This is a genomic window from Paenibacillus barengoltzii NBRC 101215, assembly GCF_004000745.1.
Lineage (GTDB): Bacteria > Bacillota > Bacilli > Paenibacillales > Paenibacillaceae > Fontibacillus > Fontibacillus barengoltzii.
This window is the reverse complement of the sequence record NZ_BILV01000006.1, coordinates 1-57671: the sequence shown is the minus strand read 5'-3', so window position 1 is coordinate 57671 and position 57671 is coordinate 1. Positions and strand designations below refer to the sequence as shown.

52 protein-coding genes (1 of these 52 running past the window's edge) are annotated in these 57671 nt (G+C 54.1%); 15 read left to right on the top strand and 37 right to left on the bottom strand.

Annotated features, from left to right (window positions below; genetic code table 11):
- On the bottom strand, nucleotides 1–1123 hold the 5' portion of the coding sequence (locus PBA01S_RS02445; protein WP_028540319.1) for a glycoside hydrolase family 43 protein. 476 nt of this gene lie to the left of the window's left edge; only the first 1123 of its 1599 coding nucleotides appear in the window; it begins with the start codon at nucleotides 1121–1123; its stop codon lies off the left edge, out of view.
- Between the two features lie 123 nt (nucleotides 1124–1246).
- Here PBA01S_RS02445 and PBA01S_RS02440 point away from each other — a divergent pair, with 123 nt between their 5' ends.
- Entirely contained in the window at nucleotides 1247–2287 is a 1041-nt protein-coding gene (locus PBA01S_RS02440) for an LLM class flavin-dependent oxidoreductase (RefSeq protein ID WP_028540320.1), read from the top strand.
- Here the strand turns inward: PBA01S_RS02440 and PBA01S_RS02435 are convergent.
- Both PBA01S_RS02435 and PBA01S_RS02430 read right to left on the bottom strand, forming a co-directional pair.
- Nucleotides 2242–3771: a response regulator transcription factor gene (locus PBA01S_RS02435; RefSeq protein WP_127575233.1), complete on the bottom strand. Its 1530-nt coding sequence runs from the start codon at nucleotides 3769–3771 to the stop codon at nucleotides 2242–2244. The genes PBA01S_RS02440 and PBA01S_RS02435 overlap by 46 nt on opposite strands.
- Nucleotides 3772–3787: 16 nt before the next feature.
- Complete coding sequence (locus PBA01S_RS02430; protein WP_127575232.1) at nucleotides 3788–5545, bottom strand: sensor histidine kinase; 1758 nt, start codon at nucleotides 5543–5545, stop codon at nucleotides 3788–3790.
- A 206-nt stretch (nucleotides 5546–5751) separates the two neighbouring features.
- On the opposite strand from PBA01S_RS02430, the gene PBA01S_RS02425 reads away from it, so the two are divergent.
- From PBA01S_RS02425 to PBA01S_RS02415, 3 genes are all read left to right on the top strand, one after another.
- The gene (locus tag PBA01S_RS02425; protein WP_028540323.1) at nucleotides 5752–7077 is read left to right on the top strand and encodes an ABC transporter substrate-binding protein; all 1326 of its coding nucleotides are present in this window, start codon (nucleotides 5752–5754) and stop codon (nucleotides 7075–7077) included.
- A 73-nt stretch (nucleotides 7078–7150) separates the two neighbouring features.
- Nucleotides 7151–8032 (top strand): carbohydrate ABC transporter permease, encoded by an 882-nt coding sequence (locus PBA01S_RS02420; protein WP_085169938.1) that lies wholly within the window; start codon nucleotides 7151–7153, stop codon nucleotides 8030–8032.
- Complete coding sequence (locus PBA01S_RS02415; RefSeq protein WP_127575231.1) at nucleotides 8032–8862, top strand: carbohydrate ABC transporter permease; 831 nt, start codon at nucleotides 8032–8034, stop codon at nucleotides 8860–8862. Before PBA01S_RS02420 ends, PBA01S_RS02415 begins: the two co-directional genes overlap by 1 nt.
- Nucleotides 8863–9212: 350 nt before the next feature.
- On the opposite strand, the gene PBA01S_RS02410 is transcribed toward PBA01S_RS02415, so the two are convergent.
- From PBA01S_RS02410 to PBA01S_RS02375, 8 genes are all read right to left on the bottom strand, one after another.
- Nucleotides 9213–10361, bottom strand: coding sequence for a family 8 glycosyl hydrolase (locus PBA01S_RS02410; protein ID WP_127575230.1), 1149 nt, complete (start codon nucleotides 10359–10361; stop codon nucleotides 9213–9215).
- A gap of 177 nt (nucleotides 10362–10538) precedes the next feature.
- Nucleotides 10539–11273, bottom strand: coding sequence for an SIS domain-containing protein (locus PBA01S_RS02405; protein ID WP_028540326.1), 735 nt, complete (start codon nucleotides 11271–11273; stop codon nucleotides 10539–10541).
- Nucleotides 11274–11279: 6 nt separating this feature from the next.
- Complete coding sequence (locus PBA01S_RS02400) at nucleotides 11280–12026, bottom strand: creatininase family protein (protein ID WP_085169937.1); 747 nt, start codon at nucleotides 12024–12026, stop codon at nucleotides 11280–11282.
- A 13-nt stretch (nucleotides 12027–12039) separates the two neighbouring features.
- Nucleotides 12040–13032, bottom strand: coding sequence for a phosphotriesterase family protein (locus tag PBA01S_RS02395; protein ID WP_085169936.1), 993 nt, complete (start codon nucleotides 13030–13032; stop codon nucleotides 12040–12042).
- A gap of 48 nt (nucleotides 13033–13080) precedes the next feature.
- The gene (gene ulaA, locus PBA01S_RS02390) at nucleotides 13081–14379 is read right to left on the bottom strand and encodes a PTS ascorbate transporter subunit IIC (protein ID WP_028540329.1); all 1299 of its coding nucleotides are present in this window, start codon (nucleotides 14377–14379) and stop codon (nucleotides 13081–13083) included.
- Nucleotides 14380–14398: 19 nt separating this feature from the next.
- Nucleotides 14399–14662: a PTS sugar transporter subunit IIB gene (locus PBA01S_RS02385; RefSeq protein WP_009223591.1), complete on the bottom strand. Its 264-nt coding sequence runs from the start codon at nucleotides 14660–14662 to the stop codon at nucleotides 14399–14401.
- Nucleotides 14663–14682: 20 nt separating this feature from the next.
- Nucleotides 14683–15138, bottom strand: a complete 456-nt coding sequence (locus tag PBA01S_RS02380; protein WP_028540330.1) for a PTS sugar transporter subunit IIA — start codon at nucleotides 15136–15138, stop codon at nucleotides 14683–14685.
- Nucleotides 15139–15161: 23 nt separating this feature from the next.
- The gene (locus PBA01S_RS02375; RefSeq protein WP_255315271.1) at nucleotides 15162–17261 is read right to left on the bottom strand and encodes a BglG family transcription antiterminator; all 2100 of its coding nucleotides are present in this window, start codon (nucleotides 17259–17261) and stop codon (nucleotides 15162–15164) included.
- A gap of 316 nt (nucleotides 17262–17577) precedes the next feature.
- On the opposite strand from PBA01S_RS02375, the gene PBA01S_RS02370 reads away from it, so the two are divergent.
- From PBA01S_RS02370 to PBA01S_RS02355, 4 genes are read left to right on the top strand one after another with little or no spacing between them, the layout of a single operon-like run.
- A complete protein-coding gene (locus tag PBA01S_RS02370) occupies nucleotides 17578–18261 on the top strand; it encodes a GntR family transcriptional regulator (protein WP_127575229.1) in 684 nt (227 codons plus the stop codon).
- A gap of 46 nt (nucleotides 18262–18307) precedes the next feature.
- A complete protein-coding gene (gene uxuA, locus PBA01S_RS02365) occupies nucleotides 18308–19381 on the top strand; it encodes a mannonate dehydratase (protein ID WP_127575228.1) in 1074 nt (357 codons plus the stop codon).
- Between the two features lie 22 nt (nucleotides 19382–19403).
- Nucleotides 19404–20258, top strand: a complete 855-nt coding sequence (locus PBA01S_RS02360) for an SDR family oxidoreductase (RefSeq protein ID WP_127575227.1) — start codon at nucleotides 19404–19406, stop codon at nucleotides 20256–20258.
- A 54-nt stretch (nucleotides 20259–20312) separates the two neighbouring features.
- Nucleotides 20313–20948, top strand: coding sequence for a polysaccharide deacetylase family protein (locus PBA01S_RS02355; protein ID WP_127575226.1), 636 nt, complete (start codon nucleotides 20313–20315; stop codon nucleotides 20946–20948).
- 318 nt (nucleotides 20949–21266) lie between these two features.
- On the opposite strand, the gene cobA is transcribed toward PBA01S_RS02355, so the two are convergent.
- From cobA to nirB, 4 genes are read right to left on the bottom strand one after another with little or no spacing between them, the layout of a single operon-like run.
- Nucleotides 21267–22040: a uroporphyrinogen-III C-methyltransferase gene (cobA, locus tag PBA01S_RS02350; RefSeq protein WP_127575225.1), complete on the bottom strand. Its 774-nt coding sequence runs from the start codon at nucleotides 22038–22040 to the stop codon at nucleotides 21267–21269.
- On the bottom strand, nucleotides 22037–22909 hold the full coding sequence (locus PBA01S_RS02345) for a formate/nitrite transporter family protein (RefSeq protein ID WP_028540337.1): 873 nt from the start codon (nucleotides 22907–22909) through the stop codon (nucleotides 22037–22039). Before PBA01S_RS02345 ends, cobA begins: the two co-directional genes overlap by 4 nt.
- A gap of 59 nt (nucleotides 22910–22968) precedes the next feature.
- Nucleotides 22969–23283 carry a nitrite reductase small subunit NirD gene (nirD, locus tag PBA01S_RS02340; RefSeq protein WP_174844452.1) on the bottom strand — a complete coding sequence of 105 codons (315 nt, stop codon included), beginning with the start codon at nucleotides 23281–23283 and terminating at the stop codon, nucleotides 22969–22971.
- 22 nt (nucleotides 23284–23305) lie between these two features.
- Nucleotides 23306–25744 carry a nitrite reductase large subunit NirB gene (gene nirB, locus PBA01S_RS02335; RefSeq protein WP_127575224.1) on the bottom strand — a complete coding sequence of 813 codons (2439 nt, stop codon included), beginning with the start codon at nucleotides 25742–25744 and terminating at the stop codon, nucleotides 23306–23308.
- A 489-nt stretch (nucleotides 25745–26233) separates the two neighbouring features.
- On the opposite strand from nirB, the gene PBA01S_RS02330 reads away from it, so the two are divergent.
- Both PBA01S_RS02330 and PBA01S_RS02325 read left to right on the top strand, forming a co-directional pair.
- Nucleotides 26234–26839, top strand: a complete 606-nt coding sequence (locus PBA01S_RS02330; protein WP_028540340.1) for an ANTAR domain-containing response regulator — start codon at nucleotides 26234–26236, stop codon at nucleotides 26837–26839.
- Nucleotides 26840–26869: 30 nt separating this feature from the next.
- Nucleotides 26870–27949: an anthranilate phosphoribosyltransferase gene (locus tag PBA01S_RS02325; RefSeq protein ID WP_009223579.1), complete on the top strand. Its 1080-nt coding sequence runs from the start codon at nucleotides 26870–26872 to the stop codon at nucleotides 27947–27949.
- A gap of 100 nt (nucleotides 27950–28049) precedes the next feature.
- Here the strand turns inward: PBA01S_RS02325 and PBA01S_RS02320 are convergent, their stop codons facing one another.
- The 16 genes from PBA01S_RS02320 to PBA01S_RS02245 all read right to left on the bottom strand — a co-directional run bounded on the left by PBA01S_RS02320 (nucleotide 28050) and on the right by PBA01S_RS02245 (nucleotide 46305).
- Nucleotides 28050–29033, bottom strand: coding sequence for an aldo/keto reductase (locus PBA01S_RS02320; RefSeq protein WP_016314317.1), 984 nt, complete (start codon nucleotides 29031–29033; stop codon nucleotides 28050–28052).
- 161 nt (nucleotides 29034–29194) lie between these two features.
- Complete coding sequence (locus PBA01S_RS02315) at nucleotides 29195–30217, bottom strand: endo-1,4-beta-xylanase (protein ID WP_127575223.1); 1023 nt, start codon at nucleotides 30215–30217, stop codon at nucleotides 29195–29197.
- A gap of 63 nt (nucleotides 30218–30280) precedes the next feature.
- Complete coding sequence (locus PBA01S_RS02310) at nucleotides 30281–31240, bottom strand: carbohydrate ABC transporter permease (protein WP_009223576.1); 960 nt, start codon at nucleotides 31238–31240, stop codon at nucleotides 30281–30283.
- A gap of 2 nt (nucleotides 31241–31242) precedes the next feature.
- Nucleotides 31243–32208: an ABC transporter permease gene (locus PBA01S_RS02305; RefSeq protein WP_009223575.1), complete on the bottom strand. Its 966-nt coding sequence runs from the start codon at nucleotides 32206–32208 to the stop codon at nucleotides 31243–31245.
- Between the two features lie 80 nt (nucleotides 32209–32288).
- Nucleotides 32289–33989 (bottom strand): type 2 periplasmic-binding domain-containing protein, encoded by a 1701-nt coding sequence (locus PBA01S_RS02300; protein WP_016314319.1) that lies wholly within the window; start codon nucleotides 33987–33989, stop codon nucleotides 32289–32291.
- A gap of 130 nt (nucleotides 33990–34119) precedes the next feature.
- Nucleotides 34120–35664, bottom strand: coding sequence for a response regulator (locus PBA01S_RS02295; protein WP_127575222.1), 1545 nt, complete (start codon nucleotides 35662–35664; stop codon nucleotides 34120–34122).
- 17 nt (nucleotides 35665–35681) lie between these two features.
- Nucleotides 35682–37478 (bottom strand): sensor histidine kinase, encoded by a 1797-nt coding sequence (locus PBA01S_RS02290; RefSeq protein WP_009223572.1) that lies wholly within the window; start codon nucleotides 37476–37478, stop codon nucleotides 35682–35684.
- A gap of 18 nt (nucleotides 37479–37496) precedes the next feature.
- On the bottom strand, nucleotides 37497–39071 hold the full coding sequence (locus PBA01S_RS02285; protein WP_127575221.1) for a response regulator transcription factor: 1575 nt from the start codon (nucleotides 39069–39071) through the stop codon (nucleotides 37497–37499).
- A gap of 180 nt (nucleotides 39072–39251) precedes the next feature.
- Nucleotides 39252–39887 carry an alpha/beta hydrolase gene (locus PBA01S_RS02280; RefSeq protein ID WP_127575220.1) on the bottom strand — a complete coding sequence of 212 codons (636 nt, stop codon included), beginning with the start codon at nucleotides 39885–39887 and terminating at the stop codon, nucleotides 39252–39254.
- A complete protein-coding gene (locus PBA01S_RS02275) occupies nucleotides 39884–40837 on the bottom strand; it encodes a ring-cleaving dioxygenase (protein WP_127575219.1) in 954 nt (317 codons plus the stop codon). The genes PBA01S_RS02280 and PBA01S_RS02275 overlap by 4 nt, the downstream gene beginning before the upstream one ends.
- Nucleotides 40838–40873: 36 nt before the next feature.
- Nucleotides 40874–41512 carry a nitroreductase family protein gene (locus tag PBA01S_RS02270; RefSeq protein WP_127575218.1) on the bottom strand — a complete coding sequence of 213 codons (639 nt, stop codon included), beginning with the start codon at nucleotides 41510–41512 and terminating at the stop codon, nucleotides 40874–40876.
- A 56-nt stretch (nucleotides 41513–41568) separates the two neighbouring features.
- A complete protein-coding gene (locus tag PBA01S_RS02265) occupies nucleotides 41569–41961 on the bottom strand; it encodes a DoxX family protein (RefSeq protein WP_051417193.1) in 393 nt (130 codons plus the stop codon).
- A gap of 225 nt (nucleotides 41962–42186) precedes the next feature.
- Nucleotides 42187–42630, bottom strand: coding sequence for a MarR family winged helix-turn-helix transcriptional regulator (locus tag PBA01S_RS02260; protein WP_127575217.1), 444 nt, complete (start codon nucleotides 42628–42630; stop codon nucleotides 42187–42189).
- Between the two features lie 214 nt (nucleotides 42631–42844).
- On the bottom strand, nucleotides 42845–43234 hold the full coding sequence (locus tag PBA01S_RS02255) for a heme-copper oxidase family protein (RefSeq protein WP_127575216.1): 390 nt from the start codon (nucleotides 43232–43234) through the stop codon (nucleotides 42845–42847).
- 81 nt (nucleotides 43235–43315) lie between these two features.
- Complete coding sequence (locus PBA01S_RS02250) at nucleotides 43316–45640, bottom strand: ATP-dependent DNA helicase (RefSeq protein ID WP_127575215.1); 2325 nt, start codon at nucleotides 45638–45640, stop codon at nucleotides 43316–43318.
- Between the two features lie 110 nt (nucleotides 45641–45750).
- Nucleotides 45751–46305, bottom strand: a complete 555-nt coding sequence (locus PBA01S_RS02245) for a GNAT family N-acetyltransferase (protein ID WP_016314329.1) — start codon at nucleotides 46303–46305, stop codon at nucleotides 45751–45753.
- A gap of 165 nt (nucleotides 46306–46470) precedes the next feature.
- Between PBA01S_RS02245 and pdxR the strand changes: the two genes are divergently transcribed.
- Nucleotides 46471–47985 carry a MocR-like pyridoxine biosynthesis transcription factor PdxR gene (gene pdxR, locus PBA01S_RS02240; protein WP_255315270.1) on the top strand — a complete coding sequence of 505 codons (1515 nt, stop codon included), beginning with the start codon at nucleotides 46471–46473 and terminating at the stop codon, nucleotides 47983–47985.
- Here the strand turns inward: pdxR and PBA01S_RS02235 are convergent.
- The 3 genes from PBA01S_RS02235 to rlmN form a co-directional block, all read right to left on the bottom strand.
- The gene (locus tag PBA01S_RS02235) at nucleotides 47979–49469 is read right to left on the bottom strand and encodes an FAD-dependent oxidoreductase (RefSeq protein ID WP_028540353.1); all 1491 of its coding nucleotides are present in this window, start codon (nucleotides 49467–49469) and stop codon (nucleotides 47979–47981) included. The genes pdxR and PBA01S_RS02235 overlap by 7 nt on opposite strands.
- A 98-nt stretch (nucleotides 49470–49567) precedes the next feature.
- Nucleotides 49568–50260, bottom strand: coding sequence for a copper homeostasis protein CutC (locus tag PBA01S_RS02230; protein ID WP_028540354.1), 693 nt, complete (start codon nucleotides 50258–50260; stop codon nucleotides 49568–49570).
- Between the two features lie 675 nt (nucleotides 50261–50935).
- Nucleotides 50936–51991, bottom strand: a complete 1056-nt coding sequence (gene rlmN / locus PBA01S_RS02220; RefSeq protein WP_085169922.1) for a dual-specificity RNA methyltransferase RlmN — start codon at nucleotides 51989–51991, stop codon at nucleotides 50936–50938.
- Between the two features lie 366 nt (nucleotides 51992–52357).
- Between rlmN and PBA01S_RS02215 the strand changes: the two genes are divergently transcribed.
- The 4 genes from PBA01S_RS02215 (at nucleotide 52358) to PBA01S_RS02200 (ending at nucleotide 56005) form a co-directional block, all read left to right on the top strand.
- Complete coding sequence (locus tag PBA01S_RS02215) at nucleotides 52358–53515, top strand: MGDG synthase family glycosyltransferase (protein ID WP_127575212.1); 1158 nt, start codon at nucleotides 52358–52360, stop codon at nucleotides 53513–53515.
- A gap of 64 nt (nucleotides 53516–53579) precedes the next feature.
- Nucleotides 53580–54788, top strand: coding sequence for an MFS transporter (locus PBA01S_RS02210; RefSeq protein WP_028540357.1), 1209 nt, complete (start codon nucleotides 53580–53582; stop codon nucleotides 54786–54788).
- 44 nt (nucleotides 54789–54832) lie between these two features.
- Entirely contained in the window at nucleotides 54833–55369 is a 537-nt protein-coding gene (locus tag PBA01S_RS02205) for a phosphatase PAP2 family protein (protein WP_036701615.1), read from the top strand.
- Nucleotides 55370–55405: 36 nt separating this feature from the next.
- Nucleotides 55406–56005, top strand: a complete 600-nt coding sequence (locus PBA01S_RS02200; RefSeq protein ID WP_127575211.1) for a YkoP family protein — start codon at nucleotides 55406–55408, stop codon at nucleotides 56003–56005.
- A 30-nt stretch (nucleotides 56006–56035) separates the two neighbouring features.
- Here PBA01S_RS02200 and PBA01S_RS02195 read toward each other — a convergent pair whose 3' ends face one another.
- From PBA01S_RS02195 to PBA01S_RS02185, 3 genes are all read right to left on the bottom strand, one after another.
- Nucleotides 56036–56314, bottom strand: coding sequence for a hypothetical protein (locus PBA01S_RS02195; protein WP_127575210.1), 279 nt, complete (start codon nucleotides 56312–56314; stop codon nucleotides 56036–56038).
- A 38-nt stretch (nucleotides 56315–56352) separates the two neighbouring features.
- A complete protein-coding gene (locus PBA01S_RS02190) occupies nucleotides 56353–56940 on the bottom strand; it encodes a class I SAM-dependent methyltransferase (RefSeq protein ID WP_127575209.1) in 588 nt (195 codons plus the stop codon).
- 60 nt (nucleotides 56941–57000) lie between these two features.
- Nucleotides 57001–57671: 5'-nucleotidase C-terminal domain-containing protein (locus tag PBA01S_RS02185; RefSeq protein ID WP_174844451.1), on the bottom strand; the 671-nt coding region annotated here is incomplete at its 5' end.

Sequence of the window (57671 nt, the reverse complement as noted above, 5' to 3'; positions counted from 1 at the left end):
GGCTCTGCCGGAACAGCGAGTTCATCGATTCACGACCATACAAGCGCAGGAAGCCAGGACGTTCCCGCAATGTCAGCCAATCCTCCGTCGCTGGAACACGCAGCGTGCTCCAATGTACCCCCAGCGTCTCCGCCTCGAAATCGTCCCGTTCCGCCTCCGGTTCAAACGGGTGCGGCGGCAAGGCGGGAGCAGGCACCTTCACTTGCGGCTCATTCCCACCGGTTTCCAACCGGAACCAACCATCTTCGGTCCAGACCCCGCGCTGGATCGCCGTTTCTCGGCCAAGCGTGCAATAGATGTCCTTCGTCGGCCGCCCGGTCAGATGCACCATGTACCATTCCCCTGTCTGGGTCTCGACCAGCGAGGCATGTCCCGCCTTTTGCAGCTCCAAATGCGGTTTACCCGCCGAGGTGAGAATCGGATTGGTGGGGTCCACTTCATACGGTCCGTCAATCGTTCGAGATCGGGCCATCGTGACCGCATGTTCGTAATGCGTGCCGCCTTCCGCGGTCAGCAGGTAGTAGTAGCCATTTCTTTTATACAAATGCGGGCCTTCGGTTACTCTAAGGTCAGTGCCTAGGAAAATATTTTTCACCGGTCCCACCAGCTTCTGTTGCTTCGGATCGTATTCTTGAAGCACGATGCCAGCAAAGTGATTCTTCCCTTTCCGGTGATCCCACAGCATGTTTACCAGCCACTTGCGCCCGTCATCATCATGGAATAACGAAGGGTCGAAGCCGCTGCTGTTCAGATAGATCGGATCCGACCAAGGGCCGCGGATATCCGGAGCAGTAACGAGATAGTTGGGCGTATCCTTGAACGCGCCGTGGCGGCTTTTGACATCAGTGTAAATCAGGTAGAACAGCCCGTTATCATAGCTGAGGCAAGGGGCCCATATCCCGCAAGAGCCGGGGTTGCCCAGCATATCTAGCTGCGACACCCTCGTCAGCGGGTGGCCGATCAGCTGCCAGTGCACGAGATCTCGGGAATGATGAATTTGCACGCCCGGGAACCATTCGAAGGTAGAGGTCGCGATGTAGTAGTCATCCCCAACTCGCAAGATTGAAGGATCAGGGTTAAAGCCGCGTAAAATCGGATTCGTGATCATTGGACGTTCGCTCATAAGTTCCTCCTATAAAAACTGTTATCGAATTGGTTATTGTTTTTTCGCTCAACACTTCAAATTTCGATTATAATAGAAATTAGGCTTTTGTATCTCAATTCCTGCCTAAGGAGGCTAGATTTTATGCCTGATTCAAGTAAGACTAACGATTCATCCCATCGTTTATCCCATATTCCGGTCTCGATTCTCGACCTTGCGCCGATTACCGCCGGCAGCACGGCGGCCGAATCGCTGCGCAATTCGCTGGACCTGGCCCAGCATGCCGAGAACTGGGGCTATCACCGCTATTGGCTCGCAGAGCATCACGGCATGCCCGGCATTGCCAGCTCGGCGACCTCCGTCGTGATCGGACACATCGCCGGCGGTACGAAGAAGATCCGCGTTGGATCCGGCGGTATCATGCTGCCAAACCATGCGCCGCTTGTTATCGCGGAGCAGTTTGGCACGCTCGAGTCGCTGTACCCGGGGCGGATCGATCTCGGCCTGGGTCGGGCGCCCGGCTCCGACCCGCTGACTTCGCACGCGCTGCGCCGCGGGCCGGGCAGTGACGGGCAGGATTTTCCAGAGCGGCTCGCAGAGCTGCGGAATTATTTCCAGCCCGTCTCCGGTTCCTCGATGCGCGTGCGCGCCATTCCCGGCGAAGGCTTACACATCCCGATCTGGCTGCTCGGCTCCAGCGGCTTCAGCGCGCAGCTGTCCGCCCAGCTCGGTCTGCCGTTCGCCTTCGCCAGCCATTTCGCGCCGGATTACTTGCTCCCGGCGCTCAATTTATACCGCACGCACTTCCATCCGTCAGCGGAGCTGGCGAAGCCTTATGCGATGATCGGCGTGAACGTGATCGTCGCCGATACCGATGCGGAGGCCCGCCGCTTGGCGACCTCCCAGCACCAGCAGTTCTTGAACCTGATCCGCCGGCGAACCTCACAGCTTAGCCCGCCGGTGGATCATCTCGATTGGACGCCGCAGGAGCAAGCCGTGGTTGAACGCCAGCTCAGCTATTCGGCGATCGGCTCACCCGAGACAGTGCGAAACCGGCTGGAGCACCTGCTGGCCGAGACCGAAGCCGACGAAATCATCGTCGCTGCCCAGATCTACGACCACAAGGCCCGCTTGCGCTCTTACGAGCTGTTGTCCGGGTTGTTCGGAGGACAACGCTCCTTGTAATCCGAAGGGCTGCAGCCCGTGTACTCCTTAAACACTTTGGAGAAATAGTGCTGATCGCTGAATGACAAAGCATCAGACACCTCTTTAATTCGCATTTCCGGCTTGCAGGCAATCAGCCTGCAGGCCTCTTTGATTTTGAGGCCAGTATAATATTGCACGAAGGTGCTTTGGGCATACCTCTTCATGACTCGGCTGACATACGAGGGGCTGACGTGAAATTTCTGCGCCACATCGGCGAGCGAAAGATACGAGTACAGATTGAGCCTGACGTATTCCTCAATCTGCCGAAACAGCTCCTCACCGCTTTTTCGGTTCTGCGCCTGCAGCCATTCGAAGGATTGCTTCGTCCATTCCAACAAGTTCTCGCCAAACCTCTCAAAACAATCTGCATCAAGCAAACGACGTGAAGAAGTCTCGAGCTCCAGCCGATGTCCGGTCTCCTGATCGCCTCCCGCTTGTGAGAAAGCATCGGTCAAGAGTGCAACAAATCGTTCCAGCTCCGCAAACCGAATGTTGTCGCTCGACCATTTGACCAGCTGCTCGTTCAGCTTTAACAAGAACTGCTCCTTCCTCCGCCCCACGATAAGCTCAGTAAAGGCTGCGGCAGTTGCCCGATCCAGCTCAGAACCCTCCAGATGACCCAACGCATGGGGAATCTCTGTGTCTACCACGATGCCTTGATGAACCGGCTGCCGTTCGTCCAAAATGCCCGACATGCGGTGATACAGTTCAGGCAGGCGATCCGGGTCGCCGGACTGCAGCTGTCCGCCAATCGTTGCCGCGAGCCCCGCCGCCTCCAGCGTTTTGCGGACAGACTCCAGGCATTGATACACCGAGGAATAGGCGTCCGCCGCCGTTTTTTGCACCATAGCAAGAAATTGACCAGGCACCTGCGTCGGAAACACCCAGCAGAGCTGCGGAGCAAACATAGCATCCAGTCTGCGCTGAAGCTCCTCCGCATTCCAGAGCTCCCGCCCGCCGGCAAACGGCTGCCTCCGGATGAGGATCAAGAGCTTGCCGTAATAGCGGAATTGATCCCCGAGCTGCAAATCCGCATAAACCTCCGGAGCTACAATCTCCTGAAACAGCTCCGCTTCACTGGGGACCCGGCTGTGGAGACGCTCCAGCGCCCTTTCCATCACTTCCAACAACTGCTTGCGTTCGACGGGCTTAAGCAAATAGTCAAATACCTGCAAATTAATCGCCTTGCGCGTGTATTCGAAATCGTTGTATCCGCTGATCAAAATAAATAACAACTGCGGGCGGATCTGCTTCGCCTCTTCGATAAACGCGAGGCCGTCCAGCTTAGGCATGCGAATATCGGTCAACACCAGGTCTACCGGCTGCTGCCGGATGAGCTCCAACGCTTCCTCCCCGTTGGCGGCTGTAGCCGTCACCTGAAACGGGAGCTCCAGTGAACCTAGCAGCGTTCGTATATTGCGCAAGATCGGCTTGCTGTCTTCCACAATCATGACGTTGTACATGCTGTGCCCTCCTCGTTCAGTAGAAGTCCTTGGTGAGCGATCCGATGATCTGGACCGTGGCGCCCTTTTCCCCATCTGCATGGTTAAACAGATTGAAGAACAGCCGGTTCTGGTACATTAACTTCAGTCGGCCGACGCTGTTCACAATGCCCATGTTGCCGATCGAGGCGGGTCGTTCGTTCCCCTCTCCGGCAACAGCTTCGCTCTTCCGCAGGTTATCCATGATTTCATCGATCTTCCCGGGCGGGAACCCGTCTCCGTTATCCTTAATCTCCACGGCCCACAGCCCGTTGAACTGCTTCACCGTAATCTCGATCCGCCAGGGAGGGTCACAGTGAATGAACGCATGCTCGATACAGTTCTCCACGAAAGGCTGAAGCACCAACCGCGGCAACTGCACGTTCCGCGCCGATTCGTCCGCATGGATCTCCCATTCGAGATCGTCTTCGTATTTTTGTTGAACAAGCGACAAGTAGTGCCGGGTATGCTCGAGTTCGTCGGCTAAGGTGACGTGCACGTAAGGAGAGGATACGATGTAGCGTAAGCTGTCCGACAAATGCTTGCACATATCGGTGACGACGTCGGTCTTCCCCTCCTGGGCCGCGATGCTGATCAAATACAGTACGTTATGAATGAAATGCGGTGCAATTTGGGCCTGGAGCGCAGAGTTGCGCGCCTTGACCTCCTCATGCAGGGCGATCTTCTCCCGTTCAATCGATGCTTGCAGCCGTTCCATCAGATCCTGAAAAGCCTCGTTTAATAGAATTAAATCGTTATTTTGCGTAGGGTTGTCCCATTTGAGATTCATATTGCTATAGCTGATCCGCCAAATCTGGCTGCGCAGCTTCCGGATCGGCAACAGCAGACTACGCGAAGAAAAATAAATATACACAAAAGATAACAGCATCAACGCCGTAATCAGCAAAATGGACAAATACTTGACCGAGTTGACGGGTCCCAGTACGTCTTGCTTCGGCGTCACTAGATAGGTTGTCCACCCGGTGCTTTCCGACCTGGCGTAAGCCACATAGTTCCCGTGATCGTCTACATGCACACCGTCAACTGAATGTGGCGTTGTTAACTCGGCATGCTCCTTCGGGATATCTCCAACCACCGGCTGGCCACTCTGGTCCAGGATGTACACCTGACCGCTGCCCACGCCTTGCGTGATCCTTTGCAAGTATGCATTATCCAACAAGATGCTCAGGTATCCGAATACCGTCCCGTTCTGATTATTGATCGATCGAATAAACGAAACGGCCCCTCCCTGACGTTCCAGAACATAACCGCTGCCGCTCCAGCTTCCGTCGATGAGACTCTTTTTCAGATAACCTTCGATCGAAGCCGCATCCCCTTGTAAACCAATATAGGACACGATTTTGCGTCCGGCCTTATCGTAAATCACCATGTCCTTAATATTCATTCTGGGGCCGATCGCCTGGAACATCAGATCCTTCAGCCTGCGGCTTTGATTCAGCCGTTCGAGGTTAGCGTCGGTTTGATAACCCCGCTCCAGAATCGTAAAGACATCCTTGCTGGACAAAATCCGCTGCGACATTTGGTTTTGACTGTCCACATAATCGTCGAGCTGCTGGCTCACCTTGGTCACTGCGGCCAGCTTGGCCTCCACCGTTTTCTCTTTCAACGGTTTGATGACGACCAGATTGACGTAGACGATAAAGCAACCCAATATAAACAGAAGCAGAGCTACAAAGGTTAGAAAGACTTTATTCTGCAAGCTCAGCTGGCTTCTGCGGAGGAAGAAAGGTTTCATGACGTTGGCTTGGGCCCCCTTTGGCTATCGCCATGTTGCATTAGGATGGTTTAACTGTACCACTTCGCCTCACGTCATGACAACGGTTACAAGTTCACAATTTTACACCTCATCTGTCACCCTCAGACATGTACCTGACACGCCTGGAAATCTATAATCAAGTTGCAAGCGCATTCAAAGACATATCAAACAAAGGGGGATTCGCCTTGAATCACGCACTTAAAAGAACGACTACCGCAGTCATCGCCGGTTTGCTAGCCTTATCGCTCGCAGCCTGCGGATCCGGAGGCGCCAAGTCCAACAACACCGCCCAAGACGGCAACAACAGCGGCGGCGCCAAGGGCGACAAAGTCACCATTGAGTTAGCGATCTCCAAAAGCTCGCAGGACTCCGCCTTCATCCAACAAGATATCCTCGACGAATTTGAGAAGCAGACGAACATCAAAGTCAATTTGCAGCTGATTCCAGCCGAGCAAACGACAACCGTCTTACAGACGAAGTTGGCCGTTGAAGAAACGCCGGACATCATTCAATACAATCTGGCCAGCGCAACCACGGACCTGAATCTGGAACGCAACTTTGAAATTCTGGATGACGAGCCTTGGGCCAGCCGGATTTTGAACAAAGACGTCCTGTCCGCATACGGGCACATCTACAGCTTCCATGTCAGCCAAGACACCGGGATGCAAGGCGTGGTCTATAACAAAGACATCTTTGACGAACTGGGTCTGTCCATTCCTAAGAACTTTGAAGAATTCCTGGCTGTCTGCGAGAAGATCAAAGCCAGCGGTGTCACTCCAGTATTTATGCCGTACAAGGACAACTGGGCCGCGAACATTTGGCCGGCCGCTGCGTTTGCCAACTTCGTAGCCAAGAGCGATCCGACCTTCTTCGACGATCTGAACAGCAATAAGAAAAAATGGTCCGACATCCCGGAATTCCAAACGTTCCTGCAGCAGCAGTATGACGTGTATAAGCAAGGCTACACCAACGCCGACGTCCTGAGTGACAGCTACGATATGGCGGTGGGGAAATTCCTGAACAAGGAAGTCGCCATGATGTTCATGGGAGACTGGCTGATCGAAGGCGTGCTGAAGCAGGATCCGAACATGCGCCTCGGCGTCTTCCCGATCCCTTCCGAGGAAGATGCCAGCCTGGGTGCCAGCCCGCTGGGCGGCCAGCTGTTCATTCCGAAGAAAGCGAAGCACTTGGCGGAAGCCAAAGAGTTCCTGAACTTCTTAGGCTCGAAAGAAATCGCCCAGAAAATCGTTGACTCCAAAGGGTACGTATCCAACCTGAATGACGTTACGACGCCGGAATTGCCGGACTACAAGCAAGAAATCGTCGATAACTACATCACGCCGAAGAAAACCGTCTTGACTACCGACGCCTACATGCTGGTTGACCGCAGCGAGCTGTACCGGCTGCTCCAAGACCAATTCGCCGGCGGCCTAACCCCGGAAGAGGTTCTGAAGGCTTGGGACGAGAAGTTCAGCCAACTGATGGCAGATAAAGAAATCCCCGGTTTCTAAATCGGAAGAATGGCAGGCAGCATAAGTCCCGTCCGGGGGTTATGCTGCCCCAGTCTATAGTGGGGTGGAAAACATGAAATCAAAAGCATCGGTCAAAAATCTATATTCCTATTATCTCGTATTACCGGCGTTACTCATTTACACGATCTTTTTTGTCATCCCGGCGTTTACGGGCTTTTATTATTCCTTTACCGATTGGCGGCTGGATCGCCTGACGATCAAATTCATCGGATGGGAGAACTTCCATAAGATCTTCTCCGATAAAACACTGCTCCTCGCGCTCAAAAACACCCTAATCTTCGCCGTCGTCACCGTGGTTGGGAAGAACCTGATCGGGATCGTCCTTGCGGTGGCTCTAAATATGCGGCTCAAGACGCGGAACTTGCTGCGGGCGATTTTTTATTCCCCGTCCATTCTGAGCATCCTGGTTATCGGGATCGTGTTTACTCCAATCTTGCGCACGGAAGGCGCGATCAACCGGATGTTCGATGCGGTGGGGTTGCACGCATTAAGCCAGGCTTGGCTCACCAATCCGCATATCGTCATCTGGACCATCGCCGTGATCTCGATCTGGCAGCATGCCGGTTTTCAAATGGCGATTTATTTGGCCGGATTGCAATCCATTTCCCAGGAGTACTACGAAGCGGCAACCATCGACGGGGCCGGATCCTGGAAAAAGTTCACGAATATCACGCTGCCGCTCCTGCTGCCAGCGATTAATATCAACCTGATGCTCACCCTCATCGGCGGGCTGAAGGTCTTCTCGGAGGTCTTCGTCCTGACCGGCGGGGGCCCGGGCAATGCTTCACAGGTCGTCGGCACGATCATCTTACGGTCCTTCGGCGAAGGAAGCTGGGGGCTGGGGACAGCCATCAATACACTGTTGTTCGTGGCAGTTACGATCATTGCCATCCCGCTGCTCATCTTCATGCGGCGTAAGGAGGTCACCGAATAATGGGATTTACACGCAAACTCGCCATTCGTAACTATATTGTCGAAGGCCTTCTGCTGCTGGCTTCATTGCTGATTCTTTTGCCGGTGTTAATCATGATCTTCGGTTCTTTTAAGACGAGCGCCGAAGTACTGGATTTCTCGATCAAACTGCCCGAAAAGTGGATGTTCTCCAACTACGTGCGCGTCTTTGAAGAAGGCGGGCTCGCCCGGTCGTTCTGGAACAGCGTGTTGATTACCGGTGTATCTTCGATCATCAACATCGTGGCTTCTTCGGCGGCCTCCTTTATTCTGGCGCGTCGCGAGACGAAACTCGCCAATACGCTGTACATGTTTTTCTTTATGGGCCTGATCGCCCCGATGTCGACAATTACGACCATCCGGATCGTGCAAGCGCTGGGCTTCTACGGCAGCATCACCAGCGTCATTCTGATTTACGCCTCGCTGAACACCGCCTTTAGCGTGTTCCTCTACAGCGGGTTCATCAAGACGATCCCGAAAGCGCTCGACGAGGTGGCGTTCCTGGAAGGGGCCAGCGTGCTCGGCGTATTCTTCCGGATCGTGACGCCGCTGATCCTGCCAGTGAATGCTACCGTTGCGATTATGGTGTTCATGTCGGTGTGGAATGACATCACGATTCCGCTCTACTTCCTGACCGACAGTTCGACCTGGACAATGCCGCTGTCCATTTATAATTTCTACGGCAAATACAGCCGGGAATGGAATCTTATTTTTGCCAACCTCGTGCTGACATCGTTGCCGGTATTTATTCTCTATCTGTTCGGCCAAAAATACATCGTCAGTGGCCTCACCGCCGGCGCGGTGAAGGGCTGATTGCAGCGGATACGCATTTAATGAAGTGAGCCTGGGAGGAATTCCGGGCTCGCTTTTTTGGGGCAAAGGCCGCGTCTGAGTTAAACGAGCCGGCGACTTGGCAACTTGGTGGCTCCCTGCTGTAACGGACCGTAATGACGTTAATCCACGATTTCCCGACGATTTCCCGGTTTAACGGACACTCCAGCCCTTATTTGCCATTTCGCTATGGTACTAGGCAACGATTAGCCCAAATAACGTCTTCTCAGTCCGTTAGAACTCGATTCCCCACGAATCAACGGAACTAAGAGCACTGGAGTCCGTTAGATCAACGGCCCTCAACCCTTCCAGCCGCCGCTCCCGATTCAGCCTTACGCCTCACCCCTCGGCATCCATATCCGGTAGTTCCCGCTCAACGCCAACAGCGCAAACAAATAGAGGCAGTTGTCGTAGTAGCGGCGCTTTCCGGTGCGGACGGGAGTGTTCCAGAACAAATCAACGCAGGCCTTAGCTTGGGGGCCGTCGGCCGCCAGTGAGGCCATCGCGTTGGTTGCCAGCAACCCAACCGGATGCAAAGCCGGTTCCTCAAATGGCTCGCCCGAGATCGTGTAGCGGCGGTAGTCCTCCGGCTCTTTATCAGCGAAAAACGCCTGAATCTTGCCCACCGCCTCCCGTTGCCAAGGATCGGCGGCAAACCATTCCCAATCGAGGCCAAGATTCGCCGCGACTCGATACGCATCGCTGAAGAAGTGGCCGTACCCCCGTTCGTTATTTGGCGTTCCATCATAATATGCATACTCCGGAGCAAGGCCGGTAACCGGGTGGCAAGCCAGGTGCAGATATTGCCGACTCGCCTCAGCCGCTTCCTTCCAGAACGCACGATCCTCCGGATAGGCCCACAGTGCAAACAACTCATAGAAATGAGGAAGATGATAGGAGGGATCGGAAAACTCACAGTTTGGTATAAACTTGATCAGCTTGTTGTCCGGATTCCACATCGGATAACCTGTTCCGTCCTCCCCCTTGTGGAGGCAAGTGCGCAGTAAATCCCGAGCCTGGGTGCTGTAATTGAACGGTGCTTCCCGATCGCCCCAGCGGTGGGATGCAAACAGCAGCGCCAGCGCAAAATACTCCTCGCCATCCGGCGCCGGCCCATTGGATAGACGCTTGCCGTCCGGTGCACAGGACCAGGCGAAGTACCCGGCGTTATCCCCTTCGGTCATATACATATAGGTTACTGTCCATTTCCAGATCCGATCGAACACATCCTGGCGGTCGTATTGAACAGCCATCATCATCCCGTAGGACATCCCCTCCGTTCGTACGTCCAGGTTGCCGGTATCCAGCATATAGCCCATATCTTCGCCGGAAGGGTAATAAATACGCGCCTCTTCGTCTCCTTCAAATAACTGCTTCCATGTCTCATCCAATCGGCGCTGAATCGCCTCTTCCCCGTAACCGTATTCAGCCAGCAGGTTCCGGTACGTTCCTGTGTAGTAAGCCCCTTGATGCTCCTTCATTCCTTCGCCTCCTTCTCGAGTACAGCTGGTCTTATCGTGATTTCAACGTTAAGGTAACACGGTCCCCAGTACATTTCCATGTGCATTTCGCGCTTCTATTTATCCAAATCAATCCATCACGACAAAAATCCGCACAGCCAAGGCCGGATCCACGCCAACCTTCACTGTGCGGTTCAATTAGGACAATAAAGAGATCCGATCGCGGTATCGAGCGATCAATTGCCTGTTTCGCTCATCCGCCCCGTCGATATTTCCACTTAAGAATACAGGAGGCTCATAACCCTGATCGGTCATCATCACGATCGCCTCGGCAAAGATACCGTTCAGAATAACAGCTCCGATCACCGTTGACGTCGGTGCGAACGGTACCGGCACTCCCGGATAGGTCAGCACCGCATCTCCCTTCACCGCATGATTATCAATCACCAAGTCGACGGCATCATATAAATGTTTCCCGCTCACATGCCGAGACGGCTGGCTCTGCGAATACTGGAGCGAGGTGATGCCAATCGTGTAAGCCCCCTTCGCCTTCGCGATTTGGACGACATCCACCGGCACCGGGTTCCTGCCGGAGGTCGATAACACGATCATCACCTCTCCCGGACGAATGTCCTGATTGTGCATAAACGACGCAGCCAGCCCGTTCTGCCGTTCCAGCTCTGAGGAGCGAACGGCACCTTCATGCAGCATCAACGGTTCGACCAAAATGGGATGAATCGGTGCCAGTCCTCCCGCGCGATAGAACACTTCCTCGGTGAGAATGTGGGAGTGTCCGCATCCAAACAAGTGGATCACGCCTCCCTGCATGATCGTTTCCGCCGTCTTCCGAGCCGCCTGTCTAATGCGCTCTGCTTCCCGTTCCTCGATCTGGTCGAGGCTGCGACGGATCTGCTCCACATACTCATGCAGCATCATAGATCACGTCTCCTTCCCGTTTGGCAAACGTTGCTTAGCCCCTTCAATCATAGCGGCCATCGCATTCAAGGCGGCTTCGATGATCTGTTCGCCCTTTTCTTTGGTCGCGAGCTTCGCATCGCCGAGAACCGCGGTGGACGTAAATTCCTCCCAGGGCGTTGGCGTGCAATCCGCTTCCAGCCCAATGTGAGGAATATCCGTTACGGCTTTATCCATATCGACATACTCTCCCGCCAAATAGAGCATGTAGGAGGTCTCCAGCTCACAGGCATGGAAGTAGTATGCGTGGGACGCCGGCGTTTCCCTCACCTGCTCAATCACCTGTTTCGTTCCCGGATAGAAGAAATAGTAGACCTTCAATTCGGGAATGTCCTTATAAAGCAGGCGCGCAGCCTCCTTCAGCGCTACGGCGTTACCGAGATGTCCGTTCAGCATGACATAGATTCGCAGGCCTTGTCGGTATAAACTCTCCCCGATGTCGTACAGCATCCGGATCAGCGCCTCATTGGAGACGTTAATGCTGCCAGGGAAGTTCTGCAGGCTCCACACTTGGCCGTACGGTAACGTGGGGAGCACCAAGCTTTCCGTCCGTTCAGCCAACCGGAGCGCCAGCCGCTCGGCCAGCAGGTTATCCGTGCCAAGCGGCAGGTGGGGGCCATGGGCCTCCACCGCACCGATCGGCAGGATTGCGCAGGGCATGCGCTTGATTTTTTCCGCAATGTCATAGGCATTTTCGTATTGAAAGATCAATCACCACGCCCCCTCATCGCTTGAAGCTAAAGCAGTTCGCCGGATTTTCCACAAAAAATTGATGCACCAGCTGCTGCCCGTCAAATCCCGCCTGTTCCGCTTCGGCCACAAACCGTGGAACCCATTTAGCAATAATGTACTCCAGTCCCAGCCCATAATCGTAATGCTTGTAATACGATTTCCGGGCGGTATCTCCGCTGATGAGGATCTGATTGGCGTAGCCTTTGCGGACGAGCTCGAGGATCAGCCCGATTCGGGTGCTCTCCGGGCCGTACTTGATCTTGCCGATGCCGTCGAAGGAGAGATAAGCCCCGGTCTTGGCAATTTGCTCATGATAATAAGGATCTGGATTGCGATCCATGTGACCCAGGCTGACAAAGTGAAGATCAACCCGCTCGCTGCGAAGCAGCTCAAGTTGTTCCAAGCCCATCGTCCCAACCTCGGTATGGGAGTGGATCGGGGCCTTGGTTTCGTGATGGGCCCTGGCAACCGCCCGCAGCGTTTTCTCCTCCAGCGGCGTAATCCGGTTATACCCCGTCCCGAATTTCACCTGGCCTGCTTTGAAGGGTGTACCTTCTAAGCCTTCCTCAACCTCGCGAATCACGAATTCGGCTAATTCGTTGATGCTCTTCGCTTCAATCCATTCGTAATACGTGTCGTAATTGCCGATGATCGGCTTCAGTTCATCCTTGATCTGGGCATCCCAAAGGAAGCTCTTGTTAAACCCGGCGGTCCCAATAACGCGCACCCCAGTTTCCTTCATGATGTCAACTACCGCCTGCACATCTCGACCGTAATCAATCGCCGTTGCGTCGACGATCGCCTCCCCGCCATGCCGCTTAAAATCAAACACGTCACGTTTGGATTTCTCCGGATCATCCAGCAGCAAATCGTCTTCCCCGCGCTCCGACCAGTAGGCAGGCCGACAGACGAGATGTTCATGCGAATAAGTAAACCCTAGCTGATCTTTGGGGATATCCCCGTCCAGCGTACGTATGAAGCTCATCTCGGCGTCCCCCCAAGCTGATTTGTAACCTTCCGATGGATCACATCCTTAGAACAGGAGCTGCGACAGCAAGCGAATGATCGGTCCGAGGATGAACATATCCGTATCGGCTGCCCACATGGCTGTGTCCGGCACCGTCGTGGAAATCAGATAACGAACCATGATGAATTGGCCCCAAGCCACGATCGTTGCGGTGATGAAACCACCCAACAATGCCCCTCTGACCCCGCCGGTGGAGTTCCCGAATACCCCGGCCGTCGCCCCGTGGAAGAACAACACGATCATCGTTGGGACGAAAATGTACGCCACCGTGTTCCCCAGCACAACCAGCCAGATTAACGCCCCGACGAAGGCGCCAAGGAAACCGAGAATCACCGCATTGGGTGCATATGGATAAACCACCGGGCAATCGAGCGCCGGTTTTGCACCCGGGACGAGCTTGGTCGCAATCCCGTTAAATGCCGGAACGAGCTCCCCGATAAACATCCGGACCCCAAGCAGGACGATGGCAATCCCGCCTGCAAAGGTCAGCGATTGAACGATCGAATAAATAATGAAGTTTTGATCTCCGGACTGAGCCACCAAGTTCTGCGCTTCCGGCGTTCCTTTGAGCATGAGCACAACCGCGCCTACAAAGAACAACAAGCCCATGCACAACGCCGTAATGACGTTAGAATCGCGAAGAAACTCCAGCCCCTTCGGCACCTTGATTTTTTCAGTATCATTCTCTTTGTTCCCTAACCATTTCCCTAAGAGCGCCCCGAGCAGACCGGCTGCTGCCGACGTATGCCCCAGTGCGATATTGTCATTCCCCGTAATTTTGCGCATGAATGGCTGAGTCAGTGCGGGCTGGAAGGTCCAGTAAACCCCCAGGATGATCGCGATGAACAGAATCAGCCCCCACCGTGGAACCGAATCTCCGGCCGTATGAATCACGATTCCGGTAAAAATGGTGGACGTCCAGAACATCATGTGTCCGGTCAAGTAAATGTACTTGAACTTCGTGAACCGAGCCAACAGCACGTTAATCAGAAAACCAAGCAGCATCGCCATCGTCACGGAGCCGCCAAACTGCGCATTAAAGGTCTCCTGACCAAGGAAGTTCGACAGGCTTTCCGACTCCAGCCCGAACACTTCTTTCCACATGGGCTCGAATACGTTCAATGCCCCAACGATGACGCCGGAACCGGCGGAGATGATGAGGAACCCAATCACCGCCTTAAATGTGCCGCTGATCACTTGACTGGTCGATTTCTTTTGCAGCAGTAAACCCAATAAAACGATGAAGCCAAGAAGAATTGCCGGTGTCCCAAAGATGTTGTTGGATATCCAGAATAAAACATCCATTGTCCCTTCCTCCTTCTTTTTACATAGCTTCTTTCAGGTTTTGCCGAATCTCCTCTAAGTCAAAGTAATTGTTGACAATGATGATTTGTGCCGAATGGTCAGGCAGGCTTCGAGCCAGCTCATTGTTCGTAATAATATAATCTGCCGGCATACTTGAGGCCGAAGAGACATCCATATGATCCACCTCAGCCTGGATCCCCATCTCCCTTAGCACCGTTTCCACATTCATGCGTAAAATCAAGCTGGTTCCTTGTCCTAAACCGCAAACGCAGATGATCTTCATGGAGATTCCTCCTGTGTTGGTTATTCTCCCTGCTCGATATTTGAGGATTGGATCAATCCCTCGATATCCTCAGGGGTTCTCGCTGCTTTCAACGCCTCAATATTCGTGGGTTCATTGAGTAAAGTGGTTAATCTGCGTAACAGATCGATATGCTCCGAGCTTGACGAGGAGCCTAGGGCGAACACGAGCTCGACGGGATCATTCTCGGGATGTCCAAAGGCCACGGGCTGCTTCAGCCGGATGAAGGAAACCGAGGCTTCATGAACACCGGATTCCGCTTTGGCATGAGGGATTGCAATGTGCGGAGCGACCACGATATAGGGCCCCTGTTCTTGAAAAGCCGTCAGCATCGCTTCCACGTAGCTGTCCTCAGCCGCCCCGATCTCAACTAATAACTGCCCGGCAGCGCGAATCGCCTCCTGCGCGTCCTTCGCTTCAACATCCAGCGAGATCAGACTTGTATCCAGAAAACGCATCGATAATCCTCCTTAAATATCCGTCAAGCATCAGAATAATGTTGGAATAAATGCATCATTTCGGCTTTGTCGTCCGTGCTCCCCAGAACGTAACGGTTCCTCTCTTCCATCAAGAGATTCGCCAACTCGGTGAGCGCCCTTAAGTGGAACTGTCCATCGATGCCAACCACGACGAATAGCAGATTGACGAGGTGATTCGGCTGATCACTGAAGGGAACTCCATCTCGAATAACTAGCAAGGATATGGAGGCCCGAACCGCCCCGTCCTCGGGCCTGGCATGCGCGATCGCAACCCCCGGCGTGGCAATTATGTAGGGCCCGTATCGATCGATGTAAGCGATCATCGCTTGTACGTAACCGTCAGTTATAGTTCCTTCCTGCAGCAACGGCTGGGCTGCAAGCCGGATTGCTTCACGCCATCCCAAGGCCTGTTCCCGAATCGTAATGCGTGAAGGATTTAACAGATCAGCAAGTGTTGGCTTATTCTCCTTCGATTTAGTCGGCTGGACTTTAGTTGATGACAGATACCGCTGGATATCCCTTAGCAGCGCCTCTCGATCGGGAATGGCGACGTGTTGGCTCACCAAATCCACAATTTCCTGCGCCGCAGGAAAGGCAGAGCTGCCCTCAGCCACCCCCAGATAAGGGTTCACCCGACTTAGCAGATGCGTCTTCTCGGCGTCGCTCATTACCGCGTTCAAGATAAACACCGGAACCTGACAGCCCGACAAGGGAACCGTTGAGAAGATCAGGTCGACGGGATCCGTGAATTTCTCAAATTCTCGCAGGGACAGCACTGCCACTAAATCCAGGGAGGGGAAGAGCTGCTCCAGCTGATTTTTAAGCAGCCTTGAAGCCGAAACTCCGTTTACACAAACGACAGCAGCCCGTTTCCGATGCTCCGTTTTCGCTTGCTCCCTTTTGAGCCAGCCCCCAAAATGCATCGTCAGATAGGCGATCTCATGACGGCCTAGCGGCTTCTCGAATAACCTCTCCAGCGGGGAAGCGGATTTTCGAGTCAGCTCGTACACTTCCCGGTACTCTTCCAGGATTTTGTCCGTCAGCGGGTTATCGATGGTGAGTCCATATTTGATGCGATAAAACATCGATTTGACGTGAAGGAACAGCTGCTTAACCAAAGCCTCCCGGTTCTGAAAATAGACGCAGCCGTTCTTAGCGAACTGGTCGATAACCTCCTCTGTCGCTGCACGCAGTCGCTTCGTCTCCCAAGTATCGGATTCCACCTCGACCCGATTCACTTTGGCCGCCAGCAAATAAATCGCCAAGTACCCGATCTCGTCTTCCGGTACGCGAAGGTCAAACCGTTCCCCAAGCTCATCGGCGATTTGCGTCGCCGCCTTGAACTGGAGCGTTTCGCGTAAGGCCGCCTTCTCTTCTTCCTCCAGCTGTACCGTTCGCCCTTGCTTCATACGGTTGGCGGACAACCAAATGCGCAGGGTCAAATGCAGAATCGTCTCATCTGTCCATTCCATGCCAATCCGCTGCTCGGTGGAGACGATGATCCGGTATACGGAGGCCAGCTCCTCCTCCCGGAACGCTGGGAAGTGGCGCCGGAATAAATCCGTGTGAATGAGGCCGTCAAAGGCAGGAGACGAAGGATTCCAGTCAGCATACGATAGCTGCTCGAACAAGAAGCGAGACAAGACCGCCCGAATGTCTTTCTCATTCCCTTGAATAAAATAGCCTTGTTTTCGGTCGAACTGGATGCTTAGTGCATAATCCTCCAGTTCTTTCTTCAGACGCTTGAGCTCCGCATGGGCGGTTCCCCGGCTTACCTGAAGCAAAGCCTCCATATCATGCAAGAACAGGGGGGTACTCCGGTTGACGAGTCTCAGGCAAAGCAAGGCTTTTCGCTCACCGCTGGATAGATAGTATTGCTGCGGCTGTACGGATTGGGCCATGCTCGGAAGCTGGGATCTCGATGCTTCGGGGAGCAAGAAGCCCCGGCCGCGTACATATTGCACGGGAGCCAGCCCGCCTTGGCGAAGCCAGTGATTGATTTTGTCCATGTCGTAGTAAATCGTCCGCTTGGAGACATGGAAGACATCCATCAATTCTTGCACTGAGAGGTAGCCTGGGGTCTGTTGAACCAGGGCAAGGATCGAAGAACTTCGCTCGTCAAGGATGTTCCACCACCCACTTTCATCGATAGGTACTTCTATCCTATTAAATTGGAATCCAGGGGTATTCCTACCTCAACCGCGCAATTGTTGTATTTTTGAAGTTTGCAAATTTATACGGTAGAAAATATGCGGGTAAATCGATTTTGCCTCTTGCTAACCAGCAGGTTCCATACTACCATACAAGTATGGCAGTTAAATGGATCTGGGAAGAGCACCAAGACAGAGGATGGACATTAGGCAAGATGGAACGAGAACAAATGCTAGAGCTGGGCCCCGGCCCAAAGGAGGTGAATGGATGAGCGACAAATGGCTGACACAGACGGGTTCGGCGGGTAACGTCGTATATGCCAAGCTGAAGGAACAGATCGTCACGCTGGAGCTGCCTCCGGGGACTACACTATCTGAAAAAGAGATGTCGTTAGCCTTTCAGGTGAGCCGCACCCCGGTTCGGGAGAGCTTCGTACGGCTGGCGCAGGAAGGACTGGTAGTGGTCCTGCCGCAGCGCGGTACGCGGGTATCGCTGATCGACCCCGAGCTCGTGGAGGAAGCGCGGTTTATGCGGGAGCAGTTGGAACGCGCCGTGATCCGGCTCGCCTGCGAACAGTTCCCGGAAGCGTTGCTGACCGAGCTGGCCGACAACTTGGCCCGTCAGCAGGACAGCATCCGCCGGCACGACAACCACGCGATGTTTGCGCTGGACGAGGAGTTCCACCGCATTCTATTTGCGGGCTGCCGCAAGCTGGGTACCTGGGACGTCATCCAGCAGATGAACGCCCACCTCAATCGGACGCGAGTGCTTTGGCTGACAACCGATCCGCATTGGGAGAATCTCTACGAGCAGCACCAAGACATGTATGAGGCGATTGTTGCCCGCGACGCCCATCGGGCCGACCTGCTGATGATGGAGCATTTGCAGCTCAGCATCTCCAATTTACCGGTGTTGCAGGAGCGGTATCCGGACTATTTTAAGCAAAGCTAACATCCAGCTCTCCCCCAAATAACCAGATAGGCGGTGAAGGTAAAGTATGCGTATGACATTTCGTTGGTTCGGCGAAGGCAATGACACGGTCACGCTGGATCAGATCAAGCAAATCCCCGGAGTCGAGGGTCTCGTATGGTCGCTGCATGACGTGCCTGCCGGAGAAGAATGGCCGATGGACAAAATCGAAGAGGTGAAGCGGCAAGCTGACCGCTATGGGTTTCACCTCGATGTGGTGGAAAGCGTCAACGTGCATGAGGACATCAAGCTGGGTCTGCCATCGCGTGACCAGTATATCGAAAACTACAAGCGGACGATTGAGAAAGTCGCCAAAGTCGGCGTTAAGGTGATCTGCTACAATTTCATGCCGATCTTTGACTGGCTGCGGACGGATTTACATAAGGCGGGGGTGGACGGTTCGACAGCGTTATTTTATGAGAAAGCCCGCATCCACAATATCGATCCGTTTGAGCTGGTGAAGGTGATCAACCAGAACAGCGCGCTGACGATGCCCGGTTGGGAACCGGAGCGGCTGGAGCACTTGACCTCCCTGTTTGAGGCGTATCGAGGCGTCACGGAGGAGGACTTGTGGCGCAACCTGGAGTATTTCCTGAAGGAAATCGTTCCGGTGGCCGAGCAGCACGGAATCAAAATGGCCATTCATCCGGACGATCCGCCGTGGTCGATCTTTGGGCTTCCGCGCATTATCACGAATCAGGACAATCTGCGCCGCTTCCTGAAGCTCGTCGACAGTCCATCCAATGGCATTACGTTGTGCAGCGGCTCGCTTGGGGCGAATCCGGAGAACGATATCATCGCGATGATCCATGAATTCCATGACCGGATTCCGTTTGTCCATATCCGCAATGTGCGCGTGTTTGATAACGGTGATTTCATGGAAACGTCACACCGGACTCAAGACGGCACCGTCGATATCGCCGGTATTGTGAAAGCGTATTATGACACCGGTTTCACGGGGTATGCCCGTCCCGACCATGGCCGCCACATCTGGGGCGAAGAATGCCGTCCGGGATACGGCCTGTACGACCGAGCGCTTGGCATCATGTATCTGTGGGGCTTATGGGACGCCTATGCCAAGCAGGCCGGTCAGCTAAACTAACCCAAAAGGAGTGAAGCAACCGATGAGCAACTTGCCAGTACATCCTGCATTGGTCGGCAAAACAGCCGTCATTACCGGCGGCGCCGGGGTGCTGTGCCGGGCAATGGCCCGTGAACTAGGGCGTCAGGGGGCGAAAGTGGCGATCTTGAACCGCACGCTCGCCAAGGCCGAAGCCGTAGTGGATCAGATTCGCACCGATGGCGGTGTGGCTGCGGCATTTGCCTACGACGTGACGGATGCCGAGAGCGTCAAGGCAGCGGAGGCCGCAGTACGAGAGCAGTTTGGCCCGTGCGACATCCTCGTCAACGGAGCCGGCGGCAACAATGCCAGCGCCAATACAACCAACGAGATTTTTCGGCCGGAAGATGTCGCGAATCCGGAGGTCACCAGCTTTTTTGACCTCAGCATTTCCGGCGTACGCGGCGTCCTGGATTTAAACTTCATGGGGACGTTGATCCCGACGCAAATTTTCGCTAAAGAAATGATTGGGCGTCCCGGCGCGACGATTATCAACATCTCCTCCATGAGCTCGTACAGCCCGATGACGAAGGTTCCTGCCTACAGTGCGGCCAAAGCGGCGATCAACAACCTGACGCAGTGGCTGGCCGTGCATCTGGCGGAGTCCGGGATTCGCGTGAACTCGATTGCCCCGGGATTTTTCCTGACTGAGCAGAATCGCAGCTTACTGACGAACCCGGACGGATCGTTAACGGAGCGCTCGAACAAAATTATCACCCATACCCCGATGCGCCGCTTTGGCGTGCCGGAGGATTTGCTGGGTACGCTATTGTGGCTGGCTGATGCGGAGACGTCTGGCTTTGTGACCGGTACGGTGATTCCCGTCGATGGCGGTTTTATGGCTTACTCGGGGGTTTAAAAGGTCGCGGTAGTCGTACGCGGGACTTCGATAAAGAAGGAGATGCGTTAGAAAATGGCTGATTTTCAAGTGATTAACGAGCTGCCTATCCAGGATAAAGCGGTTGCCTTCACGTTCGACGACGGCCCCAATCCGCTGTACACCCCGCAGGTTTTGGAGATTCTAAGGGAGGTACAGGGCAAAGCAACGTTCTTTATGATCGGCACACAGATGGAGAAAAGCCCGGAAACCGCCAAGGCTGTGCACGAGCAAGGCCATGAGATCGGTAACCATACGTACACGCACCCGCACTTGCCGGATCTTCCCCCGGAGGAATGCCGCCGGGAACTACAGCTGACGGAGGATTTGATCGAGCAGGTCACCGGCGCGAAACCGAAGGTCTTCCGCCCGCCTTACCTCGCGACCTCCGAGGAAGTGGCCGCCATCACCGCCGGTGAATTCGGCTATCCCGCGATTGGGGCGGTGAATGGCGCGGCGATGGACTGGGAGATGCCCGGCGTGGCGCACATTGTGGAGAAGACGCGGGAGCAGGTCCGCCCGGGCAGCATCCTGCTGTTCCACGACGGCTTCGACGACCGTTCCCAAACCGTGGAAGCCGTGCGCATCCTGGCCGCCGAACTAACGGCCGCCGGATACCGGCTGGTGACGGTCAGCGAGCTGCTGACGTTAAGCAGAGCTGCGTTGGAATAAGGCAAAAGGCCAAAAGGAACCTCACGAATGAGGCGGTCTTTTTGGCCTTTTTTCTGTTCGGATGTATAACGAAATGTAAAAGTGCAGGCGAATCTTGTCGAATGTACCTTGTATCGGTGGATGAAATGCAAAAGTACAGTTCATTTAACCGCCTAGGGCCCATTTTTCTTCAAAACCCGCTTACTCAACTGCATTTTTACACTTAATCTCGCAGAAAAGCCGATTTTCCTCAAAATGAACTGCACTTTTGCAGTTAGTCTATAAGCAAGGGACAGTGGGGCGGTAGTAAGTTAGCAACCACCCATGACCTCCCTCGCTTCACGACCCGTAGTACACCTCCGCCTGATGCTCAAACAACTGCAGCTGCTCGCGGACGCGCACCACCTCGCCGACGACGATCAGCGCCGGATTGCTTAGCTTCACGGCGGCGGCCAGCTTGTGCATGTCGTCCAAGGTACAAGTGAACGTGCGCTGCCGGCAGGTCGTACCGCGTTCGATCAACGCCACCGGCGTTGAAGCCGACTTGCCATGGCGGAGCAACTCCTCGCGGATGGCGCCGATTTGGCTGACGCCCATGTAGATCGCCAGCGTGTCGACGCTATGCGCCAGCAGGTCCCAGCGGATCGGCGTCTGATCGCCGTGGCAGCGGCTGCCGGTCACACAGGCGAACGAGGCGGCCGCCCCGCGATGCGTCAGCGGCACGCCGGCGGAAGCCGCCGCGCCCAGCGCTGATGTGATGCCGGGAATCACCTCATAGGGGATTCCCGCAGCGGCCAGCGCCAGCGCCTCCTCCCCGCCGCGCCCGAAGACGAACGGGTCGCCGCCCTTCAGGCGCACGACCCGCTTCCCGTCCATGGCGTAGCGGATCAGCCAGCGCTCGATTTCCTCCTGCGGCATCGCATGGCGTCCCGGCGCCTTGCCGACGTACACCAGCTCCGCGAACGGCCCGGCGTATGCCAGCAGCTCTTCACTGACGAGGCGGTCGTACAACACGACCTCGGCTTCCCGCAGCCGGTTCATCGCCTTGACCGTGATCAACTCGGGGTCGCCGGGTCCCGCTCCGATAATACTTACCATCCCGGGGTGCTTCATAGGCGTTCCCCTGCCACGGACAACGCGCGGCCATCCGGCTCAGCCATTTCCGTTCCTGCAACCTGCGCGGCTACTCCGCGCCGCAAGCTGCCTTTTTGCGCCACATACAGCATCAAACCGGTGAACACGACGCCGCCCAGGAAGTTGCCGATCAAGACAGGAATTTGGTTCCATAGCCACCAGTCGGCCATACTGACGTCCGCTCCCAGCATCATGCCAGCCGGGATGACGAACATATTCACGACCGCATGCTCGAACCCTTGTGCAAAAAAGATCAGGATCGGCAACCACATCGCTGCGATTTTGCCTGCCGTCGACTTCGAGGTCATCGCCATCACCACGCCCAGCGTAACCATCCAGTTACACAGAACAGCCTTGATGGTGACCAGCGCGAGACCGCTGCCGCCCATCTGCTTGTAAGCCAGCGTCTTCGCTTCGCTCGTCTGGATCAACATCTGCACAAGCGGGTGGGACAGGTCCGTGCCCATTTTCGTAATCGTCAGCCCATAGAGAACAGCATACACAGCACAGCCGATGAGATGCCCGAGGATCACCCATCCAAAGCTGGACAACATCCGCCCCGGCGAAGCCTGCCGTTCCATCACAGCCAGCGGGATCAAGGCGAAGCTGCCAGTGACAAGCTCCAGGCCCAACAGGACAATCATCACAAAGCCAACCGGGAAAATCACCGCCCCCACGATCCCCAGCGAGGTCTGTTGCGTCGCGGTAAACGCCAAGGTGGTGGCGAACGCCAGGATCGCTCCGCCCAAAAATCCTTTGACCAGCAGCTGCAGAATGCTGAGGTTGGCTTTATTTTTCCCGGTCTCAATCATGCTCCCTAGTACTTCTCCTGGTTTGACGTAATCCATGGTTCGTCCACTCCTTTATTCGCACTGCGATTCTCTATACGCTCTATACGCCCTATACGCTACAGTGAAATATATATAGCTCCGGTCGCTTCATCCACTTCGATCTCATAGACCGTGACCTCCCCATGGTCGGGCTCTTGGACACGTCCGCTCCGCAGATTGATCTTCCAATCGTGCAGGGGACAGTGCACGGCTGCACCGCACACCATCCCTTCTGACAACTTGCCGCCTTTGTGCGGACAGCGGTTTTCAATGGCGTGAACACTGCCGTCGCTGAGGCGGAAAATCGCAACCTCCTTCCCCTCAACAAACACCGTACGTGAACCAAGCCGATCAATGTCGTCCAACCGTGCCACTTGAATTTTAGTTATCATGGTATCTGCCCCCCAAAAAAGATCAAGAATTTTGCAGTTGTACGTCTCGCAGCGGTTCGAAGTTTTTACGCAGCTCCTGGTTTTCAATAATTTCTTTCCACGGGTCTGTCGTCCGGCTTAAGGTGTCCTGAATCCGCTCAGCCAGTGCTTTCCGTTCATCGGCTTGCTCCAACACTGCCTTGATGGCGTCCAATCCTACCCGCTCAACCCACTGCGCTGTCCGTTCGTTCCAGCTGGCTTGCTCACGGTAATGCTGCAAGAACGCTGCGGTCCATTCGACCACTTCATCTTCGGTCTTCACTACGCAGAGCAAATCTGCCGCCCGAACCTTCACACCGCCGTTACCGCCCACATAGATCTCCCAACCGCCGTCGATAGCCACAACGCCAAGGTCCTTAATCGTGGCTTCGGCGCAGTTCCGCGGGCAACCCGATACCGCCAGTTTAACCTTGCCGGGGGTGTTCAGGCGTTCAAACGTTTTTTCCAGCTGAATGCCCATGCTAATGGAATCTTGGGTCCCGAACCGGCAGAACGTGGAGCCGACGCAGGTCTTCACCGTCCGCAGCGCCTTGCCGTACGCATGACCGGACGGCATATCGAGCTCCTCCCACATTTTCGGCAAATCTTCCTTCTTTACGCCCAGCAGGTCAAGCCGCTGTCCGCCGGTGAACTTCACCATCGGCACTTGGTATTTCTCGGCAACCGCCGCAATTCGCTTGAGTTCAGCCGGTGAGGTTACACCGCCGTAAATCCGAGGCACCACAGAGAACGTTCCGTCCTTTTGAATGTTGGCATGGTAACGTTCGTTGGCGAAGCGGGATTCTTTCTCATCCACATACTCAGCCGGCCACAGCATCCCCAGGTAGTAGTTCAACGCCGGGCGGCACTTCGAGCAGCCCTCCGGCTCGCGCCATTCCAGCACGTTCATCACCTCGCGCACACTCTTGAGCCCCATCTCCTTGATGCTGGCGACGATCTCGTCGCGGCCCAGAGGGGTACAGCCGCAGATGCCTTCCTTCACCGCTTTGACATCGCCTTCTGCATATAGATGCAGCAGTCCCTCGACCAGCGGTTTGCAGCCGCCGCAGGAGCCGGACGCCTTCGTGCACGCTTTGATCTCGCCGACGCTGGAGCAGCCGCCCTTCACCGCTTCGACGATGGTGCCTTTGGTGACGCCGTTACAGCCGCAGATGATTTCGTCGTCCGCCATTGCGGCCAACCGGGCATTCGGGGACGAGGCCCCTGCCCCGGCTTGACCCGGAGTAAACCCAAGCAGCAGCTCCTTCTCTTTCCCGGCTACGGATTCTCCGCTTTTGATCTTGGCAAATAACGATGGGCCGTCCGTTGTGTCGCCGAACAGTACCGCGCCGATGAGCCGATCGTCTTGCAGGACGATTTTACGGTACGTGCCCTCCAGTTCGTCTTGAATGCGCAGCGAGCGCGTGCCTGGCGCATCATTGAAATATCCCGCAGAAAAAACATCTACTCCCGACACCTTCAGCTTCGTCGAAGTGACGGATCCTTCGTACGCGGCGGTTTCGACACCAGCCAGCCGCTTGGCCAATACACTGCCTTGCTCATAGAGCGGGGCCACCAGCCCGTAGGCGATGCCGCGATGCTCAGCGCATTCCCCAACGGCATAAACCCCCGGTGCGCTGGTTTCAAGATAATCGTTGACGATAATGCCTCGCGCCACATTAAGGCCTGCCTCTTTTGCCAATTCAATGTTTGGTTTGATGCCGACGGCCATCACAACGAGGTCCGCTTCCAATCGGCTTCCGTCTGCAAATTCCAGCCCCTCGGCCCGCCGTCCGCCGTAAATGCTGGCTGTTTGCTTTTGCATGAGGAACTTCATGCCTTGCGCTTCCAGCTCATGTTGCAGCATCCGCGATGCCGGCTCGTCGAGCTGACGCTCCATCAAGTAAGGATGGATATGCACGACGGTGACGTCCATGCCGAGATTAAGCAACCCGCGGGCCGCTTCCAGGCCTAAGAGACCGCCGCCGATCACCGCAGCTTTTTTATGTTTGCGGGAGGCCTCCATCATCAGCTCGCAGTCCTTGATATTGCGGAACCCGATGACGCCATCCTTGCGTGCCCCGGGAATCGGTAAGATAAATGGATTGGAGCCCGTGGCCAAAATCAATGCGTCGTATTCTGCTTCTACCCCGGAGGCCGATACGACCTTGCGCTTATCGGTATCGAGCCGAACAACCTCATCGCCCAGATGGAGGTTGATGTGATTTTCCTCGTACCAGGCCAAATCGTTAATTACAATCTCCTTCATGTCTGCCCCGCCAGCCAACACCGAAGACAGCATAATCCGATTGTAGTTCGGATACGGCTCTGCACCGAAGACCGTAATCTCGTACGCCTCCGGAGCCAGCTTCAGCACATGCTCCACCGTGCGGATTCCCGCCATCCCGTTACCGACCAGCACCATCTTTTTCTTTTGGTTCATCTCCATCTCCCCTTTTCCCAAATTACCACGAAAACACAAAAAGCCTGCTTCGCCCCTAGAGACACGCAGCTACACCACGTGATTTCTACGGATTGCGAAGACAGGCTCCATTGCCGCTTCTAGCGGGCACCCCATTGTACCCGGCATGATTACGATCGAATTTTTGAATAAACAAATTTGAATCAAGTGTTGAGTTGACATTAACTATAAAGGAGGTTGGAGGTTATGTCAATATACATTACATAAAATTGTGTGATTAAAATTTTTATGTTAGTTTTCATTACATTTGTATTGATTTTTCAGAAAAAAGGCGAGAAAATACATTTATCCTTTAAAATTTGAAATGTGATGTAAGGTTTTCTTTCCTCGCTGCAATTTCGCAGTTGCAGTTGTTGAAGTTATTCGTGTATCTCGATCCTTTATGACTTTAAAGCTAAACACCGCTTGGATTATGAAACAGATCGTTATGGATAGGAGGGATCCCTCTCGATGCGCTTCTTATTGGTCATTCGCGAAGCCGGTTTACCCGGGACTGCCTCGACAGATCCCCTGAAGTCTTTGCCCTTGGCTGATCCCGAAACCTTCCTCAAAACGAGCGGGTATCAAGTCTTCGCCTCCTGTCAGGAGCCGCAAATTCGCAAGCGGATCAAGGAGGTTGACGCTGCGGTGCTGGATATGCCGCTTGAGGGGATGCAGCGCTGGGGCAACACGCTGCTCAAGTGGAAGCCACTCCCGCTCCTCTGGTGGTGTAGCCCCGAGACGGCAAGCTCCTCATTGGAGGCATGTGAGACAGAGGTCCCCGTTGACGGCCTGCTCTCCCCGTCCATGACGGCATCGGAGCTGCATTGGGCGCTGCATTTCAGCGCTAGGCATTTTTTTGAGAGGCAAACCTGGCAGAATGAACGGGCGCAATTGGTCTCCCGGCTGGAGGAACGGAAGTGGATCGACATGGCCAAGAGTATCTTGTGCGACGTGAACAAAGTGTCCGAAGCCGAGGCTTACGACATGCTGCGCAAGCGGGCGATGAATGAACGGAAACGGATGGTGGATGTGGCGACTTCGGTCGTCAAAGCCCATCAGCAATTAAAATTTTGAACCGATCTTACAAACAAAGGGGGGCTCCCGATGACGATGACAGAAATCCTGAAGGAAGTAGGACGAGGCAAAAGAGGCGCCCGTGACTTGACCTATGAGGAAGCAACCGAAGCCGCCGAATTGATGATCAGCGGCCAAGCGACTCCGGCGCAGATTGGCGCCTTCTTTATGGCACAGCGGATCAAGCTGGAGAGCGTGGCGGAACTGAAAGCATTTGTGACCGTCTTTCGCAAACATGCCCGTCGCTCGCCGATTCCTCAGGGACTCGACTGTGCCGGACCTTATGACGGCCGCACCACCTCCTTTATGGCGACGTTTGCCACCTCCTTTCTGCTGGCTTCAGGAGGTTTACCCGTCACGCTGCACGGCACCCCGTCGCTCCCGCCCAAGTGGGGCGTGACCCTGACCGATCTGCTTGACGAGTTGGGCGTGGACAGCCGCTTGATGGAGTGGGCGCCGGCAGCCCGCCCGGCAGACTTCTCCGGCGTCCGGTTCGTGCCGTCTGAGGTCTGGTGCCCGCCGCTGGAGAAGCTTCGTCCGATCCGCGAAGAGCTGGGTCTGCGGACGATCTTGAATACGATCGAGAAGCTGCTGGACTTCAGCGATTCGCCTTATTTGGTGTATGGTGTATACCATAATACTGTGTTCGACCGGATGGCCCAGCTCATCGAGCAGCTGGATTACCGGAAAGCGTTGATCGTCCAAGGGGCACAAGGCTCAGAGGACCTGTTTATCGATCGGCCGACCCGCACCTATGTGGTGGGCAACGGTGAAGCGAAGCTGAACATTATCGATCCGGAAACGTACGGGCTGGACACCCCGCTGCCCGAAGAAGACGATACCGCCTGGAACGCAGCCAAACAGCTGCACGTTACCGAACAGGTGCTGCAAGGGCAAGCGCACCCGGCTTACGTAAACCAGGTGCTGCTGAACGGAGCGGTTCGCCTGGAGCTCGCCGGGCGCGTCGATTCGATCGAAGAGGGCATTTACACCTGCAAGGCCCTTCTGGACGACGGCAGTCCATGGGCGACTTACTGCAGTTGGCGCGACACGCTGCGCTTGGAGCAATCGGCCGCCGCAGAACGCGCAAAAGCCCCCCATCAAGCCTGATTTCAAGGCGAATGATGGGAGGCTTTCTCGAATCATTCACCTTATTCCCGGGAATCACGCCAATTTGATGGCCACGCTCGGTGAATAAGGGGATTTCGCTTTAATACGCCCCGCGGATATGCTGCGCAACTTCGTTTTGGTAGAAGTTGGCCAGCCGCTCTAACTCTTCCTTGCTGAAGGAAGGCACGTCGATCGCGCCGAGGTTGTCCTCGACCTGACGCACGTTGCGGAAGCCCGGGATCACGCAGGAAACTTCCGGCTGGTCTAGAATCCAGCGCATCGCCGCGCGGGCCATGTCCCCGCGTCCTTCGGCGATCCAGCGGAGCTGGGCCGCCAGCTCAACACCTTTAACGAACGGCAAGCCAGCAAACGTCTCACCGACGTTGAACTGCTCGCCGTTCGCGTTAAAGTTGCGGTGATCGTCGGCCGCAAATGTCGTGTCCGGCGTGAATTTACCGGTCAACAGGCCGCTGGCCAACGGAAGCCGCACAAGGATGCCTACACCGGCTTCGTGTGCCTTCGGCAGCAGCTCTGCGAGCGGCTTCTGACGGAACAGGTTCAGGATGACCTGCAGCGCCTTAACTCCCGGCACTCCTAGGCAGAACAGCCCTTCCTCCACCGTCTCTACGCTTACGCCGTAGTGGCGGATTTTCCCCTCTTGTTGCAGCTTGTCCAACACCTCAAAGACCCGGCCGTCCTTCAACACAGCCAACGGCGGGCAGTGGATCTGATACAGGTCGATACGCTCGCGCTCTAACCGTTTGAGGCTGGCTTCGCAATAAGCCCGTACCCGCGCTTCGGAATACGTCTCCAGGTCATGAATATCGCCGGCCCGGCAAAATTTGGTCGCGATATAGATTTCGTCTTCCTTCCCCTTGGTCGCTTTGGCGAGCAATTGTTCCGCATGTCCGTCACCATAGACATCCGCCGTATCAAAGAAGTTAACGCCTTCTCCAATCGCTTTATCCAATCCCTTTAGGGCTTCATCATCATTCGTGTTGCCCCAGCTTCCGCCGATGGCCCAAGTGCCGAAGCTCACTTCGCTGACTTGAAGACCCGTGTTTCCAAGCTCCCGATATTTCATCGAATTTCCCTCCTAAGGTTCGATAGGTCCAGATTCTGAACAGGTTCTGTATACTTCAAAAGAGGCCCTTCCAACCAGAAGGGCCTCTCTCATTTTACACCGAAAACGCTAGCAGAATAAAGCGTTTTCCTTATATCGTTGCTTTCCCTGTATGCGTACCGTTATGCTCGTTGCTCCGCAGCCAATGCCGCCACACGGTGATAAGCTGCCTTCGGCTGGTGCTGGGCGTCGAACAGAAACGGCCAGTTCTTCCGGCCGCGCACCGGAAAATTGTCCAGCCAGGTATAATCATCCGCTGCTCCCCAGAAGGTAACGCCGCTAATGACGTCACGATACTCCAGCAACAGCCGGAACACGGCTTCATAACGCTCGGCCTGTTGCTCCAGCATCCCCGGCTCTGGCGCGGTCAAATCGGTTCGCCGGTCATCGAAGCGGAACATCGAGATATCCAGCTCCGTCAGCTGCAGCTGCAAACCCAGCGAAGCATACTTCTCAATCGCTGCCTTAATCTCATCCAACGATGGATCGTACAGGTTCCAGTGCGCTTGTAATCCGATGCCATGGATCGGCACCCCTTGCTCCAGCAGCGAATGAACGAGTGTGTAAATTTTATCGCGTTTCAGAGGATTCGATTCGTTGTAGTCGTTATAAAACAACAGCGCCTGTGGATCCGCCTCATGTGCATACTCGAACGCTTTAGCGATAAATTCAGGTCCCGCGATTTCCGTCCATTTGGAAGTGCGCAGCAGCGCCTCCCCTTCGTCCGCGATGACCTCGTTGACGACGTCCCAGGCGTAGATCTCGTTCTTGTACCGGCCTACTATGGTATGAATATGCTCCCGAAGCCTGCCGAGCAGCACTTCCTTGCTAACCGCCGCGCCTTGGCGATCCTGGAACAACCAGTCAGACGTCTGATTATGCCACACCAGTGTATGCCCCCGCATGGCCATGCCGTGCTCTCGGGCGAAATTAACCAGCCGATCCGCGTCCTCGAAGGTATAGGTCTGTTCCTTAGGATGCACGCTGACGAACTTCATCTCGTTCTCCGCAGTCAGGCTGTTGAAGTGATACGCCAGCAATGCCTTCTGCGTCCGGATCGTCGTCGGATTGACCGCCGCTCCAATTTTGAAGTCCGCCGCAAACAGTTCCTTTAATGCCGGTACGGAATGGAACGTTGGATTCATGAAGATTCCTCCTCTGCCACGCTTGGGAAAATACTCGTACGAACGGTTCACGAAATAAAACAACTATTCTTTAACGCTCCCAACATTCAGGCCAACCACGAAATATTTCTGCATGAAAGGATATACGAGCAGAATTGGAACGGATGCCACCACGGTAACCGCAGCCCGAATCGATAACGGTGTAACCATGGAAGCCGCCGTATCCTGGGTCATGCCCGCCCCGTTAGCCACCGCCGGATTGCTGTTGGCATTCATGCTGGAAGAGAGCAATTTCATCAACTCATATTGCATTGTGCTGAGCTCTTGTCTCGAAGACGTGTACAGGAACGCATCAAACCAGGAGTTCCACGCGCCGACAGCCACAAACAACGCAATCGTCGCTAATACCGGTTTGCACAGCGGGAAGATGATGGTCCAGAAGATTTTGAAGTCTCCTGCCCCGTCAATTCTCGCCGACTCCACCAAGCTTTCGGGAATGGTGCCGATATACGTCCGGATGACAATCAGGTTAAATGCGCTGATCATCGTAGGAACGACATAAACCCAAAACGTGTTGATCAGATGTAAATCCTTCATCAGGAAGTACCCGGGAATCAACCCCGCATTAAAATACATCGTAAGCACGAAAATCAACGTAATTGGCTTGCGGAACACGTATTCCCTTCGGCTCAATGTATAGGCGAGCATCGTTGTCAGGAAGATGTTCAGAATCGTAGATAACACCGTTCTCGCCACCGAGATCAGGAAAGCATCGTAAATCGTGCCGGAAACAAAAATCGCCTTATAGTTCTGCAGCGTAAATTGTCTCGGCCATAGGTAGAGTCCTCCGCGAATCGTATCATTCCCCGCGTTAAGCGATACCACAATCGTGTTCAGAAACGGATACAGCGTCACGACGACGAGAAAGATCATGAAGATCGTATTCAGCGTATGGAAAATCACCGGCTCCACCTTGCCGCGTCCGACCCGACGTGGCAAAGCAGCTGCAGATACTCGCTCTGGGGTAATGGATTGGTTTGCCATCTCTATAACAGCCTCTCTTCCCCTAGTCGTTTGGCGGTCCAGTTTGCAAGGAGCAGCATGGTTACGCTAACGACCGTTTTGAAGATCCCGCCGGCGGTTGCCAGGGAGTAGTTGCCTTGGGCAATCCCGTATTTCAGCACGAAGATATCAATCGTCTCTGCCCAGTCCACCACCAGACCGTTCCCGAGCAGGTATTGCACCTCGAAGCCGGCTTCCAGGATATGTCCGATGGACATAATCAGCAGAATGACAATCGTTGGCTTAATGCCGGGAAGCGTGACATGCAACATCTTCCGGTATCGGCTGGCTCCGTCGATATCCGCAGCTTCGTATAATGACGGGTCAATCGCCGCCATCGCCGCCAAATAAATGATCGTGTTCCAGCCAACCTCTTTCCAGACATGAGAGGCACCAACGACGCCCCAGAAATACTTGCCTTCACTAAGCCATAGAATCGGCTCCTTGATCAGATGCAGCCGCATCAGAACATCGTTGATAATGCCATCGGAAGCAAGGGAAGTCGCAACAATCCCTGTGACGATGATCCAGGATAGAAAGTGCGGAAGATACGAGATCGTTTGAACCGTTCTTTTCCAGAAAATGTTCTTGATTTCATTCAGCAGCAAGGCCAGAGCGATTGCGGTGACAAAGCCCAGCACCAGGTTGATGATACTCATCCCCAACGTATTGCGCAGCACCCGAAGGAAGCTGTCGTCCGTAAACAGGAACTTGAACTGCTTGAACCCGACCCATTCCTGCTGACCAAAGCTTCTTGCCGGCTTGTAATTTTGAAACGCCATCGTCCAGCCCCACACCGGGACATAAGCAAACAATATAATATAAGCCAATAACGGAACCGACATGAAGATCAACTGCCGTTGACTCTTGATCAGGGACCAGGTTATTTGCTGTTGTTTTCGTCTTTTCGCTTTCGGGACGGCGTGTTTGTCCATTAAGGTCTCATCCATATTTTGTTCTCCCCACAAAGCCTAAGATTTCGAAGAATGGAAGGCTTAGATGCCTTCCATTCTTCGATTGAATCCCTGGATTATTTCACGGACCAGTTGTCAATTCTCCATTGCAACACTTCGTTAATGCGGTCTTCGTAAGCTTTAATGTTGAGCTTGCGGATTTCTCCCACGTATTCATCCCATACCTTATCGAAATCAGCCGGGTCGGCCAAAATCGCTCTAGGCAGATACTTCGTAGACAAATCATTCTGCTTGGTGTTCACTACCTTGGCTTCCGAACCTTCCACTAAGTCAACCGACCATGCCGGATAAGAAACTTCGTTTTCCGGTGCTGGTGTAAAGAAGTCAACATAGCTGTTATATCCATAAGCGGCCAAGAATTTTTTATCGTACTCTTCCAGCCCTGCTTGGTATTCTTCAGGTTGGGCTGCCGCATCGGTAGCATTCCCATCGCTGAAATACCCTTCCATTTTCGGACTGAATTTGTGCAACGTATCCGCTTTGTTCGCCAGTTTCCAAGTCGCATCCGTAAACTTGTCGCGTTGCTCTTGGGTTTTCATGAAGCGGCCTTCTTCGGTAACAATGTAGTCTTCGCCTTCAATCCCCCAAGACATGATTTTTTGCCAATCTTCCTGGATCAGGCGATCCCAGAATTTAAGAATTTTGATCGCCTTATCTTCCCCAGCATTTACGCTGATCCCAAAGCCATTGTTCAGGTTCAGTGCCGGGCGATCCAGATAATGGTCTGTAATGCTTGTATCGTAAACCAGCGGCAAGCCGACATAGGTTCTTTCATGCTTCTTCGCCGTAATTAACACATTCTCGGCATCTTGGAAGTTCCAGTGCTGGTCAAAAAATCCGAGCACCGTACCGCTGGAAATTTTCGCTTGATACTGGTCATAGTTTTGTGTAAATGTCTCTTTATCGATCAGACCTAAGGCATTCATTTCATTCAGCTTCTTGTAGTACCGTTTAGCATAATCCTTGTCGGCGAAAATCTCCGCTTTGCCGTCCTTCACGACAACGCCGCCGTCATTCGGGTGTCCGATCAGATGCTGCGGCGCATTAAACAGTCCCCAGTTTCTCCAGTCATAGTTCAGAATTTCGAAACCAATCGTTGGGCTGCCATCGATCGTTGGGTGTTTCTCCTTGTACTTGATGAGCAGATCAAAATATTCATCAAGCGTTTTGACTTGAGGATATCCTGCCTCCTCCAGCACAGCCTTTTGGATCCAGAAAGCCGGACCCGAATACCAAGTTGTGCTGACTTCCCCGTTATAGGCCCCGTAGTTTGGCAGGATGTAAATATGACCGTCATTCGGGTCCTTCATCATGTTCCAATATTTCTCATAGTGCTTCTTCAAATTCGGTGCATGTTCTTCAATCAGATCTTCCAAAGGGATATAAGCCCCTGCTGCCGTCAACTTCGTATTGCCGGTCATAATATCGGGATAATCGGAGCCTGCGATCATAACGCCAAGCTTCTGGTCAATGTCCCCGGCAAGAAATTCAAATTTGAATGTGACGCCCAGCTCATCTTTAATCTTCTTGTAAATCTTGTTGTCCGGCGTCGGCTGTTGGCCGGCTTCCCCGATAAACGCGGTGATTTCAAGCGGTTCGACTTTATCTCCGGCATTGTTCCCTGTAGTCCCCGTATTGCCGGTGTTGGTTTCGGCTGTGGTAGTTTTGTTACCGCCGCCACATCCCGCTAGGATGACGCTGAGCGATAACAGCAGGATAACGCTGAGCCGGAGCATTGATTTGGTCTTGCCCCCCATGTAAAGCACCTCCGTAATGATTTGTTGATGTTTAAGCTATTTTGTAAGCCCTTTCATCAACTTATCTTTAATTCTAAGAGCGCTACCCAGCCACAACTAGTTCACAATTAAAGGTTCCATATTCAAAATTTCAGTTCCTGTTTCTGTACTCATTAGGCGACATTTGTAATCTTTTTTCAAATTGCTTCAGGAATTGGCCATAGTTCGCGTACCCCACTCGCTCGGCAATCTCCCCGTTATTTAAGCTTCCGTCCCGGAGCAGCCCAACGGCTTCTTCAATGCGAAAGTTATGGATCATTTCGTTAAAAGAAACGCCGTTCTTCTTCTGGAGTAATTGGCCCAAATAAACCGGATGAAGGTAAAACACCTCCGCTAACTTTTTAATCGTCAAAGGCTCACGGTAATGCTCCCGGATATAGGCGTTGATGTCTTGAATGACTCCCTGGGACCGTTGGGCTTTGTCCATCAGAAGCCCATCGATGCACTCTGTCCCTAACGCTTGGATCCGGTCCATTAATTCCCGCAGGGTTGGCACCGCCGAAACTGTGCCGGGAATGTCGTATTTGCTTTGCAGTTCCGCCGCCTTGTCCGGGAGTTCCTCCAGGTGTTCCATCATGAGATAAAACAAATGAATCCCAAATTTACGCACGATGTCCGGCGTTAGGTAAAGTTCCCGGAACCTACGCTCCGCCTCGGACAGCCCTTCCTCCAAGCCCGCTTTGTCCAGCAGTTGAATCGCCCCTATAATGCGATCCACCAGCTCGGTTTGATCGTACCTGCGGTGGAACTTCAGCGCAGCCACGTTACGATACTCCATAATCCCGGCAGGGCCTTCCGCATAAAACTGATGCTGCATCGCTGTCTGAGCCTGTCTGAACGCAGCTGGAATCTCTTGCAGGCTTGTCACGCCCTGCCCCGCCGATGCGACGACTCCAAGACTGCGGCATAATCTCTCCAGTTCGTTGATCCATTTAGCGCCGTCCGGCCCATCCTCGCCGGGATGAAATCCGTACACCAGGGCCAGAAGGCCCTCATCCAAGCCGCTATAGTCCAGATCGATGAGATACATGGCTTCCCTCTCCCCGACATAGGCGGCAACTTGCTCCCGGGTCTCGGCAAAGCAGCTGTCTCTTGGCTGAATGAGACACACATTCCACGCCTTCCGCAGGCTCGAAAGCGCAGCGATCCGCCCCTCATCCCGAGGGAGCCCCGGCGAGGGATGGAGCCATCCCTTAAGCAGACCCACTGTCTCCTCATAGGAAGCGATCCGGCTGATGCGTTGACGCTCCTGCTCCTCCGCCAGCTCCTGATAGATCGCCCCGAGCTCTTCGGCGGCGATCTCCTCGTCAATCGGCTTCAGCAAATACCGGGTGACACCAAAGCGGAGCGCTTTTTGTGCATATTGAAATTCACTGTATCCGCTTACGATCGCAAAGCTGACCTGTCGGGTATTCTGCTTCTGCCACGCCTCGATCATTTCCAGTCCATCCATTCCCGGCATCCGCACATCGGTAACAACTAGGTCCGGCTGCAGCTGGCCGATCTTCTCCAGCGCCTCCGCGCCGTTGCTGCTAGTCCCGCATATCTCAAAGCCCAGCTCCGGCCAGTTGATCCACAGCTGCATCCCCTCCAATGCTGCCGGCTCGTCATCCACCAATAACACCTTGAATCTCATGGCTCTTTCCCCCCTGATTATCCTCCCTGGTGTTGAAGCCGTTTGACCGGAATTTCGATACACACTTTTGTCCCTTGTCCCGGCTTGCTGTCGATGTTAAAGCGAACCTGATCGTTGTAGTACAACTCGAATCGGCGATACACATTGCGAATGCCAATGCTGTTCCCGGACGTGTTCTCGCTCCGTACGGTTAGCAGCATTTCCCGCAGCTGCTCCGGTTTGATGCCTTTGCCGTTATCCGAAATGACGATGCGAAGCCGTCCGTCTTCCACGCGGGCTTTAACGGTAACGAGCCCATTGCCCTGCACCGCTTGAATTCCGTGCTTGCAGGCGTTCTCGACCAGCGGCTGGATGCTCATCTTCGGAATCGTATAATGCAGCGCTGCCTCCTCAATGTCGAAGACGTACTCGAATTTATCCCGGAAGCGGAATTTTTCGATTTTCAAATACATGTCGATAAACCGAATCTCCTCTTCCAGCGTAACGAGGTCCTCCTTCCAGCGGAGCAACCGGCGCAGCAGCTTGGACAAGTTCTTAATGATGTCCGTAACGTCGGAGTAGTTCTTTTTCGTACAGACCACTAATATCGCGTTCAGCGTATTAAACAGAAAATGCGGGTTCATCTGGCTCTGCAAGAAGTTCAGCTCTGCCCGCACGCGCTCGGCTTCAAGGCTCTTCTGCTGGATTTCCAGCTTGTAAACGTTGTTGATCAACGCGTTGATGCGAGCGGTCATCATGTTAAAGTTGCGGATCAGGCCGCCGATTTCATCGCGTCCTTCATCGATGTTAATCAAATCGAATTTCTCATTAGTGACCTTCTGCATATGGCGCGAGAGCCGCTTCACCCGGTAATGATAGGAGCGGAGCATGACGAAAATGAAGATCGACGTGAATAAGGTGATTGCCGCAACCAACATCCCAACGAACAAGCGCATATCGAACATCGCCTTGGACAACCGGGTGCCCTGCGGGATCCCGATCAGCCGCCAGCCTTTCACGTATTTGGCATTCCCGATGACTACGGACTCCACCCCCTTCTCCCGATCCTCGGCAGACAATTCAAGCTTGGGATAACCCACACTTGTATCCTGCCGATAGCCGCTGTCCGCCGACACGATGATTTCATCGTTCCCGTTGACCAGATACAAATCCAGGTAGTCCCGCTCCCGGACGATCACGTCGTAAATTTTGCTGAGATCAATATCGATCCGCAGCAGCTTGTCGAAGGTGTTATAGGAATCGTAGTAGTCCATTTTCTCAATCACGCTGAAATAAGGCTCGGTATTCGCTCGGTTCGTAGCTTGAGATGCGCGGTACGCTGCGACAACCACCGGGTCCGACGAACTGCTCCAGATCCGGTACCATTCGCTACCCTTCACCTCATCATTGATCATATGATAATTGCCCCCGGGGACGATCGTCGGATTGGTGGTGTATATCCCGATTCGCAGAATCTGATTATTGACCGGAATGTAGCTGGTCACCCGATTGCGCAGCTGCTCATCAAACGTTTCGTAAAAATCGACCGGGCCCGAGTAGATTCGGTCCATCTTTTCATACAGCGTCTTATCGGTGTTCAGGGCATGACTAACCGCTACCCCGCCGTCGATAAAATCGAGAATATCCTTACGGGCACGCTCCATGGAAATCTCCAGGTTCTGCTTCTCGCGCTCTTTAATAAAGTCAGTCATCCGCCCCATGAACACCAGGTTAATAACCAGGATCGGCAGTAGCACGCCAATCAGGTAGATCAGCATAAATTTCGTCTTCAGCGGAATATCGTTCACTCTTCCCCGGAATCTCCATCTTCCCATGCTCGCACCACCTCGGGCTTATTCGGCCAATCTGGGCCCCTTTAGTTTCTGGGGACCGTCATGTTGAAACTCGGATTTATAGACAGAGGGCAGCATACCAATCGACTGTTTGAATTTGCTGATAAAATAGTCCGTATTCGGATAACCCACCTGCAGCGCAATATCGGAAATTTTCATCGAGGTGCGCTTCAGCAGTCGTTTGGCTTCCTCCAGCCGTTTCTCGTTGAGATAGTCGTTGAAGGTTTTGCCTGTTTCTTTTTTGAACACCTGTCCTAAATAGGTCGGGTTCATATGAAACTGCTTGGCAAGGGTTTGCAGCTTCAGCTTGCTGCGAAACTCCTCATCCACGTACTGAATGACCTGAAAAATCGTGTTATTCTCGTTCTTCCGGCGCAATCCGGCTAGCAGCAGCGAGGCTTCCCGGCACAGCTTTAGGAGATACGGCTTCAACGCGGCGTAATCGCTGATCCCGTTCGATTCTCCTTCGTTCCCCTGCACACGAACCATAAAAGCGTCGGCATCGCCGCCGGCCTTCTTGATCCTGCGGCATAACGTGAGCTCCACATTAGCTGCGAAAGCTCGTAGGGTCTCCAGACCAATCTGGCTGCTGGCAAGGGCGCCAAACACTTCCTCCACCACTGCTCCCGTTGATCCGGGATCCCCTTGAAGCACGGCGGCCAACAGCAGCTCAACCTTGCCCTTCAACACATCCTCCGAACTGTAAGGCTGCGGAAGATGGCATAGCATGAAGAAGCCAGTTTTCCCCTTCTCGCGCTTTGCTTTGACGGTCTCCAGCGTTTGCAGGTACAGCTCCCGGATGGAGCGGATGCCTTTCCCGACACGGCTGACGGCAATCACTGCCGGCGACCCTATCTCCGAAAGTTCACTGCTGATCGCCAGTCCCATCTCTTCGATCCGCGGCTGCGGCATTTCATCCGTCCGCAGGATCATCCCAAACCGGCCTGAGCCGTCCATGAAGGAACGATCCGCATCCGCGGGTTTCGAGAAATAACTGAGTACGCGTTGCTTTAGAGGTTGCGGATCCATCCCGGCGTCGAACAGCATACATTGCAGCTCCGGCTCACCCCCGAGCTGAAGCGCGGCGGCCGCCTCCTGCTCCAGCTGAAGGCCATCTTCCCCCTGAATCAATCGGTTCAGGAGGTTATTTTTAAATAACGTTTGCTTCCGTAACTTGGACTGCTCCAGTTCCCGCTCCTCGGCAATCATCTGACCGAGACGGTCCAGAATGGCCCCGAACTCGTCTTCGTCAATCGGCTTCAGTAAATACTCCGCCACCCGTTGCCGCATCGCCGTAAGGGCGTAGTTAAAATCGTCGTAACCGCTTAGAATCACAAATTTAGGGGGCCTTGCGAGCAGCCGTTTACTCCGTTCGATCAGTTCCAAGCCGCTGATGACAGGCATATGGATATCTGTGACGACTAGTTCAGGTCGCAGTTCCTGCATTTTGACTAAAGCCTCCGGACCGTCCAGCGCTTCACCGCAGACTTGAAAGCCGTGCCTTTCCCAATTCACCATGGTTCGCAGACCCTCCAGCACCCAAGGCTCATCATCAACCAGAAGCACTTGCAACATCGCTGTCATCCCTCCCTTTTTACGTGAATTCCATGGATCTATAATTCAGCCAATATCCACCATGTAAGCGCACACATTTTATGCTAGCACAAAACCTTTCATTTGTGGGGACTTAATTTATCCAACAAACAAAGGCAGTTCAGAGCAATGTGCTCCGAACTGCCTTTGTTGAAGGTTAGATTATTGATTTAGCAGATGGTCTCGAAACCACGCTGCCGCTGTCTGAACCTCGGTTTCGGTTAACTGATGCCCGTAAGGCTCCCAATGCACATGCACTTGGGCCCCGGCACCTCGGAGCAACCCCGCCAACTCCTCGGTTTCCTCCGGTTTGCACATCGCGTCGTTCCGTCCCGCCCCGATAAAGACAGGGATTCCTGCCATCTCCGGCAACGGCACGCCCCGCCGTGGAACCATCGGATGGTGCAGAATCGCCCCGCTGAGTGCGCCCGCATGGTGGAACAGGAGGCTTGCCGCGATATTGGCACCGTTGGAATACCCCACGGCCACGAGGCGGCGCCGATCGAAGCCGTAGCGCTCTGCCGCCTCGTCCAGGAATTCATGCAGCTCCTTCGTGCGCAGCACCAGATCCTCCTCATCGAATACGCCCATCGCCAGCCGCCGGAAGAAGCGCGGCATCCCGTTCTCCAACACGTTCCCTCGGACGCTAAGCACAGCGGAAGTTGGGGAGATGATCTCTGCCAGCGGCAACAGGTCCCGCTCCGTACCGCCGGTTCCGTGAAGCAATAGCAATGGAGGTGGCGCCGATTCACCGCTAGCCGTCGTTATCCCCGGCTTGTAAATATGCTTTAGCTTCATCCCAGCAGGTCCTCCTTCAGCACCCGGACTTCAAACGGGGTGAGGTTTTGTTCAATGGCTTCACGATGCGGTTCATACCAAGCGGGAAGCATCAACCGTTCCCCCAAATGCTCCGGCGACTCATCATTGGCGAACCCCGGCGGATTTGTAGCGATTTCGAACAAGATGCCGCCCTCCTCCCGGAAATACAACGCGTGAAAATATTGCCGGTCCACAATGGGCGTCGGATGATAGCCGTGCTCGGCAACCCGAACTCTCCAGGCTTCATGTTCCGCAAAGTCCCGGGCTCTCCAGGCGATGTGATGCACCGTCCCGGCTCCGCCCGCCCCGTAATCCAACGGCTTGATGTTGACGTCGATCACGTCGCCAAGGTCACCCTCGGCTTTGAAGCGGGTATAATGGCCCTCTGTTCCAAGCTTCTGCAAGCCCAATACGGTTTCGAGCAACGCAGCCGTTTTCTCTGGGGCCATGCTGTAGAGCACCGCGCCGCCAAAGCCTTTGATCGCCCAATCGGCCGGAACGCCGCCAAACGACCACATGTTAAGCGGACCCGCAGCGCGTTCCACCAGCTCTAGCTGGAGTCCGTCCGTGTCATGGAAATGCAGGTAGGTTTCGCCGAATCGGCGAGTCTCGGTCGTGGAGATGCCAAATTTGCCCAGGCGTTCCCGCCAGAAGTCCATCGCGCCGACTGGGATGGCGAAGGTGGTGATTCCAACCTGGCCGCCGCCAACCCGGCCGCGCCGAGCCCCGGGCGTCGGGAAGAAGGTCATAATCGTTCCCGGATTCCCGTCCTCATCGCCGAAGTACAAATGGTACACCTCCGGGGCATCGAAGTTGATCGTTTTTTTGACTAATCGGAGCCCCAGCACTCCTGCGTAAAAATCGACATTCGCCTGCGGGTCGGTTGCAAATGCGGTGATATGATGAATCCCTGAAGTTGGATGTACCATGTGTAACTCCTCCTTAAATTGGGACGGTGGGCAAGCTCAAAAACGGTTAATGCTGACGAACTCGCCAACCGGCTTACGGTAACCGCGCGGGCGGAAGCTCGAGCTGTCTTCTTTGCCGATCGCAATCAGCATCACCGGGATGTAATTGTCCGGGACGTTCAGCAAGCGGCGCAACGCATCAGGATCAAACCCGATCATCGGGCAGGTATCCCAGCCGCGGTCCTTCGCGACGAGCATCATCTGCATGGCCGACAGACTGCCGCTGCGAATCGCCTCTTCCCGCATAAACGCTTCCCCCCGGCTCTCATAGAACCCGATCGTATCCGACACAAGAAAGTCATACTCCTGCTTGCTGAGAAAGCCCAAGTTCAGCAGGCCTTCGTTCATCTCCCCGACATCCTTGTGGGCATCCACTTTTCCGAGTACCAGAATCACTGCGGAAGCGGTCCGGATTTTATATTGCTTCGCCGCAGCTTCATACACTTGCTCCTTCACATCAGGGTCCTTCACTACAACATAATGGGTATGCTGCAAGTTAAACGCCGAAGGTGCGAATTTCGTAAGATTAAAGATTTCTTCCAGTTCCTTGTCTTGGATTTCCACGCCCGGGATAAATTTATTCACCGACCGGCGGGTTTTGATAATCGTAGTAAAATCATGCTCATTCGAACTCATCCCTAATTTCCTCCTAAATAAAACCCTAAGTTACGTTTGCGATCTCATTTGATGGCTCATAGCAGAGCATCGAGGGAGTAATCTCCGGCCCCGGACAACATCAAGCCAACCAAAACGGCAATCAGCAGCAAATTGTATTCAAAGCCGCCTGATGTCGACCAATACCCGTTCTTCCCATGAACGGAAACGATCGCCACGATCATCGTAAGAATCAGCAGTGCCGCGCCCACGTGCGTAAACAAGCCAGTTGCCACCAACAAGCCGCCGCCAAACTCAGCGAGACCTGCTAGCACAGCCATCAGCACCCCAGGCTTCATCCCGATGGATTCAAACCAACCGCCGGTTCCTCTAGGACCGTGACCGCCAAACCAACCAAACAGCTTTTGCGCGCCATGCCCCATCATCGTCAATCCCAACACCAAACGAATAATTAATAATGCCAATTCCATATTCAATTCCAATGACTCCTTTGCTTTTAATTTATTTTCTGAGTACGTACTGCACGCACGAATCGTATATCTCTAAGTATCGAGAATCTTTATATTAAGATATTTGGCCTGAAAAGACGTCCTCTGACGCCCTTTCCCGCCGCCTATCGGAGCTTCGTCATAAAATCAATTCCTTGAAATCGATGCTTCTAGTCTTCACGCCGTCCTCTTGCCGTCTCCTTGCCGCTACTTAAAACCAGCCTGCGCCGATTTCCCAAGCTTCTTCAGCAGCATCCCCGCGATCTGCTTCTCTTCCGAGGAAAGACCGCTGACGGCCTCCTCGATGATATCGGTAATCCTCGGGAACACATCTTCGATGAACTCTCGTCCCTGCTCGGTGAGTTCTGCGTAAACTAACCGCCGGTCTTCCGCGCAATCCTTGCGGGTGACGTACCCCTTCTTTTCCAGCTTATCTACGACATACGTAATATTGCCGCTGCTCATCAACACTTTAGAGCCAATTTGCTGAATCGGTTGTCTGCCTTTATGGTACAGCAAGTCTAATACGCTAAACTCAGTCCGGTTTAATCCGTATTTCCGAATCTCCTTATCCGCATGCGCATGTACCCACTCGTTGGCTCGGGACAAGACGATAAACAAATGCAGCGCCTCATTCTTCGTTGGATCCATCTGTGAACTCACCTCCATGTCATGTTCGGACTATGATAACTATAGCATAGGGTAGCCTCAAGCGTCTTGAATAATTCTTAATATGAGATATCTTGATATTAAGATACATGATATCGAGATAAGTGTCAACCCACCTTTGCAAAAAAAAAACAGCCGACCAGATCGATCTCCCGGGCAGCTGATGAAGAATGCACCTCTTTCACTCGTGCTATAGTTACTTTCTGCCGCGAGCCGACGCGCTGGTCCGCACGTTCGTCAGCACGTTGACTGCAAATATGATGACACTGATCACGACAAGGGTTCCGCCAATCGCTACCAAAGGCTCCAGTTGTTCGGAACCGTTCAGCACCAGAGATAAACTGATCATCATGACCGGAAGTCCGATGGAGTACGTCCAGAACTGGATTTTGCTCAGCACGCTTTCCCCTGCTCCCGGAAACAACACATAAATCACGCCCGCTAACGCGAAAGACGCCCACCCCAGCAAATTCACGTGAGCATGAACGCCCGATAAAGTATAGTCATGCTGCATGGACATGTACATGCCTAGCAATACACCGATGACAAAATAAACGACCGACACCTTAATATACGTGATCCCCAAACCGTCGCCTCCCCCAACTGGAACAAGTGATCCTTACATGTTCAAAATATGTCACAATTAAGGGGAATATTCGGACGTTGACTATTGCCATTCCTCCGGCAACAGCCGTGCGTAATGCGGTTGAAGGTAACGGTCGTCGATCAGGGCCAAGCGGCCATAGTCGGTCTCCGAGCGAATCAGGCGCCCGCCGGCCTGCAGCACCTTATTTATGCCGGGGTACACATAAGCATAATCGAAGCCATCTCGTCCGGTCGCCTGAAAGTAGTCGCGGATCAAGTTGCGTTCCGGACCGATTTGCGGCAAGCCAACACCGATGATCGCCACGCCTGTCAACCGGTCGCCGACAAGATCGATGCCCTCCGAGAACAAACCGCCCATGACGGCAAACGCGATAAAGGTCCTCCCTGGCTCAGGGTTCGGAACAAACGCAGCCAAAAACTGCTCCCTCTCCTCCTCCGTCATCCCCGCCTGCTGAAGCAACAGCTCCGTCCCATCCTCCTTGGCAGCGGAAAAGTCCTCATAGATCATGTTCATATAAGCGTATGAAGGGAAGAAAAACAAATAATTTCCCGGCCGGCCGCGGGTTACCCCCTGCAGCGCACGAACAAGCGGGCCCCGTGTCTGTTCCCGATCCTGATATCTGGTGGACAGCGGCACCACAACCACTTCCAGCTGATCCCGAGAAAAGGGGGACGGCAGCGTGATCGAATAATCGTCCGGCCCGGCCCCTAACATGTCGCGGTAATACCCCATCGGTGATAAGGTCGCCGAGAATAAGATCCGCGAGCGAAACCCTTTGCTCATCTCCTGCAGCAAATGAGAGGGATCAAGACAAAACAGCTTCACCCGCACGTCCTCCCTGGTGATCTCAGCGTAGGTGACGAACCGATCATCGTACAGCTTGCCCATTCGGCTGAAATGCAAAGCGTCAAAATAAGCCTGAAGCAACAACTCCCGCGTCTCGGCCTCTGGACTGCCTGGAGCATATGCCTGTCCGGCGGCGGAGGGATCGATGGCCAACTCCCGTTCGGCCGCCTCGGCAAAAACCTCCACCCGCTTCAGCAACACCTCTGGCGCGGTCCGATCCACCCAAAGTGCCCCTTCTGCCTGCTTCCGCAGTGCAATGAACTCCGCGTTCACTGCCTTCGCCGCCTTCGCAACAGAAGGATTCTTCGCTTTATAGATTCGTTGCAACTCGAGGAAGCTGGATTTCAGCAGCTCGGCCGAATACATCTCCCGGGCTCGGTCGACCAAATTATGCGCCTCGTCAATCAGTAATGCAGTTTCTTTCTTCTGTTCAGTAAACATGCGCTGCAAAGACACTTTGGGATCAAACACATAATTGTAATCACAGATCGTCACATCGGCGGCATAGGAGAGGTCCAGCGAAAATTCAAACGGGCACACCCGGTGCTTCCGGGCGTATGCCTCAATGACCGGTCGGACAAGCTGGGTCTCGTTCGCCAGAATATCCTGAATCGCCCCATTGATCCGATCGTAATAGCCATCGGCATAGATACAGTCTTCCTTGGTACAGCGAACCTCTTCACGGAAGCAGATTTTCTCCTTCGCGGTCAGCGTGACCACCCAAGCTTGCAACCCCTGGGCTTCCATCAACGTAAAGGCATTCTCTGCCGCAGTCCGGGTAATCGTCTTGGCAGTAAGGTAATACAGCTGATTCAGCTTGCCTTCCCCCATCGCCTTCAACGCCGGAAACGTGGTGGAGATCGTCTTGCCAATGCCGGTTGGCGCCTGGGCAAACAAACCGACAGCTTCCTCGATCGTCTTGTATACCGCGCCCGCCAGCTTCCGTTGCCCGGCCCGGTATCCCGGAAACGGAAACGCCAGCTCTGCGATGCTCCGGTTCCGCTCGCGCCGATGATGGCGAAGCAGCCGGGCATACGGGGCATATTGCTGAACGACGTCATACATAAACGTCTCCAGTTCGTCGATCCCGGCGCGCGTCCGAAACTGCTTCCGCTCTCCCGTATCCAGCTGGACATACGTCAGCTGAATCCCCATCTCGCTCAGTCCGTTGGCTTTGGCGTACATGTACGCATAGCATTTCGCCTGAGCCCAATGCACGGGATAGGTGTCCTCGTCGATGGCCGCCAGATCCCCGGCCGTCGATTTGATCTCGTCCACGGTTAAGCTTCCATCCTCACCGACCAGCAGCCCATCGCAACGCCCGTCCACGACAAAGAGGAGATCCCCGCAGGGAATCTCCGCCTTGACATACACTTCCTTCTGATCTCCTTCGCCGTACTGCTTCTGTATCTGCTGATGCGCCTTCGTGCCTTCCGTCAGCGAAACGGCGGCGCGAAAGCCGCCTTCCAAGCTGCCGCTGCGGAATACATGCTCCACTAGAGGGCGCACCGCGATCGTAATTGTGGACTCTTTTGCCATAAATCTATGTGTCACCCGCCGATATCCATAGGGAACATTTGTTCCACTAGTATATCACGAACTGACGAGGATCGCTATGCAAAGCGGTTTGCCCAAGACTCTGACAAGAGCTATTGACGTACGTGCAACGCCCGGAACTCGTCCTCCAGAATGCTCATCAGAATCGAATCATGGTACTTGTGATCGTAGAACAACGCTTCTCGCTGCACGCCCTCTCGCTTGAACCCCAGCTTCTCATAGACGTGCATCGCCCGGGCATTGTAGTCGAACACATTCAGCTCAATCCGGTGAAGATTCAGTACGCCAAAGCCGTAATCCAGCATCAGCTTCATGGCTTCGCTGCCGTAACCCTTCCCGGTATCCGACGTCTGGTTAATCGCAATGCGAATGTTGCAGCAGCGGTTGCTCGGATCGATATCCTGCAGCGCAATGTCCCCGATAGGCCGGTCATCGTCCCGTCGTACAATCGCCAGCAGTACGGTGAAATCGTCCTGACTTTTCCGCTCCAGATAGGAGGCGATAAAATCCTTCGTGAAGTGACGTTTCGTCCCCGTCCATTTTCTCACTTCCGGCTCATGCAAATTCAAATAATACCACTCCGCATCCTCCACGTTCATCGGGCGGAGATATACTTTTTCACCCATTAGAAAACCCGCGTTACTCATCGTTATGTTCCCCTTTTTCATCTCTTGGCTTATTCTCTCTTACTGCACATGTTCATCTTGCTGCGTTGTTCTTTTCGCATCTTAACACGGTACTGTATACTGAAAAATATACAAATCGAGAAAAAATCAAAGGACAGTTTGCCATCGAAGGAAGGGGATCCACGAGTGTATATCATACCGCACCAAAATGACGGACAAACTGGGAAGGCCGGGCGTTCCTACCGGTACGTCGAAATTTATGAGTCGTTCAAACGGGACATCATCGCCGGTTCGCTTCAAGAAGAGCAACGTTTGCCTTCGATCCGCAAGCTGGCGGAGTTCCTCGGCATCAGCACTACGCCCGTCGAGCTGGCCTACCAGCAGTTGATCGCCGAAGGGTTTATCGAGAGTCGGCCGAAACGGGGATACTTCGTTGTCAAACTGCCGGAGCCCTATAAGGCACTTGAGCTGGGACACGAGAAGCCGGAAGGCCGGGACCGGGTGTCGTCGAAGTCCGCTGCAGCTGCTGCTATGCCTCAAACGAAGCCTGCACCAAACGAGAAGAAGGCGGGATTCCCACGATACGATTTTCACCTGTCTAAGAACGATTTCAGCTTGTTTCCTTTTGCCCTATGGAAAAGACTACATAACCAGCTCTTCCGCCCGGAATATGCAGACCTGCTGTTCTACGGAGACGCTCAGGGGGACCCGGGATTACGGCGTGCCATCGCCGGATATTTAGGCCGGTTCCGCGGGGTGAAAGCCTCCCCGGACCAGATCGTTATTGGGGCGGAACAACATCTGCTGCTTCTGCTGCTAGGGCAAATGCTGAAGGGGGAGATCGATTCCGTTGCTGTTGAAGAACCCGGTTACCGGATCGTTCCCGCTACGCTGGCTGCCCTGGGCTTCTCGGTCCATCCGATCCGCCTTGACGAGCACGGGCTGCGCCCCGATTTGTTGCGGGCCAGTGGAGCCCGGATCGCCAGCGTGTCTCCGTCCCACCAGTTTCCGACTGGTCTCGTCATGCCATTATCCCGCCGACTGGAGCTGCTGGAATGGGCCAAGACGGTGGACGGCTACCTGATCGAAGACGATTACGGCGGAGAGTTCCGCTATCAAGGCAAACCGGTGCCGGCGTTGCAAGGACTGGTCCCGAACGACCGCGTCATCTATCTCGGCGGCTTCTCCCAGGTGTTAGCCCCGGATATCTGCATCCATTATCTCGTGTTGCCCGAGCATCTGGTGCCCCGGTTCCGCGCCTTGCGGCGGCATATTCTGTTTGAAGCGTCTGCGTCGGGGATACATCAGCGAACGCTGGAGCGGTTTATTCAGGAAGGACACTTCGAACGGCATATCCGGCGAATGCGGAATCTATATCGCAAAAAAAATCGGCAGCTCGTCGCCTCCCTCACATCACATTTCGGGAAACAAGCTGCCGTTACCGGTGATAGCGCCGGGATGCATGTGATTCTAAACGTCAAATCCCGCCTACCGGAAGCACAGCTGCTGCAGCTGGCTGGACAAGCCGGCGTACGGATCGCCTCTGCCGCCTTCTATTGGGAGGCACCGCCGGAAACGGAGCTCAAATCGTTTATGCTCGGATTCGGCGGCATCCCGTTCGATCGGATCGATGAAGGCGTGGCTCGACTCCAGGAGGCCTGGTCGACCTGGCTTCAGGAACTTCCGCATACAGATCATTGATCGACCCGGATGTTGTAATCCTTCTTCAAATATTGGTGGATTCGGCGGAAATCCGCCGCGGTCAGCTCGCTTAACCGCTTGTGCCCCTTCTTCCATTCCCGCGCGAGCAGGATGCCCATGGTTTCCGCGGCCAAAGCAGTGGTGGGGATGATACGGGCGCTGCCGTAGGCTTTGATTTCCGCACCGATATTTTTGCCAGCTACCAGGACGTTGTCGTAATTCTTCAGCTCAAAGGAACGCAGAGGAATCCCGTAGCGGTCCGGCTTCCCGAAACCGATCCCCTTCTTCAACGCGCGAGTTGCCTGTAAATCGACGGGATATCCTCCAAGCGTCACATTATCCCAGAACATCCGACTCGACATCACGTCTTTATAGGTCAGCACGTATTCCGTTTCATAACGGTTATAGTCGCGAATGTACAAATAATCGGGATATCCATTGAGCTGCGCTTTGCTGAACCCGGGAATATGTTCACGTAAAAATTTGGCGATATACGGGGCTTCGGCCTTGCCCTTAGCCACGGCAGAGCGGACCGATTTCGGATCGGCCGGATCGACATCGTAAATCAGTAAGCCATTAACGATCACTTCACCGTCTTTCTGATAGGTGGCATTCAATCCTCTCAGTAGTAGCTGGGAGTCTCGCGGCTTGTACTGGTAGGTTATGTTGCTGAAGCCAGTGGCGAAATCCCAATCGACATATGTATTGGGGCCGTATTTCTTGACGACATTCGTCAGCGGATAATCCTCTAGCACCGCTTGATGCAGCTTGCCCCAGTTAACTCCCTTGAACCGCAGCATATATGTAGCGGCCATATAATCCGGCTTCTTGCCGTTGTACAAGCTTTCCATCCCCGGGATTCGTTTGTTGCCAAGATGGACGGTGAGTGCGTTAAAGTCGGTATTTTCCACAAAGTATCCCGCCTGTACTTGATACAGTTTGCCGTCTTTGGCCAGGTAGGTGATTGATTTCAGCGTCTTCCCTTGCTTTGATTTGCCGGTTTCATTAATCTCCACGCTGTCAATGACGATGCCGCTTCGCATTGGAATCCCTCGGATCATCTTACGGTAATAGTTTTCAAAAGCAGACAATTTACGAATTGTCCCGGCATTATAGCCGTCGTACAACGATTTCATTTCGCCTTGCACCAAACTGCGCTTACGATTGTCGTTGGGTTCGTCCAGCACCAGCATCTGTCCTTGGATCAGCTCCCCGCCCGGCTTCTCGCGAGGATCAAGGATCAGTACGCTTAGCCCGGCATCATGCGCCCGCTTTGCCAAGAGCACCCCTTCAATTTCACTGCCAATCATAACAATGTCATAACGTTGACAACCCGGACCGCAGGATACGGGGGATGCGGTTGAAGCGGACGCTGCGATCGCCGGAGTTGAAGCGCCCACCGTTTCGAGCAGCAGCAGTATGCACAGGAGTGCCAATACACAACGTTTTGTTAAAGTTTGTTGGTTATTGGGATAAATATGCATAAATTCAGGATCGCTCCTCTATATGGGATTTAATGACATATTATCTCCCGAAGAGGTATCGTATCCAGTAAATTTTTGTTATATTATGGTGTTATCTGTTAATTCATGCCATGTAACAAACGAGATAAGCTCTGCAGCTTGGAGGGATCAAGGGGAGCCAGTCCGTTCCCGTCGATTCGAACCGCAGAGCCGAAGTGTACTTCGCTCACGCCTGTATCCGCAATGACTTGGGAGACCGTCTCCAGGGTTAAGCCGTGTCCAGCTAAAATGCGCACCGAGCCGCCGCGTGCCATCTCCACCAGCTCCCGAATTTCGGAAACCGCCTGCGGCGCCGGGCGCGGTCCGCCCGAGGTCAGCACCCGGTTCACCTGCGGGTACTGCATGAGTGTGCGCAAACCGGACGGCAGATCGGCCAACTCGTCAAACGCCCGGTGAAACGTAACGTTCAGCTCCCCCGACAGCGCTAAGATCCGCTCCAGCGCAGCCTCATCAATCTTTCGATCGGCCGTCAGTGCGCCAAACACAATCCCCGCCGCCCCCGTTTCGGCGATCGCGCGCACTTCGGCTTCCATCGTCAATAAATCGGCTTCCCCATATACAAAAGATCGGCTATGCGGGCGCACCATCACATGAACGGGAATAGACACCGCCTTCACCACTTGTTGAACCATGCCAATCCCTGGGGTGAGTCCCCCTTCCGTCATCGCTGTAATCAGCTCCAGCCGATCCGCTCCATTTGCCTCCGCCACGACGGCGTCCTCTACACAGGTTGCGATAACCTCTAGCAGCATCAGATAACCTCCTTCACTCGAGGATAACAATTGTACCCCTATGTTAGCGGGTCTCGTTCAAAATAACAAACCATTAGCCGAGCCCGCAGCTTAAGCGGCTTGTTTGCCAAAGCGCTGGAGCCGGATGAACGTTTCGTACGACTCCCTCTGTCGAGAGAGGTGCTCCAGAGCGGACCGCATGCGGTAGCGAGCTTGCTGGAGGACGTGATCCGAAGACATCTCTAGTGGAGGATGTGCGAGGCGGCCACCCGCTTGTCGCAAGCGTGTTGCACCACCTTGACACGAAACGCATTCACGAAATGCAAAAGTACAGTTCATTTGCACCAAAACCGGTCATATTTGAAGCTTCAAATGTAAAAGTGCAGTTCATGAGCCGGCAATCGGCTGGATTCTACTCTAATCATTCCCTTTCAACTGTACTTTTGCAGTTAATCACCCAAAAATACGCAATCTGCTTGATTTTAGATGTACTTTTACAGTTAACTGGTTCCCCGCTAGGTACAGCAAGCCGCCTCCAGCAACCTAAAAAGGACTTGGAGTTATTCTCCAAGTCCTTTCCCTTTGCCATTATCCCGCTCGCTCAGCTTAGTTCAGCTTATTTTAGCTCAGCCCAGCTCTGTTCAGCTCTGCTCTTCACAGTCCCACTCAGCCTAATTCTGCTCAACTCAGTTCAGCTCAGCTCGACTGCTTCAATTGCTTGCTGCGCAGCTGCCCGCAGGCCGCATCGATGTCGGCCCCGTGCTCCAGCCGGACGCTGACGCTAAGGCCTCGTTTTTTGAGCGCATCGTAGAAGGCCAGCACGGATGGCTGTTCACTCCGCTGATACTGGCTGTGCTCATCCACCGGATTATACGGGATCAGGTTGACGTTCACGAACCGGTCTCCCAGCAGATCCGCCAATTCCTGTGCATGTTCCGTTCCGTCGTTCACGCCTTTGAGCAAAATATACTCGATCGTCAGCCGCCGGTTCGTCCGCTCCAGGTAATAATCAATGGCCGCCATCAGCTTCTCAATCGGAATCGCTTTATTGATCTTCATGATCCGTGTGCGCAGCTCATTGTTAGGCGCATGCAGCGATACAGCCAAATTCACTTGCAGATCAGAATCGGCAAACTCGATGATTTTGTCCGCCAGACCGCTGGTCGACACCGTAATGTGGCGCGGACCAATCGCAAGTCCTTTCGGGTCCTGGATCACTCGCAGGAAGTCAGCCATATTGTCATAGTTATCAAAAGGCTCCCCGATCCCCATCACCACGATGTGGGATACGCGCTCGCCTTTACCCTGCCGGTCCAAATGCATTTGCACCTTCATGACCTGCTCCACGATTTCTCCGCTCGTCAGGTCCCGACTCTTCTTCAACAGCCCGCTGGCGCAGAAGCTGCAGCCGATATTACAACCGACCTGGGTCGTCACGCAAACCGACAGGCCAAATTTATGGCGCATAAGCACCGTCTCAATCAAATTGCCGTCCTGCAAACGGAACAGGAACTTGATCGTTCCATCCATCGACTCTTGGCGGACATGCTCCTCCAAGGTTTCGATCACAAACTGTTCTTTCAGCAAGGCGAGGCATTCGGGATGAACGCCTTCCATCGCATCAAACGCAGTGACCCGTTTGCGGTACAAGCCTTCCCACACCATCTCGGCCCGGCCTCGTTTATGTCCACGGTCCAGCAGCCAAGCGGCCAGCTGATCCTTCGTCATACCATAAATCGATTGTTTATTCATCCATATCCTCTTTCTAAAGGAACTTAAGTCATTTTTTAATTATACCTAATCCGACATCCCGAATGCCACAGGTAAAAAAACGAATCCCATCCCCCACGTCCATTTACACAGATACCTATCCCCTTTAAACGAACGTTAACATTCGCCCTCTAAAGTGAAGGTATACTCGCTTAGGATACTCGGATGTTCTACGAAGTTATATTCCCTAGCGGTCCGCGGTCCGGCCCGCATACTGGACTAAGGTCGGAATGAAATCACGCCGGACGCCCGGTTTGATTCTTCCATGCTTCCTATATACTGGAACTCGGAATGAATCGACGGAAAGAACCGTGAATTTTCGATTTCGGTGGAAAGGCGGCAGCGATCATGAAGCATAACATGCATATCGTCATCCTAACCGCCGGATACGGCAACGGCCATATCCAGGTAGCGCGGACGCTGGAACAATCCCTGCTCCGTTCGGGTGTCCGTTCGGTCCATGTGATGGACCTGTACCGTGAAGCCCATCCGGGACTGAATTCCATTTCCCGGCATCTTTACTTATACAGTCCGTGGTTCTCCGCTTACGGCTTAGATTATTACGGTTGGAGCTATTACGCTACGAAGGATCTCCAGAAGACAAGCGCGATAGCGAAATGGGGAAACCAGTTCGGTATGAAAAAACTCATCGCCCTGCTCCAAAAACAGCGGCCTGACGCAATCATCAACACCTTCCCCTTCGGCGGCATCACGGAACACTTGCGAAAACACGGCATTCAGGTGCCGGTCTTTACCGTAGTGACCGACTTCAGCTTGCACAACCGCTGGTTGTTCACGCAGCCGGATCGTTACTATGTGGCGACCGCAGATTTGAAGCGGGAGATGATGGAACGCGGCGTGCTGGCAGAGGACATTGTGGTCAGCGGGATCCCCGTGCGGGAGCCGTTTTATGAGCCGGGGCGCCCCCCATATCCGCTGGCGCAGAGCCAAACAAGGCGATCCTTGGAGAGAACCCGCTCGATTCTGGTCATGATGGGGGCGCATATTCCTTTGCCCGATGCCCAGCGGATCATCGCCAAGCTGTTGGCGCTGCCGGATGTGCGCGTGGACCTCGTCTGCGGAGGCAACGAGAAGCTGCGGCGTCGCCTGGAACGACGTTTCGCCGGTCACGAACGGCTCCGTCTATTCGGTTATGTCGAGGCGATCCACGACCGCATGCGAGAAGCCGACTGTATCGTGACGAAGGCCGGTGGGATCACGTTGTCGGAAGCGATCCAGATTCGCACGCCGATCGTGGTTTACAAGCCGTTCTCCGGCCAGGAGCGGGAAAACGCAAGGTACCTGGAGCGCAAAGGCGCAGCCGTAGTAGCCTCCTCACCGCGAGCCTTGGCGGAGCAGGTGCAAGAGCTGCTTGATTCTGAGGTCCGCAGGGCCCGAATGCTCCAGCAGTACGACGAATTAGCCGCGGGTTGCGCCACCGAGACGATCGTCCGGGATGTGCTGCGCCTGACAGGCCATCTGCCGGCGTTGGCGGATCGCCGATGATTCAGCGGACCGCATCGTTGACGATGAAATGAAGGACGAATAAGAGGCAAGGGGTCTGACTCATATGAAAAGTACTCGACGATCGATATCCAGCAATCATCTTACACCAGCATTTCTGCACTGTGCGACCATATTGTTTTTCACAGAAATCGCCCGCAGTGCCTTTCTCATTTCGTTCCTGCCTGCCTATGCCAAAGAGCGCCAGATTACGCTGGCGGCGGTCGGCCTAGCGATCTCGGTCCACTATTTGGCCGACACGCTGATTAAGGTCCTCGCAGGATACGTACTGGATCGGTTCCCCGCCCGGGTGATCTTGAACATTTTCCTGCTGCTCGGACTGTTGGGCCTGTTCGTCTCTTACGGGGTTCATGCTCCTTGGGCGATTGTCCTTGGGGCAGGCCTGATCGGGATTGGGGTCTCCCCCGTCTGGCTGCTCTGTCTCTCCGAGATCCAGGAGGATCGCCGCGGCTCACAGATGGGCTCGATTTATACGATTTGGCTCATCTCGCTGGGGCTTGGCCCCGTTGGCGTCAATTTTCTGATCGACCGCAGCTATACGTTATCGTTCTGGCTATTGGCCGGATGCTGGGCCGCGGGGTGGCTGCTAGCTGCCTTCAAACGGATGGATTTATCGTCCCGGCGCTTGCTGGAGCGCACGGTTTCGTTGAAACAGCAAATACGTGAAATCGGGAGCAAGCTTGTACAGATGAAGCCGCTGGTCCCCGGCATGATTGTGCAAACGCTGGCTGCCGGGCTGCTGGTGCCCGTCCTGCCGAGCTTTGCCTCCGAGTATTTGGCGCTGGATTATTCGAACTATTCCATCATGTTGATGGCTGGAGGCTGTATGACCGTCCTGCTGCTCGTTCCGATGGGCCGGCTCGCCGACAAATGGGGATATAAATGGCTGTTGATCGCCGGTTTTGGCGTCTTGGCCGCCTGCCTTGGATTGCTGATCTACTCCCGCCAGATCTTCAGCACGATGCTGCTCGCCGTCTGTCTGGGTGCAGCATATGCCGCCGTGCTCCCGGCATGGAACGCCATCCTGTCCCACTACGTTCCTGCGGAGCAAAAAGCGACCGGCTGGGGGGTTCTCTCCGGCATCGAAGGGATCGGGGTTATCCTCGGCCCGATTCTAGGCGGCTGGATGGCAGAAAGCTTCGACGTCACAGTAACCGTTGGGATCAGCTCCCTGTTGTTGTTTGGCATCATGTTGTTTTATTGGATTCGTCCTGTGCGACAGCATCAACGGGAACAATACCGCCAGCGTAGTTGAGTTGCAGTTTGGGTTTATTTTGGTCATGGATTGGAGGGGTTGGAATGAGACATCGCTATTATCTTCGGTTGCGCGAGTACGATAACCGGCTGTTTCTGTGGTGCAACCATTCGCTAAGTCATCCGTGGCTGGATCGGATCCTGAAAGGACTTACCCATCTGGGCAGCGCTGTGTTTACGATTACTCTAACCCTTTCTGTGGTCCTCTTCACCACAGGGGTATGGCAAAGGGCTGGATGGCACAGCCTGATCGCCCTATCCGTGAGCCATCTGCTGGCGGTTGTGATTAAGAAACGATTCCAACGCACGCGCCCTTACGAAGCGTTGCAAAATGCGCGGATCTCCATCCACCCGCTCAAGGACTACTCGTTCCCATCCGGGCACACCACGGCCGCCTTCTCAACGTTTATCCCGCTTCTTTACGCAGCGCCGGGTCTGGCTCAACTGCTTCTGCCGCTGGCTTGTATCGTTGGCCTGTCGCGAATTTATCTAGGCGTTCACTACCCCTCCGATGTGCTGGCGGGCGGGTTACTGGGAGCCGCAACAGCCCTTCTCGTTGTTTTAAGCGCAGGCCTGGTCTAGCACGTTATGACTTCATACAGAAAGAGAGGACATTCCATGCAAGTAAAAAAGATCATGAAGCATTCCGTCCAAAAGGTTTGGATGGGCTGGGAGCAGGTGTTTGAGCTGTTTAGTCGACTGCGCTCCAAATACGCCGGAGAGTTCGGCATCTGCAAAATGTTTGTCACCCAGTATCGCGGCAAAAGCATGCAATGCGAGGATGGGACGTGGATTCAAGACGGAGATTGGATTGGAGAGTTACATCTGGATAATCGCCAGATCCTCGCTATGCTGCAATCCAATGAGGCGAACCGAGTCGCCTTAAAGATCGCCCGGCTGACAAGAAAAGCGATGACGCAAATCTGCGCCGAAATGCAAAGCAACCCGCAGCTTAGTCAAGTGAAGGCGCTGCAAGGAATTACGCTCCTGCATCGGGGCATCACGCATGGGTTAGGCTTCGAAACGCATCATGTTGAACACGGGGCATTTCGGACATTAACGACCACCTATCTGCGTTTGCTGCTCACCGTCTTTCATCCAAGCCATCGCAAACGGATCACCGGCCATGCGGACAAGCTGATTCCGGTCAAGCTGGTCATGAGCCGCGCGTCGCTGTTCCGGCAATTTGGGCCATTAGAGATGGAGACGGCGATGTAAGGCGCAGCAGAGAGTTACGTTATTTTGAGGCTAGTCGATGAAACCCGCCAGTCCATGCTCGGTTAAATAATCCATCTCCAAGTCAAGGATCGTTTCCACGGTTAATTCGTCGAGCTTCATATCGTTTCGGCTTAGGACATAATCCACCAGTTCATCGCCGTCAATCTCGACCTCGCCATCGGCGTTTTGCGCTGCCTGATTGATATAATCAGCTTCGTGCTTTAACACCAATCGCACGTGGTCCACACTCGTCTTCGCACGCTCTGCAATAAACTCGACCATTTCCTGTTCATTCATTTGATCGCTCACCTTAGGTTCACTCCTGCTAGGTTAGTTTGATTTCGCCTCTAGTCTTTCTCGTAGATATAAATTTTAGTCCGGTACAAATCCCGGCAGGTGACGATCTTCCTCGGCTGCCAACCCGGCAGGGCAAAGCATATGCTGATCACCCGCGCACCCGGGAGCAGCTTCTCGCGAAGCAGAGGGTTCAGCCGACGCATGGCTCCAGGATACAAATAACAGATTACCGTACCTGCAGTTTCGTAAGGAAACGCATATAAATCTCCCCGCAAAAATTGCACCTGAGAATACGAACTCCACCGCAAGCTCAACCGGGAAAATAACCACGGAATCAACGAATTCTCAACTCCGATGATTCGCCAATGCGGATAAGCCTTCGCTAGCGCCAAGGCCAGCGTTCCCCATCCGGCTCCCGCCTCAATGATAGGGTTAACGGTGGCCATTGGAGCCTCTCCAGCGAGGGCAGCGGCCCGCTCCAGTTGTTTCATTTCCGTGATGACCGCCTGCCTCACGGGAGCGGAAGTGGGCATCGGCGAAATGCCATTTCGCCAGCTCCGATAAACGATCGCTACAACCACTAGCAGCAGAAGTAGTAGGAATATAGCGGTCAGGATCGTGTAGACGGAAGCTGGCATAGGGACATCTCCTTCAACGTTTGTGTTCAACTGCTTGCATTGTACCAGAAAACGCCAACTTTAGGACGATCCCTTGACCACTTTCCAATTCCCATCACAAGAGGCGTGAATCGTTCCGTGCCGTTGAATGTACTCCGCCACTAGCTCTGCCATGTCAGTCTGGATCTCGCGAACCACCGGCTTGCCCCGGTACATCTCATAATCGCCGCCCCCGCCAGCGCGGTAATTGTTCATCACGACGTCAACTTCAGCGTCGTCCTGCAGCGGCGCTCCGTTACGGGTCAGCTTCACGACCCGTTGCCCTACGGGCTGGGCGATATCAAGCTCGTACTCAATCCCCTCCCACATGTCGTAGTTGTAGTGCTGAGCCTTCGGCTGGATATACACCGGATTTACCGTAATTTCACCATCCGTGTCCAAAACGAAATAATTCGCTGTCTGCTCCAGCGCCTTCCGGATATCCTTCCCTGTTAAGCGGAGGACGGTCAGTGTGTTCGGGTACATGAAGTTCGTCAACACATCTCGCAGCGTGATGCTTCCGGCAAACCCTTTGGATGCCTCGCTCAGCAACGCGGCATTGGACACGTCAACTCCAGCAGCCTCCATCTGCACCCGATTCACGAACTCCATAAACGGATGATCCGCCAAGCGACAGGCGAGCGGGTTTTCGATCGTCATATCGCCCTCCACCCGGCCGATCGGCTGGTCAAGCCAAGCCTGTGTAGCCGATT

What these genes read in the sequence shown, in the direction of transcription:
- PBA01S_RS02435 (WP_127575233.1), bottom strand. Translation starts at nt 3,771, where the DNA reads ATGTACAACGTCATGATTGTGGAAGACAGCAAGCCGATCTTGCGCAAT.
- PBA01S_RS02440 (WP_028540320.1), top strand. Translation starts at nt 1,247, where the DNA reads ATGCCTGATTCAAGTAAGACTAACGATTCATCCCATCGTTTATCCCAT.
- PBA01S_RS02235 (WP_028540353.1), bottom strand. Translation starts at nt 49,469, where the DNA reads ATGCATATTTATCCCAATAACCAACAAACTTTAACAAAACGTTGTGTA.
- PBA01S_RS02285 (WP_127575221.1), bottom strand. Translation starts at nt 39,071, where the DNA reads ATGTTGCAAGTGCTTCTGGTTGATGATGAGCCTTGGGTGCTGGAGGGT.
- PBA01S_RS02420 (WP_085169938.1), top strand. Translation starts at nt 7,151, where the DNA reads ATGAAATCAAAAGCATCGGTCAAAAATCTATATTCCTATTATCTCGTA.
- PBA01S_RS02270 (WP_127575218.1), bottom strand. Translation starts at nt 41,512, where the DNA reads ATGAGTTCGAATGAGCATGATTTTACTACGATTATCAAAACCCGCCGG.
- PBA01S_RS02355 (WP_127575226.1), top strand. Translation starts at nt 20,313, where the DNA reads ATGGCTGATTTTCAAGTGATTAACGAGCTGCCTATCCAGGATAAAGCG.
- PBA01S_RS02315 (WP_127575223.1), bottom strand. Translation starts at nt 30,217, where the DNA reads ATGAATCCAACGTTCCATTCCGTACCGGCATTAAAGGAACTGTTTGCG.
- PBA01S_RS02320 (WP_016314317.1), bottom strand. Translation starts at nt 29,033, where the DNA reads ATGAAATATCGGGAGCTTGGAAACACGGGTCTTCAAGTCAGCGAAGTG.
- PBA01S_RS02265 (WP_051417193.1), bottom strand. Translation starts at nt 41,961, where the DNA reads ATGGAATTGGCATTATTAATTATTCGTTTGGTGTTGGGATTGACGATG.
- PBA01S_RS02200 (WP_127575211.1), top strand. Translation starts at nt 55,406, where the DNA reads ATGCAAGTAAAAAAGATCATGAAGCATTCCGTCCAAAAGGTTTGGATG.
- nirD (WP_174844452.1), bottom strand. Translation starts at nt 23,283, where the DNA reads ATGATAACTAAAATTCAAGTGGCACGGTTGGACGACATTGATCGGCTT.
- PBA01S_RS02305 (WP_009223575.1), bottom strand. Translation starts at nt 32,208, where the DNA reads ATGGATGAGACCTTAATGGACAAACACGCCGTCCCGAAAGCGAAAAGA.
- PBA01S_RS02205 (WP_036701615.1), top strand. Translation starts at nt 54,833, where the DNA reads ATGAGACATCGCTATTATCTTCGGTTGCGCGAGTACGATAACCGGCTG.
- PBA01S_RS02330 (WP_028540340.1), top strand. Translation starts at nt 26,234, where the DNA reads ATGCGCTTCTTATTGGTCATTCGCGAAGCCGGTTTACCCGGGACTGCC.
- PBA01S_RS02325 (WP_009223579.1), top strand. Translation starts at nt 26,870, where the DNA reads ATGACGATGACAGAAATCCTGAAGGAAGTAGGACGAGGCAAAAGAGGC.
- nirB (WP_127575224.1), bottom strand. Translation starts at nt 25,744, where the DNA reads ATGAACCAAAAGAAAAAGATGGTGCTGGTCGGTAACGGGATGGCGGGA.
- PBA01S_RS02275 (WP_127575219.1), bottom strand. Translation starts at nt 40,837, where the DNA reads ATGGTACATCCAACTTCAGGGATTCATCATATCACCGCATTTGCAACC.
- PBA01S_RS02215 (WP_127575212.1), top strand. Translation starts at nt 52,358, where the DNA reads ATGAAGCATAACATGCATATCGTCATCCTAACCGCCGGATACGGCAAC.
- PBA01S_RS02280 (WP_127575220.1), bottom strand. Translation starts at nt 39,887, where the DNA reads ATGAAGCTAAAGCATATTTACAAGCCGGGGATAACGACGGCTAGCGGT.
- PBA01S_RS02385 (WP_009223591.1), bottom strand. Translation starts at nt 14,662, where the DNA reads ATGAAGATCATCTGCGTTTGCGGTTTAGGACAAGGAACCAGCTTGATT.
- PBA01S_RS02395 (WP_085169936.1), bottom strand. Translation starts at nt 13,032, where the DNA reads ATGAGCTTCATACGTACGCTGGACGGGGATATCCCCAAAGATCAGCTA.
- rlmN (WP_085169922.1), bottom strand. Translation starts at nt 51,991, where the DNA reads ATGAATAAACAATCGATTTATGGTATGACGAAGGATCAGCTGGCCGCT.
- PBA01S_RS02415 (WP_127575231.1), top strand. Translation starts at nt 8,032, where the DNA reads ATGGGATTTACACGCAAACTCGCCATTCGTAACTATATTGTCGAAGGC.
- PBA01S_RS02380 (WP_028540330.1), bottom strand. Translation starts at nt 15,138, where the DNA reads ATGCGTTTTCTGGATACAAGTCTGATCTCGCTGGATGTTGAAGCGAAG.
- ulaA (WP_028540329.1), bottom strand. Translation starts at nt 14,379, where the DNA reads ATGGATGTTTTATTCTGGATATCCAACAACATCTTTGGGACACCGGCA.
- PBA01S_RS02300 (WP_016314319.1), bottom strand. Translation starts at nt 33,989, where the DNA reads ATGGGGGGCAAGACCAAATCAATGCTCCGGCTCAGCGTTATCCTGCTG.
- PBA01S_RS02245 (WP_016314329.1), bottom strand. Translation starts at nt 46,305, where the DNA reads ATGAGTAACGCGGGTTTTCTAATGGGTGAAAAAGTATATCTCCGCCCG.
- PBA01S_RS02370 (WP_127575229.1), top strand. Translation starts at nt 17,578, where the DNA reads ATGAGCGACAAATGGCTGACACAGACGGGTTCGGCGGGTAACGTCGTA.
- PBA01S_RS02310 (WP_009223576.1), bottom strand. Translation starts at nt 31,240, where the DNA reads ATGGCAAACCAATCCATTACCCCAGAGCGAGTATCTGCAGCTGCTTTG.
- PBA01S_RS02230 (WP_028540354.1), bottom strand. Translation starts at nt 50,260, where the DNA reads ATGCTGCTAGAGGTTATCGCAACCTGTGTAGAGGACGCCGTCGTGGCG.
- PBA01S_RS02210 (WP_028540357.1), top strand. Translation starts at nt 53,580, where the DNA reads ATGAAAAGTACTCGACGATCGATATCCAGCAATCATCTTACACCAGCA.
- PBA01S_RS02430 (WP_127575232.1), bottom strand. Translation starts at nt 5,545, where the DNA reads ATGAAACCTTTCTTCCTCCGCAGAAGCCAGCTGAGCTTGCAGAATAAA.
- PBA01S_RS02410 (WP_127575230.1), bottom strand. Translation starts at nt 10,361, where the DNA reads ATGAAGGAGCATCAAGGGGCTTACTACACAGGAACGTACCGGAACCTG.
- PBA01S_RS02190 (WP_127575209.1), bottom strand. Translation starts at nt 56,940, where the DNA reads ATGCCAGCTTCCGTCTACACGATCCTGACCGCTATATTCCTACTACTT.
- PBA01S_RS02405 (WP_028540326.1), bottom strand. Translation starts at nt 11,273, where the DNA reads ATGCTGCATGAGTATGTGGAGCAGATCCGTCGCAGCCTCGACCAGATC.
- PBA01S_RS02260 (WP_127575217.1), bottom strand. Translation starts at nt 42,630, where the DNA reads ATGGATCCAACGAAGAATGAGGCGCTGCATTTGTTTATCGTCTTGTCC.
- PBA01S_RS02290 (WP_009223572.1), bottom strand. Translation starts at nt 37,478, where the DNA reads ATGGGAAGATGGAGATTCCGGGGAAGAGTGAACGATATTCCGCTGAAG.
- PBA01S_RS02360 (WP_127575227.1), top strand. Translation starts at nt 19,404, where the DNA reads ATGAGCAACTTGCCAGTACATCCTGCATTGGTCGGCAAAACAGCCGTC.
- PBA01S_RS02250 (WP_127575215.1), bottom strand. Translation starts at nt 45,640, where the DNA reads ATGGCAAAAGAGTCCACAATTACGATCGCGGTGCGCCCTCTAGTGGAG.
- uxuA (WP_127575228.1), top strand. Translation starts at nt 18,308, where the DNA reads ATGCGTATGACATTTCGTTGGTTCGGCGAAGGCAATGACACGGTCACG.
- PBA01S_RS02345 (WP_028540337.1), bottom strand. Translation starts at nt 22,909, where the DNA reads ATGGATTACGTCAAACCAGGAGAAGTACTAGGGAGCATGATTGAGACC.
- PBA01S_RS02295 (WP_127575222.1), bottom strand. Translation starts at nt 35,664, where the DNA reads ATGAGATTCAAGGTGTTATTGGTGGATGACGAGCCGGCAGCATTGGAG.
- cobA (WP_127575225.1), bottom strand. Translation starts at nt 22,040, where the DNA reads ATGAAGCACCCCGGGATGGTAAGTATTATCGGAGCGGGACCCGGCGAC.